Below are 56,776 nucleotides of genomic sequence, written 5' to 3'. Positions count from 1 at the left end.
TCGTGGCTAGGCTGAGCGGCGTGACCACCGCGCAGCACCTCGTGCACGCCTATGAGACCGGGCTGGGACTCGAGCCGTCGGCACTCGACGACGAGCCGGCGCCCGGTGCTCGGCTGGCAGCCACGCTACCGGTCTGGGCGCTGGCCGCGGGATCGGTGGCCGCGGCGGCCGGATCGGCGAATCGGTACCGCGCCGCGCTCGGGCTGGCCACCCGGCCGACGCGCCTGGACCCGGCCCGCATCGCCGCGGCCTTCGCGAGCGAGCGACTGTTCCGGCAGGGCGAGTCGGCACCGTCGGCCTTCGCCGAGCTGTCCGGCTTCTTCCGCAGCGCTGACGGCTGGGTGCGCACCCACGCCAACTACCCGCACCACCGTGCGCGGCTGCTGCGGACGCTCGACCTGCCCGCCGACACCGACCGCACCCGGCTCGCCGCCACGGTCGCCACGAGGAAGGGTGCCGAGATCGAGGACGTCGCCGCCGTGGTGGGCGCGATCGCGGTGCGGGTCCGCACCGAGGCCGAGTGGTCGGCCTCCCCGATGGGCCGGGCCGCCGCGGCCGGACCGCTGGTGGCCGTCGACTCACGCACGGACCGTCCACCCACGGAATCCACACGCCCCGGCGCGGCCGCGCCGACGATCGATCGTCCGCTGGCCGATGTCCGTGTGCTCGACCTCACCCGGGTCCTCGCGGGTCCGGTCGCCACCAGGACCCTGGCGCTGCTCGGCGCCGATGTGCTGCGCGTCGACCCGCCGCACCTGCCCGAGATCGACTGGCAGTTCAGCGACACCTGCCAGGGCAAGCGCTCGACGCTGCTCGATCTGCGCTCCGACCTCGCGACCTTCGAGGACCTGCTGGCCGCCGCCGATGTCCTGGTGACGGGCTATCGACCGGGCGCGCTCGCCGCGGCCGGGGTGCGCGCCGCGGCCCGGCCGGGTCTGATCGAGGCGTCGGTCTCGGCGTGGGGCACGACGGGGCCATGGGGCGGTCGGCGCGGCTTCGACAGCATCGTCCAGGCCGCCTCCGGCATCGCCCTGCTCGAAGGCGACGCCGACAGCCCCGGCGCGCTGCCCGCCCAGGCCCTCGACCACGGCTCGGGCTATCTCCTCGCCGCGGGCGTCATGGACGCGCTGCGGGCCCGGGCCGAGGACGGCGCAGGCCGCGACGTCCGGGTCTCGCTGGCCCGCACCGGCTCCTGGCTCCGCGCGGCCGACCGCCACCCGGACCACCCCGCGCCGCTGCCGCCCGACCCGGCGGCGACGAACCGCCACGGCGATATCGTCACGGCCGCACCGGCTTTCGCCGACTACGACGACTATCGCTGGCCCGCCCCGCCGTACGGCTCGGCCCAGCCGTTCTGGATCGAAGCGCCCGACCACTTCCACCGCGACTGATCGACCGCGGGGCGGCTCGCGGTCACTTCCCCGCCAGCGCCCGGATCGCGGTCGCCAGCTGGTCACCGTCGGCCACCGCCCCGCCCGGGTTCAGCAGCCACAGCACGCCCAATCCCTGCACCAGCGCGAAATACAGCCGCCCGATGGCGTCGGCCTGTGCCGCGTCGAGGTCGGGGTGCGCCGCCCGGACGGTGGCCGCGAGGTCGGCGAACGCGTGGGAGAGCTGGTCACCGAGCTGAGCGCGCGCGTCGTCGGAGCGCACGATGCGCACGATGTTCTCCAGGCTGGCCAGCATCGCCTCGTGGTTGTCGGCGAACACCGCGGGCATCGCGTTCCACAGACCGGTGAACCCGGCCAGCGGTGACGAGCCGGCACCGTCGGCGATGAGCGCCTCCATCGCATCGCCGATCGCGTTGCCGAGCGCCTCGGCCAGCGCCTCGGTGACCAGCCGGTCCTTCGATCCGAAGTGATAGCCGATCGCGGCCAGGCTCACCCCGGCCGCGGCGGCGATGTCGCGCGCGGTCGCCTTCGCGACGCCGCGCTCCAGGATCACCTTCCGCGCTCCCGCGAGCAGGTCTTCTCTGTTTCCCATGGTCACCACCCTACCGGACTGTCTTAGACATTTGTTCTAGACATTCGTGCCAGCCCTGTGTTAGACATATGTCTAAGACATTCGTTCTTCTCCAGACGGGAAACATCATGACCACCACCAGCCCCCTGCACGTTCTGGTCTCCGGCGGCGGGATCGCGGGCAACGCGGTCGCACTCCAGTTGCTGCGCAACGGCATTCGCACGACGGTGGTCGAGCGGGCCGAGGTCCCCCGCCCGGGCGGCCAGGCGGTCGACCTGCGCGGACCGAGCAAGGAAGCCGCCGAGCGGATGGGGCTGATGGCGGGCATCGCGCAGTACCAGCTCGACGAGCGCGGCATGTCCTACGTCGACGGCGACGGCAAGATCTACGCCCGCATGGCGATGGAGGATTTCGACGGCCAGGGCGCCGTCGCCGACATCGAGATCACCCGTGGCGATCTGAACCAGGTCCTGCTCGACGCGATCGCCACCGTCGAGACCGGCGAGCTGGACTACCGCTACGGCGAGTGGATCGACCGGATCGAGCAGGACGCCACCGGCGTCGAGGTCACCTTCGCCTCCGGTACCACCGAGCGCTTCGACCTGGTGATCGGCGCCGACGGCGTGCACTCGGCGACCCGGCGGCTGGTCTTCGGCCCCGAGGAGCAGTTCAGCACCAACCTCGGCGGCTACGGCGCGTTCTTCACCATGCCCTCGCCCGCCGATATCGAGCCCGGCTGGTTCGGCATGCGCCTGGTGCCCGGCGCCATGCTCGGGATCCGCCCCGACGGCGACCCGGCTACCGCGAAGGCGATCATCACCCTGCGCACCGAAGTCGACCCGGCCCTGCGCCGCGACGGCGACGCCCAGCGCGCGCTCATCCGCCGGAGGATCGCCGACGCGGGCTGGCACGCCCCCGAGGTCCTGGCGGCGATGGAGACCACGACCGACTTCTACTTCGACGAACTCGCCCGGGTGGACGTGCCCGAGCTGTCGGTCGGCCGGGTCACCCTCGTCGGCGATGCGGGCTACTGCGGCTCCCCCATGACCGGTATGGGCACCGCGATGGCGATCGTCGGCGCCTATGTGCTGGCCGCCGAGATCGCCGCCACCCCGGACGATCCGGCCGGCGCGCAGCAGCGCTACCAGGACAAGATCACGCCGTTCCTGGCCAAGGCCAAGGAGATCCCCGGCGGCGGCATCGCGATGATGATCCCCAAGACCCCGCTGATGACACGACTGGCCAAGACCAATGTGCGCGTCATGATGTCGCGTCCGATGCGGCCGATCACCAAGAAGATCTTCTTCGGCCACACCGAGGAGTTCGCCCTGCCGAGCTACTGAACCGCCCGGCCCGGCCACCGCGACGCGGGCGCCGGGCTCACAGCGGAATCAGCAGATGCTTGCGCGGCCGCTGCTCGACGCGCTTGTCCCGCAGCAGATGCAGGGCCTTGCGGATCTCCAGCCGGGTGGTGGACGGCTCGATCACCGCGTCGATGTAGCCGCGCTCGGCCGCGATCCACGGCGTGGCGACCGCGGTGTTGTAGTAGTCGACCATCTGTTGACGGACTCCCGCCCGCTCGGCCTCGGGCACCGCGGCGAGTTGCCTGCGCTGGGTGAGCCCGATCGCGGCCTCGGCGCCCATGACCGCGATGCGCGCGGTCGGCCAGGCCAGATTCACATCGGCGCCGAGCTGCTTGCAGCCCATCACCGCGTAGCCGCCGCCGTAGGCCTTGCGCACGACCACGGTCACGATCGGCACGGTCGCCTCGACCACGGCGTAGAAGAATCGCCCGCCCCGCTTGATGACGCCGATCTTCTCCTCCTCGACGCCGGGCAGCACCCCCGGAGTGTCGACCACGAAGATCAGCGGCAGCCCGAACGCGTCGCAGAGCCGGATGAAATGCGCCGCCTTGTCCGAGCAGCGGGCATCGATCGCCCCGCTGAACACCTGCGGCTGATTGGCGACGACACCGACACTGCGGCCGTCGACTCGCGCGAATCCGGTGATCATGTTGCGCGCGGCGCTGCCTCCCACCTCGTGGAACTCGCCGTCGTCGAAGATCCGCAGCAGCACGTCGTACATGTCGTAGCCGGCGCGGTCGGAATCGGGGATCAGCGTGTCGAGTTCCCGGTCGGTCGCGGTGATCTCGGGTTCCAGTCCCGGGTTGACCACCGGGGCGCTGTCGAAGCAGTTCGACGGCATGAAGCTCAAATATGTTCGGGCCCAATCGAACGCGGCCCGCTCGTCGACGGCCACGTGATGGATCGTCCCGTTCTGCGCCTGGTTGTACGCGCCGCCGAGTTCCTCGAGCGTCACTTCCTCACCGGTGGTCTCGCGGATGATCTCCGGTCCGGTGACGAACATGTAGGCGTTCTCGGTCGCGATCAGCACGTCGGTGTTGATCGGGGCGTAGACCGCGCCCGCCGCGCACTTGCCCAGCATGATCGACACCTGGGGCACTACGCCCGACAGATTCAGCTGCCGTCTGCTCATGGCCGCGTACCAGGCCAGCGAGGTGACCGCGTCCTGCACGCGCGCCCCGCCGGAGTCGTTGATCGCCACGAACGGGCAGCCGATCTCGGCCGCGAGGTCCATCGCCTTGGCGACCTTGCGCCCGAACATCTCCCCGACCGAGCCGCCGAACACCGTCTGATCGTGGGCGATCACCACCACCGGGCGGCCGTCGACCGTGCCGTGGCCGGTCACCACGCCGTCGCCGTAGAGACTGTTCGCGACGCCGGGTTGCTTCACCAGCGCCCCGATCTCGACGAAACTCCCCGGATCCAGCAGCATGCCGATCCGTTCCCGCGGACTCGGAATCCCCTTGGCGGCCCGTTTGGCGACCCCCACGTCCCCCGCAGGCTCCTGCGCGGCTGCCAGATTCTTCCGCAACTCTTCCAGTTTCGCAGCGGTCGTCGCCTTCAAGATGCACCTACCCTCGCCAGTCAGGAGCTATCGGTCCGCAATCTTTGAGGCAGAGTAGCCGAAAACGCCGCCGTCACAGCTCTTTCGTCGTCGTCGGCGCGACATTCGCCGACCCGGGATCGGCCCGTCACGCGGCGAAAACGCCATGACCAGCGGCGAACGGTCCGGCTACGGCGCGGTCGGCGGCGGCGCGCGAAACGCCCGCGGTTACCCTCGACCTGTGGCGCGCAAGATCATCCTCGATGTCGATACCGGAATCGACGATTCGCTGGCGCTGCTGTATCTGCTGGCCTCTCCCGAGGCCGAGCTCCTCGGGATCGCCGCGACCGCGGGCAATGTGCCGACCGCCCAGGTCGCCGCGAACACCCTCGCCCTGCTGGATCTCGCGCGGGCGGGCAGCGTCGAGGTGGCGGCGGGCGCGCACGGCCCGCTGGTGGTGCCGCTGCGTACCACCGAGGACACCCACGGCCCGCAGGGCCTCGGCTACGCCGAACTCCCCGCCTCGCCCCGGCCACTCTCCGATCGGTCCGCCGCGCGGATGTGGGTGGAGCTGGCCCGCGCGCACCCCGGCTCCGCGATCGGCCTGTGCACCGGCCCGCTGACCAACCTGGCACTGGCCCTGCGGATGGAACCCGAGCTGCCCCTGTTGCTGGACCGCCTGGTCGTCATGGGTGGCGCGTTCAACCACCCCGGGAACACGACGCCGACGAACGAGTGGAACATCCACGTCGACCCCGAGGCCGCCAAGGAGGTCTTCGACGCCTTCTCGGCCGCCCCGCCGGACCGCAGGCCCCTGGTGTGTGCCCTCGACATCACCGAGTCCATCGAGATGCGGCCCGAGCACCTGGTCCGGCTGGCCGAGGTCGCGCACAGCGCGCCGCTCGAGCGGGTGGCCGCAGGCGATGCGGTCGACTGGCGCTCGGCGGCCGGCAATCCGGTCGTCCGGTACCTGGTCGACGCGGTGCGCTTCTACTTCGATTTCCACGACGGCTACGACCTGGGCTATCTCGCGCACATGCACGATCCCTTCGCCGCCGCCGTGGCGCTGGACCCCGCGCTGGCGCGGACCAGGCCCGCGACCGTCGACGTCGAGCTGACCGGCACCCTCACCCGGGCCACCACCGTCGCCGACTGGGCGGGCATGTGGGGCCGCGAACCCAACGCCGACATCGTGGTCGGCACCGATCCCGCCGTCTTCTTCGAACGTCTCGTCACCCGCGTCGGCGCGCTGGCCCGTCGCCTGTACCCGGAGCCGCCCTCGTGACCGTCGATACCGCCGCCTATCTCGCCGACTTCCGCGCCCGCCTCGGGCTGCCCTCGATCGTCGACGTGCACACCCATTTCATGCCCGACCAGGTGATGCGCAAGGTGTGGGCGTACTTCGACCAGGTCGGCCCGCTGACCGGGCGGACGTGGCCGATCACCTACCGCGACGACGAGCAGGTGCGGCTGAAGACGCTGCGCGACTTCGGCGTCCGCGCGTTCACCTCGCTGGTGTACCCGCACAAGCCGCAGATGGCGGCCTGGCTCAACGACTGGACCGCCGAGTTCGCGGCCCGCACCCCCGACTGCCTGCACACCGCCACCTTCTACCCGGAACCGTCGGCGCCCGACTACGTCCGCGCGGCGATCGACAGCGGCGCCCGGGTCTTCAAGGTGCACATCCAGGTCGGCGCGTTCTCCCCGCTCGATCCGCAGCTCGACCCGGTGTGGGCGATCCTCGCCGAGGCGGGAGTGCCCGTGCTCATCCACTGTGGATCCGGTCCGGCCCCGGGCGAATTCACCGGGCCGGCGCCGATCGCCGAACTGCTGCGGCGGTTTCCGGATCTGTGCCTGATCATCGCGCACATGGGCACCCCCGAGTACAGCGAGTTCCTCGACCTGGCCGAGCAGTACCCGCGCCTGTACCTCGACACCACCATGGTGTGGACCGATTTCAGCGAGGCAGGCGCGCCGTTCCCGCCTGCCGAGCGGGACCGCCTGCGCCGCTTCGGGAATCGGATCCTGTTCGGCAGCGACTTCCCCAACATCCCGTACCCGTACGCCGAGGCCGTCCAGGCGCTCGAGCGCCTCGAGTTCGGGCCGGACTGGCTGCGTAAGGTGTGTCACGACAACGCGGTCGCGCTGTTCGAGCTGCGCTGATCAGGCGGGGATCTCCATCCCCTCGGCCAGCAGCGGCCAGGAGTTCTTGAACGCCTTCTGCCAGTAGCCCCACGAGTGGGTGCCCTGGGTGTCCACGTCGAAGGTGGCGGGAATGTCGAGCTCGGCGAGCCGTTCCCGCAGGTTCTCGGTGCACCAGCTGGTCGCGGCCTCGATCACGCCGCCGACGACGATCTGGTTGGCGAGCCCGACCGGGCCCCAGGTGATCAGGTGCGGGTCGCCGAGCTGGTCGTGTTCGCCCGGCAGGCCGTTGCCGTTGGAGATGTAGAGCTTGGTGCCGCGCAATCCCTCCGCATTGACGACCGGATCGTTGGCGACCCACTCGGGGTCACCGGGCGGTCCGTACATGTTCGAGGCGTCCCCGCCGCCGGTGCCGACCACGACGTTGACGAACTGCCTGCCCACCGGATCGCTGATCTGCGCGCAGCCGCTGTAGGCCGCGACCGAACGGAACAGGCCCGGCTTGGCGATCGCGAGTTGCAGTACCGAGGTGACGGTCATCGAGTTCGCGGCGATGGCGTTGCGGCCGGTCGTATCGAACATCGTGTCGACGAGGGCGGGGAGTTCGTCGAGGAAGAAGGTGCGCCACTTGTTCACGCCGAGTCGCGGATCCGTACTGCGCCAGTCGGTGTAGTAGCTCCACGCGCCACCCACCGGCATCACGACGTTGACGTCCTTGGCCGCCAGGAAGTCCACCACATCGGTGTTCTGCTCCCAGGTGGCGGTGTCCTCGCCGCCGCCCGCGCCGTTGACCAGATACAGCGAGGGGCGCGGGACCGAGGTGTCGGCCGGTCGCTGCACCTTCACCGAGACCTCGCGCGCCATCGCCGCCGAGTAGATCCGGACGGTCACCAGCCGACCGTCGATCGAGGTCACCTCGGCACGCGAGCCGTCGATCGCCACGGCCCGATTCGCCACCGCCACACCGGCTTCCGGAACCTCCGCCAGGGCGGGAGCACCACCGCCGACCATCGAACCGGCGGCGAGGAACACCGCCGCCACCGCCGAGAGGGCGCTGCGGCATCGCATCGATCGAACCTCCTACCGAAAACAGACCGCTCAGTGCGGTCGGTTCAGTATCGGGCTCGATCACGGCACCGTTACCGGCTTCTTACCGATTCGTCACCAAAGACAATGGGAGCACTCGCGAATGATGAAGCAGCAACCGTGCAGCGACGTCGCCGAGGCGTCGGGCATTGCCATGACGGCTCTCACCGTTGAGACAGCTTGGAGGCGTAGACCGCCAGGCGGACACGGTTGTCGGTGCCGGTCTTCTCGAACAGGTTCGCGAGGTGGGTCTTCACGGTGCTCACCCCCAGGTGCAGCCGATCGGCGATCTCCTGGTTGCCGTACCCCTGCCCGACCAGAAGCAGCACCTCGCGTTCACGGGGACTCAGCTCCGGCCCGGCGACCGTGGGCGCGGGCTGGGCGGCGAGCGCCCGGTCGACCAGTCGGCGCAGGAGCGCGGGCGAGAACAGCAGGTCGCCGTCCACCGTCCGGCGGATGGCGTCGAGCAGAACCGCGGGATCGGTGTCCTTGACGAAATAGCCGGACGCGCCGGCGGCCAGCGCCGGGAACAGGTGTTCGTCGTCGTCGAAGGTCGTGAGCACCAGCACTTTCGCCCGGGGCGCCGACGCGAGGATCTGCCGGGTGGCCGCGACACCGTCCAGACCGGGCATCCGCAGATCCATCACCACCAGATCGGGCGCGAGCTCGGCGAACTGGCGGACCGCCGCCATCCCGTCGGCCGCTTCGCCGACGACGGCGAGGTCGGTGGTGTCCTCGATGAGCATGCGCAGGCCCGCGCGCACCAGGCGCTGATCGTCGGCCAGCAATACCGTGATCATGCCGGATCGGTTCCCTTCGCGACATCGGGCAGCCGGGCCCGGACGACCCAGTGCCCACCGTCGGCCGCGGCGGTGAGCGTGCCGCCCGCCACGGCGGCGCGTTCCCGCATCCCGACGAGACCGTGACCCGGCGGCGCGGCGGTTCCGGCACGGCCGCTGCGCACCTCGAGGTCGATGCCGCCGTCGCGCCGGGCGATCCGGATACGCACGGGCGCATCGCGATCCGCGTGCTTCATCACGTTGGTCAGCGATTCCTGGACCAACCGCAACAGGGTCAGTCTGCTCATCGCGTCCAGCGCGCCGAGGTCGGCCTCGAGCTCGGCGTCGACGGTGAAGCCGACGGCCCGCGCGCGGGTGAGGGCGGCGGTGATCTCGGTGCCGACCGCGTCCGCCTCGACCAGGGACACGGTGCCCAGGACGGGATCACGCAGCGCGGCGAGGAATCGGCGGATGTCGGCCAGCGCGTCGGTCGCGGTCGCGCGGACGTCGTCGAGGACCGCGACCACCCGGGGATCGGCGTCGCGCACCACCCGTCCGGCGACGGACACGCGCAGGATGATCGAGGCCATGTGGTGGGCGACCACATCGTGCAGTTCCCTGGCCATCGCCGCGCGCTCGTCGAGGCGGGTGCGCGCTTCGGCGTCGGCCGCGCGCATCCGGAGACTGTCGGCGAGCTCGCGCTGGCCACGCAGGTACAGCCCGAGCAGCAGTGGCAGCCCGACATAGGCGACCGCCTCGACCACGGTCGAGGCCCGCCCGATGGAGGTGTCGTGCAGGCCGACGCGCCCGAGCACCACCGCGGCGGCCCAGGCCGCGGTCGCCACCCACACCGTCGAACGCCGACGGGTGCGCGCGATCACGTCGACCAGCGCCACCGCGCCGAGGTAGGGCACCAGGCCGGACACGCCCCACGCCGGCGTCCGCAGCAGCGGCACGGCCAGCGCCGACAAGATCAGCGACACCGCCAGCGGCCACCGCGCCCCGGCGAGGAAGACCAGGCCGGCCGTCATCGCGAGCAGCCAGTAGTGCGGCGGCACCCGGTACTGGCCCGGGTAGGTGCTGGCCAGCAGCAGGACCGGGATCAGCGCCAGCGGCAGCCACCGCAGGAGCGGCCGCGGGTCGCGGCGTGCGCTGGTGTCGATCACGCACCCACGGTAGGCGACGCACCGGGGGTAGCACGCGATCGGCGCGTCCGCAACAGCCGCGCGGCCGGAATCAGCGGCCCGCTCTCCGGCTCCGGGGTGGAGTGGCCGGGGCCCGAACCGATCGAAGCTGGAGGCTCCGCACAGACAAGGAGTACGCCACGTGGTCTCGCGCCGAGGATTCCTCACCGGACTCGCCCTCGCTCCGGTCGCCTATGCCGCCGGTTGTTCGTTCCGCACCGCCGCGCCCATGCCGTCGTCGGCCACGCGCCCGCTCCCGATCCCGCCACCGGCGCCGTCGACGGTGGGCGTCGACGGTGTCCGCCGGTTCACCTTGCGCGCGCAGGCGGGCTACACCGAGATGCTGCGTGGTGTCCGCACCGCGACCTGGGGCTACGACGGGTCGGTGCTCGGCCCGACCCTGCGGGCCCGGCGCGGTGAGCGGGTCGCGGTCACGGTGACCAACGACCTGCCCGAACCGACGTCGGTGCACTGGCACGGCATGCACGTGCCCGCCGCCGCCGACGGCGGACCGCATCAGATGATCACTCCCGGTGCGGTGTGGACGCCGAGTTGGACGGTGGCGCAGCAGGCCGCGACGCTCTGGTACCACCCGCACCCCCACGGCGCTACCGAACGGCACGTCCAGCGCGGGCTGGCCGGGTTCTTCCTCGTCGACGACGATCCCGCCGATGCGCTGGATCTACCGAAAGACTATGGCGTGGACGATATTCCGCTGGTGATCCAGGACCGCCGGTTCACCACCGACGGCGCCATCGACGAATCCGACGCCACCGATGTGGGCCTGCTGGGCGACACCATCGTCACCAACGGCATCGCGGGCGCCCATCTCGACGTCACCACCGAGCGGGTGCGGCTGCGCGTGCTCAACGGATCCGCGGGCCGCCTGTACCACCTGGCGCTCGGCGACGGCCGGTCGTTCCAGCTGATCGCCACCGATGGCGGCCTGCTCCCGGAACCCGTGGCACTGTCGCGAATCCAGCTCAGCCCCGGGGAAAGGGCAGAGATCGTGGTCACCGTTCGCGCGGGCGAGAACGTCACGTTACGGTCGCTGCCGATCCGCGACCGCGCCGGGATCGATCGCGCCGGCGAGTTCGGTTTCGACGACACCTTCGCCATCCTGGACCTGCGGGCCGCCGACACCCTGCGCCCCGCGGCGGCCGTGCCCGCGGCGCTCGTGCCCCTCCGACCCCTCGCCGCGGCGACCACCGCGCCGACCCGCAGCTTCGAGCTGCGCTGGTTCATGATCAACAACCGGCGGATGGACATGAACCGCATCGACATGACCATCCCGGTCGACACCACCGAGGTCTGGTCGGTTCGCAACGAGGACAACTGGCCGCACAACTTCCACATCCACGACGTCCAGTTCCAGATCCGCGCGGTCGACGGAAACCCGCCTCCCCCAGCACTTTCCGGCTGGAAGGACACGGTGTACACGGCGCCGGGCGTCACCTACACCCTGGCCATGCACTTCGCCGATCACACCGACCCGACCTTCCCGTACATGTACCACTGCCACCTGCTCCATCACGAGGACCAGGGCATGATGGGCCAGTTCCTGGTCCTCGCGCCGGGGCAGCAGCCGGCCCCGATGCGGATGGACATGGACCACGGGTGATCAGGCGACGGATTCGAGGTACTTCGCCAGCGTGTCGACCAGCTCGCGGGTGCCTTCCTCGCGCTGGGCGCCGGTGTCGTGGCCGTCGAGGTGGGCGCCGAATTCGACAAGGGTGAGCTTGGTGCCGGTGCTGGTCGGTTCGAATTCCCAGGTCGCGACCGAGGTGGAGATGTGGGCGCCGTCGAGCCACATGTCGTAGGTGTAGACGAGGCGTTCGTTGTCGATGATGTCGGTGTAGGTGGCGACGAAGCGCGAGGTCACCGACTCCTGGAAGATGCCCTCGTTGATCTCGATGCCGCCGACTCGGAAGTCGACGGAGGCCTCGGTCAGCTCCCAGCCCTCCTCGCCGCCGAACCACTTGCTCTTGACGGCGGGATCGGCGAACGCCTGGAACGCGACCGCGGGCGTCACGGGCACCTCGCGCTCGATGGTGAACTGGGCGTGGTTGATGGTGCGGGTCGCGGTGTCGTTCATTGTTGTTCTCCCTCTGCGTTGTTCACTGATTCCATGAGTAGTGCCGTGAGCCGGTCGAGTTGCCGCTCGGCCGGTGGTCGTTGCTGCCGCAGCCAGTCGATCGCGGAGCCGAAGGCCCCCGGAGCCAGCTGATAGGTCCGCACGCGCCCGATCTTGGCCGAGCTGACGATCCGCCCGGCCTCGAGCGCCTTCAGGTGCTGCACGATCGTCGGCAACGCGACCTCGAACGGCGCCGCGAGATCCGACACCGAGGCAGGTCCCCGAGCGAGCCGCTCGACGATCGCCCGCCGCGTCGGATCGGCCAGCGCCCGGAAGACACTGTCAAGTCCCCCGTCCGACTCACCACCTGAATACTTAGGCACATACCTAAGTATTCACATCGACGGCCCTCCGCGCAACCTCTGCGGGCAAACGACGTCCAGCGACGAGGAAGATGACAGCGACTGACCGTGATCACCCTCGGTGTCGCCCTGGTGAATCCCGTCGAATCGCCGAGCCGCGATTCGTGACAGCCCCGGAATCCGGCTCAGGCGTCGAAGGCGCGCAGGATCTGTTCGGCGGCCAGGGCCGGAGTGAGAGTGCCGTCGCGGACGGCGGATTCGATCTGGGGGCGTGCGGATTTCACGGCGGGGTTGTCGGCGAGACGGCGCAGGATCTGGTCGTGCACCATGGTCCAGGTCCAGTCGACCTGCTGACGACGGCGCTTCTCGGCGAATTCGCCCGCCTCGGTGAGGACGCGACGGTGTTCCAGGACGGTGTCCCAGAACTTGTCGAGGCCGACGCCTTCGAGCCCGCTCATGGTGAGCACGGGCGGACGCCAGAGCGCGTCGTGCGGGTGGATCAGGCGCAGGGCCCCGGACAGCTCGCGCGCCGCGGCCTTGGCCTCGATCTCGTGCTTGCCGTCGGCCTTGTTGACCGCGACCAGCTCGGCCAGTTCCAGCACGCCCTTCTTGATGCCCTGGAGCTGGTCACCGGTGCGGGCCAGGGTGAGGAAGCAGAACACGTCGACCATATTGGCGACGGTCACCTCGGATTGACCGACACCGACGGTCTCCACCAGGATCACGTCGTAGCCGGCGGCTTCGAGCAGCACGATGGTCTCGCGGGTGGCCTTGGCCACGCCGCCGAGAGTGCCCGCGGTCGGCGAAGGCCGGATGAACGCGTCGGCTTCCAGCGACAGCCGCGCCATCCGGGTCTTGTCCCCGAGGATCGAGCCGCCGGTGCGGGTCGAGGACGGGTCCACCGCCAGCACCGCCACGCGATGGCCCTTGCCCAGCAGGTACATGCCGAGGGCGTCGATGAACGTCGACTTGCCCACACCGGGAACGCCGGTGATGCCGACCCGGTTCGACACGACCGTGCCCGGCTCGGTGCCCAGCCGCAGCAGCAACTGCTGCGCCAGCTCCCGGTGATCGGCGCGGGTCGATTCGACCAGCGTGATCGCCCGGGCCAGCGGCGCACGCTGACCCGCCCGGATCCCGTCGGCCAGCTCGTCGATGTCGATCGTGCGCGCGGCCCGAGCGACCGACCGGCCTTCGTTGCGTGGAGCCCCGACGCCCGCGGTGGTGCCGAGCCGGGGGTGTGCTGCCGTACCCCCGGCCCGCTCTACGGCGTCACTCATACGGCTCCCCCACAGCACGCTCGCGCACCCGCTGTGATGACGCCGGCTTTCGCTTCCGGACGCTGACCGATCATGCCGGTGCGCCGCCACCGATCTCGTGCCCGAGCGAGGCACCCAGCTTCTTCAGCAGGTCGATGGCCGCGTCGGCGATGACCGTGCCGGGCGGGAAGATCGCCGCGGCGCCCGCCTCGTACAGCTCGTCGAAGTCACCGGGCGGGATGACACCGCCGACGATGACCATGATGTCGGGGCGACCGACATCGGCCAGCGCCTGCCGCAGGGCGGGCACCAGCGTGAGGTGACCCGCGGCCAGCGAGGAGACACCGACGATGTGCACGTCGTTGTCGGCCGCCTGGCGCGCCACCTCTTCGGGGGTCTGGAACAGCGGGCCCACGTCGACGTCCATGCCCAGGTCGGCGAACGCGGTCGCGATCACCTTCTGGCCGCGGTCGTGGCCGTCCTGGCCCATCTTGGCGACCAGGATGCGCGGGCGGCGACCCTCGGCCTCGGCGAACTCCTCGACGAGCGCGATGGCCGCGCCGATGTTGGAGGCCTTGCCTGCTTCGTCACGGTACACACCGGAGAGCGTACGGATCTCGGCCTGATGGCGGCCGTAGACCTTCTCCAGTGCGTCGGAGATCTCACCGACGGTGGCCTTGGCGCGCGCGGCGTCGATGGCCAGGGCCAGCAGGTTGTTGTCCATGCCGCCCTCGGCGGAGGCCGCGGCGCGGGTGAGGTTGGCCAGCGCGGCCTCGACGGCGGCCGAATCACGTTCGGCGCGTAGCCGTTCCAGCTTCTCGATCTGCTCGGCGCGCACGCGCGAGTTCTCGACCTTGAGGACCTCGACCTGCTGATCCTCTTCGACCTGGTACTTGTTTACGCCGATCACCGGCTGCTGGCCGGTGTCGATGCGCGCCTGGGTGCGGGCGGCGGCCTCTTCGATGCGCAGCTTCGGAATGCCTTCCGAGATCGCCTGCGCCATACCGCCGTGCGCCTCCACCTCGGCGATGTGCGCGCGGGCGCGCTCGGCGAGCTGGTGGGTGAGCCACTCCACGTAGTACGAGCCACCCCACGGGTCGATCGGACGGGTGGTGTTGGACTCCTGCTGAATCAGCAGCTGGGTGTTGCGCGCGATGCGGGCGGAGAAGTCCGTCGGCAGCGCGAGCGCCTCGTCGAGGGCATTGGTGTGCAGCGACTGGGTGTGGCCCTGGGTCGCGGCCATCGCCTCGATGCAGGTGCGCGCCACATTGTTGTAGGCGTCCTGGGCGGTGAGCGACCAACCGGAAGTCTGCGAATGCGTCCGCAGCGACAGCGATTTCGCACTCTTGGGCTCGAACTTCGAGACCAGCTCACTCCACAGCAGGCGACCCGCGCGCAGCTTGGCGACCTCCATGAAGAAGTTCATGCCGATGGCCCAGAAGAACGACAGGCGCGGAGCGAACTTGTCGACGTCCATGCCCGCCGCGATTCCGGCCCGGATGTACTCCACGCCGTCGGCCAGGGTGTAGGCCAACTCCAGATCGGCTGTGGCACCGGCCTCTTGGATGTGATAACCCGAGATGGAGATCGAGTTGAACTTCGGCATCTTGGCGCTGGTGAAGGCGAAGATGTCGGAGATGATCCGCATCGAGGGCTTGGGCGGGTAGATGTAGGTGTTGCGGACCATGAACTCTTTCAGAATGTCGTTCTGAATGGTTCCGGCCAGCTGCTCGGGCCCGACGCCCTGCTCTTCGGCGGCGACGACGTAGAGCGCCAGGATCGGCAGCACCGCGCCGTTCATGGTCATCGACACCGACACCTGGTCGAGCGGGATCTGGTCGAAGAGCTGGCGCATGTCCAGGATCGAGTCGATCGCGACGCCGGCCATGCCCACGTCACCCTGCACGCGCGGGTGGTCGGAGTCGTAGCCGCGGTGGGTGGCGAGGTCGAAGGCGACCGACAGGCCCTTCTGACCGGCCTGCAGGTTGCGGCGGTAGAAGGCGTTGGAGTCGGCGGCGGTGGAGAAGCCCGCGTACTGGCGAATGGTCCACGGCTGGTTGACGTACATGGTCGGGTAGGGACCGCGCAGGAACGGCGCCACGCCGGGCACCGTGTCGAGCGGATAACCCTGCGCGACAACGGCATCGCGGTCGGCCTTGGTGAACACCGGCGGCACGTCGATGCCCTCGGGCGTGGCCCAGGTGAGCTGGTCGGCGGTGGTGTGGTTGGCCGCGGCGGCCTCGGCCACGAACTCCTTGACCTGCGCGTCGTCGACCTCGGCGGCCGTCGGCGCGTGCTCGGTCAGCGGCACCTCGGCGAAACTACCGACCAGGTGCTCGATATCGGATGTCGTCATCAGGCTCCCACCTTCTCCAGCAGCTGCGACAGAACCGCGACCGCGTCGATGCGCAGGGTCAGGTACCCGTCGGGACGCTGTGTACCGCTGTACTGCGCGACCGACTTCTCCGGTCCGGCCAGCAGGACCGTGTCGATGCCCGCGGCACGCAGGGCCTCGACCGCGGCGCCGGCTTCCTCGCCGTAGCGCTTGTCGGCACCGCACAGCACCGCGATCGGCGCACCGGACGCGGTGGCGGCCGCGGCGATTCCGTCGACGGTCAGCGGGCCGGGGTTGACCGACTCGATACCGCCGGAGGCCAGCACGTTCGCGGTGAAGATCGTGCGGGCGTTGTGTTCGGCGACCGGGCCGAGCGGCACGATCAGCGCCTGCGGCCGGGCACCGTTGGCCGCGAGGTAGGCGTCGGAACGGTTGCGCAGCGACTCGAACGCCGCGCCGTAGCGCGCGACCGAGTCCGCGGTGCGGGCCTGCTCCGAGAGCGGGGTCTCGGCCAGGTTGGGGAATTCGTTGACGCCGGTGACCGCGGTCTTGCGGTGCGCGATGTCGGCGGCGCGGGTGGCGGCCGTCTCGGCGATGCGCTCGGCGACCAGGCCCGCGGCCAGCGCGGCGGGATAGCCACCGGCGGCCTCGATCTCCTGCATGAACTCCCAGGCCTTGGCGGCGAGTTCGTCGGTCAGCGAGTCGACGTACCAGGAACCGGCGGCCGGGTCCTGGACGTGCCCGAGACGCGACTCCTCGAGCAGCAGCAGCTGGATATTGCGGGCCATGCGCTCCGAGAACGACTGCGAGACGCCGAGTTCGCCCGGGGGCAGAGCGGAGTCGAACGGGGCCACGGTGACCGAGTCGGCACCACCGACACCGGCGCCGAAGGCGGCCAGGGTCGTGCGCAGCAGGTTCACCCAGGGGTCGCGCTGGGTCATCATGGCGGCCGAGGTCACCGCGTGCTGCGGGGCGGCGCCGAAAGCGGGCGCGCCGCACACCTGCGCGACGCGGGCCCAGAGACGCCGGGCCGCGCGGAACTTCGCGATCGTGGCGAACTGGTCGTCGGTGGCCGCGAAGCGGAACTCGAGCTGACCGAACGCGTCGGCGATGTCGACCCCGGCGGCGGTCAGCGCGCGTAGGTACGCCAGCCCGGCCGCGACGGACGCGCCCAGTTCCTGAGCGTCGGCGGCGCCGGCGTTGTGGAAGGCGGTGCCGTCCACGGTGATCGCGCGCACGGTCTCCGGACGGGCGATCGCGCGGGTGGCCAGGGCGACGGCCTGATCGATGTCGATGTCGGCGGCGCCTGCGAAAGCGCTCGTCAGCGGCGCGGCGCCCAGGCCGATCTGGATCTGCGCCCGCTCGGCGAGCTGGTAGCCGTCGAGCACCGTGAAGACCTGCGCGGCGGCGGCGTCGACGTCGGCCCCCGCGACCAGGGTCAGCGGGGCCAGCTCGAAGAGCAGGCCGGTCAGGGCGGTAGGGATGTCGGCGGTCGCGACGCCTTCGGCGCCAACGCCGAGCGACACGGCGCTCACGCCGTTCTCCAGCCAGCTGAGAATCGTCCGGTTGGTGGCCGCGGCATCGGCCGAGCCGGCGAAGGCGGCGACGAACCAGCCGCGCTGCGGGTCGCGGGTGGCGCTGCCACCGCGGACGAACGGGAAGGCGCCCGGCAGCGGCTGCTCGGGCAGTTCGTCGCGGCGGGTGTAGAGCGGGGCGATGGTCAGCCCGTCATAGGTGGTCTCGTCGAGCAGATGCTCGGGCTCCGCCGGGAGCTCGGCAGCCTCGACCCGTCGCGCTTTCGCCAGCACGCCCGCCACACCCTTGCGCCACGCGGCGTACTCGGGCACCGGATCCGGTGCGAGTCCCGCCCCGGACTCTGAACCAATCGGCATAGCTGCTGTTCTCTCTTCCATTCGACGACCGCATCCCGGTGTACTGCCGATCCGGCAGCATCAGCCCAGCAGCGGAATACTGCGGCGAACCAGGATGTGTCCGGTTCTTACATGATGCTAACTGTGACACCCTGTCCACTCGCTCCGGCCATCCCCTACCGGCCGGTACGCTTATCCGGTGTCCCGACTGATCCGCTCCCCGCGCCTGCTCATGGCTCTGGCCGGGATCGCCGTGCTGTTCGTGGTGGCGATGATGGTTCCGCTGCCCGGCCCGCAGCAGATCAGGGAGTGGGCAGGCGGCGCGGGTCCGCTGCTGCCGCTGCTGTTCTTCCTCTTCTACGCGCTCGTCGCGGTGGCGCCGGTGCCGCGCACGGTGCTGACGGTGACCAGCGGTGTCCTGTTCGGTCCCGTACTGGGGTCGACCGTCGCGCTGGGCGCCACCGGGATCAGCGCGACGCTGGCGCTGCTGGGTGTGCGCGCGGTCGGCCGCGACCGGGTCGCCGAGCATCTGCACCATCCGGCGGTCCGCGCGATCGATGACCGGCTGGCCCAGCGCGGGTGGCTCGCGGTGGCAGCGCTGCGGATGATCCCGCTCGCGCCGTTCTCGATCGTCAACTACTGCTGCGGCTTGTCCTCGGTGCGGGTGCTGCCCTATCTGGCGGCCACGCTCGTCGGGTCGGCGCCGGGCACGATCTCGACGGTCGTGCTCGCCGGATCCCTGGCCGGCCCTACCGATCCGATCGCGGTCACCGTCTCGGCGGTCTGCCTGTCGCTGGGCCTGCTCGGGCTGGCCCTCGACGCCAAGATGCCGGTCACGGCTCCGCCGACGGCCTCGGAGACCGAGCCGGTGGCGGCGCGCGGCTGAACCCCGTGCGGCGCGTCTGCGTCGCCGGGGCGGTTTCCCCTCGGATAATCCCAGGTCATGGCGATGACAGTGGGCCGACGATCCGCACTCGCGCTGCTGGCCGGGGTGCCGCTGCTCGCGATGGGAACCGCGCGGGCGCAATCGGCGCCGGGGCCCGGTGTCGGGATCGACCCCGAGCGCACCCCCACCCGTTACACGATGACCGCGTTCCGCGCCGACAGCGATACCACGCTGGCGGTGTACGAGTCGGTCGACGGCACCGAGTTCACCCCAGTCAGCGAGCACGCGTATACCCCGCCCACCGGACTGGTCCGCGATCCGAGCATCCTGCGCCACACCGACGGCCGCTATTACCTCACCTACACGATGGCCGGTGACGCCACCGCGATCGGCCTGGCCCACAGCCTCGACCGCATCACCTGGACGCCCATGGCGCCCGCGCCGATGCTGGTGCCGGGCAGGCTCGAAGGCGCGTGGGCGCCGGAATGGTACGCCGACGCCGCCGGCCGCGTCGGCATCATCGTCTCGCTCACCTGGGGCCACGGGTTCACCCCGCATCTGCTGATCCCGCTCGACGCCGGCCTCACGACCTGGGCACCGCCGGTGCCGCTGCTCGGGCTCGGCCCCGCCCGACCGGGTTCCCTCGGCCATATCGACACCACCCTGGTCCGGTGGGACGGACGGTTGTTCGCCTTCGTCAAGAACGAGGACACCAAACTGATCGAACTGGCCGTGGCCGACCGTCCGGTCGGGCCCTATACCTTCGTGGCGACCGGCGACTGGGCCGGCTGGGGTGGTCCGAGCGAGGGTCAGTCGGTGGTCCGGCTGCCCGACGGCGGGCACCGGATCTACCTCGATGCCTACACCGACGGCCGCTATGTCGTCAGCGACAGCTATGACGGATTCCGCTCCTGGACGCCCCCGATCGAGCTCCCCGGACTCTCCGGCGTGGTCCGGCACGGCACCGTGCTCGCCGAGTTCGGCCCGACTTTCACGACATAAGCGCAGGTCATAGCCGATTCACCGGTTCGGTCGTGGACTTTCTGAACTGAAACCCCCTTACTTCAGGGGCACCGGGTTACGCTGGGGATCCGGGACAATTTGAAAGTGAGCTTCTTCACATAGACCAGTTGTGACTAACGCGTATTTCAGAAAACTCTCAGAGTTATAGACTCGGGATAGCCCAGGGTTCGCCAGCTACATCCGGTGCGGGATCCAGAGCAACATCCGGTGACGCGACCGCGGTCACCGATATCCCCGTTCGCGCCGTCTTCGGCATGCACTGCACCTCGAGGTGACCCCGCATGGAATACACCCATCTGTCCGAATTCACGATTCGCTCCGGCGCCCTGTCCATCTGGACACCGGAACTGGCCACCGCCGACTCGTGGTATGACGACGAACGCCCCCTCGCCAGCGTTCACTCCCAGTACCTCGGCTTCCTCGATCCGGAGGATCCCACCCCCGGTCGCGGCCGCTGGATCGGCACCATCTTCGAGATGGACGCGCCGCTGGACGCGCAGGTGTGGGCCAGGACCCTGGAACTGTGGCACGACCGCCACGAGGGTTTCCGCACCACCGTCGCCCCCACCGGCGACGGCGACTACCACCGGATCACCACCGCTCCCGGCACCGTGCGGGTCACCTCGGCACCGGTGCCCGAGCTCACCGACGGCGAGCTGATCAACGAATTCCTGTGCAACGAGCTGGAACTGCGCCTCTCGCCGCTGGTCTGGCCGCATCTGCTGGTGGCCACCGTCGCCCACGACACCGACGACTTCACGGTCCTGGTCGCCGCCGACCACTCGGTGCTCGACGCCTATTCCCAGGCCGTGCTGATCCTCGAGCTGCGCACCCTCTACACCGCGGTGCGCGACGGCGGGGAGATCCGTGATTCGGCCACCTTCGGCAGTGCGGCCGACTTCGCCGCCGTCGAACGCGCCGCCGCCGAGGAACTGACCCCCGACTCCCCCGCCGTCGCCGTGTGGCGCGATTTCGTCGGCACGCCCGGCTCGCCGATGCCCCGCTTCGCCGAGGGCATGGTGGCCGCGCTCGACGGCGAGCACGCCCAGCCCAGTGTCTCGCGCACGCTGCTGACCCTCGACCAGCTCGAGGAGGTCGAAGGGGCGCTCGACCGGCTCAAGCACCGGCTCTCGGTCACAGTGTTCGCCGCGCTCGCCGCCGCTTCGCGAGAAGTGTTCGGCGACGACCGTTTCCGCACCATCATGCCGATCGCGACCCGCCCGGACCTGACCTGGCTCGAGTCGATGGGCTGGTTCGTCAATGTCGTCCCGGTCGACATCACCCTGCCCGCCGGTGCCGACATGGGCGCCGCGCTCGAGATCACCCGGGCCGCCCTCAAGCGCGCCCACATCTGTAATGACGCCTCCTGGGGCCGGTCGCTGGCGATGGCGGGTGCGCTCGAGGGCCCGACCTTCGGCGCGTCATTCCTCGATATCCGGATGCTGCCGGACTACGAGCTGGTCGCCGACCTGCGCGGACGCACGCTGCGGGCGGTGTCGTACTCCACCGACGAGGTGTACTTCTGGGTCGTGCGCGGTCCGGAGGGGCTCTACGTGTCCACCCGCTACCCGGCCGGGCTGCCCGCCGAGGTGATGGACCGTTTCCTCACCGAATTCGCCAGGGCCATCTACGCGGTCACCACCCTCGCGGCGCCCGTCACGAACGCCCCGATCGCCGACTCCGCGTCGGCAGCGCTGAGCGCGGGCTGACGATGCGCGCACTGCTGGCCTTCACCGGCAGCCGCGGCGATGCCCAACCGGGCATCCTGCTGGCCCGCGAGCTCCAGGCTCGCGGGCACTCGGTGACGCTCGCCCTGTCCCCCAACCTCGTCGACTTCGCCACCGCGCACGGCATTCCCGCGGTCGGCTTCGGTCGCGACAGCGCCGAACTGCTGCGCACCCAGCACGCCGACCGGCGTTTCCGCAGCCCCAGCCCGCGTCAGCGGCTGCGGGCCGTGCTGGATCTGCAGCGCCGCGGCGTGGCCGAAGCGGTCCGTGACCTGCTCGCGCTCGCGCCGGGCCACGACGTGCTGGTGACGGGCATGGCGGGCGAGGAGGCGGCCGAGAAGGCCGCCCGGCGGGTCGGCTTGCCGCTGGCCGCGGTGCACTTCTTCCCCATCCACCCGAATCGCTCGGTACCCGTGGTACCCACCGCGTGGGGAGCCAGGATTCCCGGCGCGCTCAACCGGCGGATCTGGTCGGGTCTGCGCTGGGCCCGCGATGCCGCACTCGCCGAACCGCTCGCCGAGTGCGGCATCGTGGAACACCCCCTGCCGCAGCGGGTCTCGATCCAGGCCTACGACATCGACCTGTTCCCCGGGCTCGCGGCCGAACTACCCGATCGGCATCCGATCACCGGTTTCGCCGTCGATGCCGACGGATTCCTCGGCGGCCCGGCCGATCCCGCGTTGACGGCGTGGCTCGACGCGGGCGCCGCACCGATTTATGTCGGCTTCGGCTCGATGGCCGTCGACGATCCGGCGGCGCTGGTGGCGATGCTGCGCACGGTCTGCGCCCGGCGGGGCGGGCGACTCCTGCTGGCCGCGGGCTGGGCCGGCATCGAGCCGGAGCTGTCCGCCGACGTCGCGATCGTCGAACAGGTCGACCACGCCGCGGTGTTCCCGCGCTGTGCCGCCGCGGTGCACCACGGCGGGGCGGGCACCACCGCCGCCGCGCTGCGCGCCGGTGTGCCCCAGGTGATCTGCTCGATCCAGGCCGACCAGCCGTACTGGGGACAGGCCCTGGCCCGCCTCGGACTGGCCGACACCCTACGCGCCGCCGAGCTGACCGCCGAGCGGCTCACCACCCTGCTGGACCGAGTCGCCGACCCGACCGTGGTCTCGCGCGCCACCGCGTACGCGAATCGCTTCCCCGACCACGGCGTCGCGCTGGCCGCCGACGAGGTGGAACACCTCGTCCCCCTGACGTTCTCGACCCCCGAAATCGACCATGCCGGGAGGCACCGGTGACCACCGACATCGCGGTCCGCACCAGCGGACTCGGCAAGTCCTACGGCGACTTCACCGCCGTCGGCGGCATCGATCTCAGCATCCCGGCGGGCTCGGTCTTCGCGATGCTTGGCCCCAACGGCGCGGGCAAGACCACGACGGTCCGCATGCTGGCGACGCTGCTGCGCCCCGATCGCGGTAGCGCCGAGGTGTTCGGTTTCGACGTGGTCCGCGAGGCCACCGCCGTTCGCTCGATGATCGGGCTCACCGGCCAATACGCCTCCGTCGACGAAACCCTCACCGCGGGTGAGAATCTGCGCCTGTTCGGCCGCCTGCTCGGGCTCTCCCGGCGCGCGGCCGCCGCGCGCAGCGACGAACTGCTCGCGGAGTTCGAGCTCTCGGCTGTCGCGCGCCGCAGCGTCTCGGCCTTCTCCGGCGGCATGCGCCGCCGCCTGGACCTGGCCGCGACGCTGATCACCGTGCCCCCGCTGATCTTCCTCGACGAGCCGACCACGGGCCTGGACCCGCACACCCGCGACCGGATGTGGGGCATCGTGCGCGGTCTGGTCGACCGCGGTGCGACCGTGCTGCTGACCACGCAGTACCTCGAGGAGGCCGACGCGCTGGCCGACCGGATCGCGGTGATCGACCGGGGCACGCTCGTCGCCGAGGGCACTGCCGCCGAGCTCAAGTCCTCCATCGGCGAACAGGTGCTGCGCCTCGACATTCCCGACACCGCGGACCTGCGCCGCGCCGAGGCGCTGATCCAGGAACTCACCGGTGAGGTCCCCGAGGGCTCCTCGACCGGCACGCTCACGGTGACCCTGCCCGATGTCGCGCTCGGCGCCGACATCGTCGCCGCCTGCCGCGCCGCGGGGCTCACGCTGCGCGGGTTCGCGGTCGACCGGCCCGATCTCAACGAGGTGTTCCTGGCACTGACCGGGCACGCCCGCACCGCCGACACCGTCGACGCGGCATGACCGCCCTTCGTGAAAGGTCGAGCAACGCCATGACTCTCACCACGACCACCACGACGCCGCCGCAGGTCGTGCGCGCGCCGCGGATCACCCGGGTCGGCGCGCTCGCCGCGCTGCACCATGCGCTGATGATGGCCTGGCGTGGCCTGCTCACCTTCCGGCACAGCCCGCAACTGCTCTACGACGCCATCCTGCTGCCCATCGTGGGCCCGGTGCTGTTCGGCAGCATCTTCGGCACCGCGATCGCGGGCAGCATGGACGCCTACCTCCCGATCATGATCCCGGGCGTGCTGGTGCAGATCGTGCTCACCTCCTCGGTCGCCACCGGCGTGCAGCTGTCCGAGGACATCCATTCGGGAGTCTTCGACCGCTTCGTCGCCATGCCGATCGCCCGTTCCGCCCCGGTTGCCGGAGCGTTGCTGGCGGGCACGGTGCGGTACCTCATCGCCGCGACGACGGTGGTGATCGTCGGGTTCTGCATGGGCTACCGGCCCGAGCACACCGCCGGGTTCCTCGCCGGCGCCGTACTGGTCGTCGTCGCGACCACCGCGATCAGCTGGCTGTTCGCCTTCATCGGCGCGACCGTCGCCCGGCCCGCCGCCGTCCAGGGCATGTGCATGCTGGTGCTGACCTTCCTCGGCTTCGCCTCCAACGCCCTGGTTCCCGAGGAGTCCATGCCCACCTGGATGCAGCACGTCTCGGACGTGAATCCGGTGTCCTACCTGGTCTCCGCGGTGCGCGAGCTGGCCGCCGCGGGCACCGTCGGTGCCGACGCGTGCTGGTCGCTGGTGGCCTCGGTGGTCGTCGTCGCCGTCTTCGCGCCGCTGACCGTGCGCACCCTCCGTTCCCGATGAGGAGTTCCCGATGACCGTCACCTCCCCCGCCGTCGCGACCGTCGCCACCGGACCGGCCGGCCTCAACCGGATCACCGCCGACGACGACCTGTTCTTCAAACTGCACAGCCTCTACCCCAACGCACTGGTCAACCAGCTGGCCTACCGCTTCGACGAGCAGCTCGACCCCGAGCTGCTGCGGCGCTGGCACGCGCACCTGGCCACGGGGTTCATCGCCCGTAAGGTCCGCACCACCCGGTTCCCGATCGCGCGGGCGCACTGGGAGCCCGCCACGGAGTCGATGCCGCTGATCTGGACGCCGACACCGCTGCCCGACGACCGGGTGCTGGAGTGGTTCCTCGAGCAGGCCGCGGTCGAGTTCGACCCCGAACGCGGCCTGGTGTGGCAGCTGGCGGGCGCGCACACGGAGTCCGGCGGCACCGTTGTCACCCTGGTCGCCTCCCATGTCGCCTGCGACGGCGGCGGGATGATGCACGCGATCGTCGATTCGCTCGACCGGCTCAACCGGGGCGAGGATCCCGACCGCGCCGCCAGCGCGGGCAGTCTGGTGGGCCCGGTCGCCGGCCGTGGCCGCTTCGCCGCCGACCTCGCCGACGCCACGGGGCAGTTGCGCGCGGTCGCGCGCGGTGTCCGCGCGGCGCGGCGCGCTCGCGGTGTCAGCGAGCCCGCCCGCAATCCGCGCCCGGCCGAACCCCGCCTCCCGCACTCGGAGACCTGGCAGGCCGCCGAGACGATCGTCCAGGTCGACCTCGCCGACTGGGACGCGGTCGCCGCGGCCAACGGCGGCACCACCAACGGCCTGCTGATCGGCGTCGCCGTCGGTCTGCTCGGGCGCAGTGGCCGCATCGCCGACGGTGCCGAGGTCCGCGTGGACATCCCGCACTCGATGCGGGTGGCCGACGATCCGCGGGCCAACGCCACCACCGGGCTGCCGATCAGCGTCACCTACCGGGCGGGTGAGCGCGCCGACCTGCCCGCGGTCCGCGCCGCGCTCAAGGCCGCGGGTCTGGCCTACCGCAATCCCGAGACCATCCCGCCGATCCAGCACCTGCAGCCGGTCCAGATGCTGCTGCCGAAGGTGGTGCTGCACAAGTTCGCGCGCACCGCCAAGGCGCCGGAATGCCTGTGCACGAACATGGGGCGCACCGCCCAGAACATCGCCGTCCTCGGCCCGCACCGGGCCCGCGACGTCATCATGCGACCGGTGGTCAACCCCGGCCCCGTGGAGCTGTTCCGACAGGTGGAAGTCGGCGTCAACCTGGCCTTCTCCTGCGACGACGACACCGTCACTCTGGTGGTCACCGGGGGCGATCCCGACCGCTTCCCGACCCGCGCGGCCCTGCAGGATCTGCTCGCCGCCGAGTTCGCCGACTGGGGCCTGACTCCGCGCTTCTGGTGAGGTGAGCGCCGCTGCCCGCGGCTATCGTGGAGCCGTGGGCATCATGGGCGAGCTGTTTCCGGGCAAGAAGCTGCAGAACGAGGGCAGCGGCGACAGCGACGGGCAGGATCACGATCCCCGGCTGGCCGTCGACCTGGACGCCGGTGTCATCCGGCTCTCCCCACCGGCCGGTCGGCCCCGGGCCGAGGACGAGTAGCGCCCGCGCCGCACCCATCGAATTCCGCTATCGGTGCGCGGAAGGATTGCGCCTGATCACGGCAGTGGCGATAGTTCACGGCACTTCGTCGAGAGGGAGCCGCCATGACCGCCACCGAACCGCCGCGTTCCGGCGCGCAAGCAGTCGACCGCGCGGTGCACGTGTTGAACTGCTTCCAGGGCAGCGATCCCGAACTCTCGCTCAGTGAACTCGCGCAGCGGGCGGGACTGCCGGTCAGCACCACCTTCCGGCTCGCCCAGGCGTTGGTGCGCGGCCGGCTGCTCGAGCAGGATCCGACCACCGATCGCTACCGGATCGGGCACGGGCTGGCCTGCCTGGCCAGACCCGCGCTCTCGCGGCTGGGCCTCGACGCCGCCGCACCGCATCTGTACGCTCTCGCGGCCGGCATCAAGATCACCGTCAGTTTGAGCGTGCCCGACGCCGAGGAAGCGCTCACCGTCTTCCAGGCCCGGCCGCCGGTGTACTTCTGCCACAACCAGATTCCGCAGGAGCGCAGGCCGCTGCACACCAGCGCGGTCGGCCACGCCCTGCTCGCGCACACTCCGGCCAGAGCCGACGCCGGCACCGGCGAACTGTTCGACGCCGTACGCAGGCGCGGGTTCGCGGTCGAGGAGATCGACAGCGAGGAACCGATCCGCGCGATCGCCGTCCCGGTGCTCGGGCCGGACAAGCAGGTCTGGGGCGCACTGGGCGTGCAGGCGCGTTCGGTGCGCCTCGACCGTGATCTCGTGCGGGCCGTCGTGCCCGCCATGCACCAGATCGCCGTGCGCATCGGACCGTATTTCCACGCGGGCGCCGCTGGTACGGGATTCGGCGCACCGTGATTTCCACGATGCGAAAACAGCATTGCCGCCCGGATCCCAGCGGGCGCACTATGGAATCCGTTGCGGCGCAGCCTTCGCCGCACTTCATCAGGAAAGTCCCGTCATGATCGAATCCCCCGCGCTCGTCCGCCGCCGTACGGTGGACCTGATGCGCCTGTCGCCCGGATTCTGTCGCCGCTGACGCCGCGGCGGCATCCCAGGTCCGCCGATTCCTCTTTTCTCACCCCCGGTAATCCGTTCGCGCGGAGCGTCGCGGCGTGCGCCCGTGTGGCCGCCGCACGGTCACGCGTGCCGTCGAAAGAACCCCGAAACATGTTCTCCACCCTCTTCCGACGACGTCCGCTGCGTGCGCTCGCCGCCGCGCTCGTCGTTCCCGCCGCCCTCGCGGTGGTCACCGCGTGCGGCGCCACCGATGCGCCGACGACCGCCGACGGCAAGACCGTCCTGCGCTATCAGGGCCAGACCGGCCTGGTCACCGCCTTCGAACTCGCCGACCACCTCGGCTACTTCAGCAAGATCGGTCTGCAGTGGGAAGGCGACACCACCAGTGGACCGGCCAACATCCAGGCCGCCGCCACCAAGCAGATCGAATTCGGCAGCGCGTTCAACGGCGCGGTGGTCAAGCTCGCCGCCGGTGGCGCCCCGGTACAGGCGGTGCTCAGTTCCTACGGCTCCGATGCCAAGTCCTTCACCGGCTACTTCGTTCGCGACGATTCCGGCATCACCACCGCCCGTGACCTGATCGGCAAGAAGGTCGGCGTCAACACCCTCGGGGCCCACCACGAGTTCGTCACCCGGGAATGGTTGCACCAGCAGGGCCTCAGCGAGGCCGAGATCAAGCAGGTCCAGCTGATCGTGGTGCCGCCGATCAATACCGAGGAGGCGTTGCGCAGCGGCCAGATCGACGTCGCCGCGCTGGGCGGTGTGTATCGGGAGAGGGCGGTGGCACGCGGCGGCCTGCACCCGCTGTTCACCGACAAGGACATCTTCGGCGAATTCGACTACGGCACCTACGTCTTCCGCAAGGACTACATCGCCCAGAACGGCGAGGCGGTCAAGGACTTCGTGCAGGGCACGGCGCGGGCGACCCGCTGGCTGCAGATCACCCCGCGCGACGAGGTGGTCGCCACGTTCGCCGAGATCATCTCCAAGCGGGGCCGCAACGAGAACCTGAAGCTGCTCGACTACTGGCGCAGCTCCGGCATCCCGGTCGCGGGCGCAGTGATCGCCGAGCGCGAGATCCAGATCTGGATCGACTGGCTCGAGCGCAACGGCGAACTGCCCAAGGGCAAGATCGCCGCCAAGGACCTCTACACCAACCAGGACAACCCCTACGCCAACGGCACCTACCAGCCGACCAGTGGCCCGACCGGAGAGGTCGTCGCCGCGAAATGAGCACCACCACAGCAAAACTCGCGCTGCGGGGCGTCGGCAAGCAGTTCGCCGTGCGCGGCGCGGCCGAGAAGTTCACCGCGATCGACGACATCAGCATCGAGGTCGGCGCGGGTGAGTTCCTGGTCCTGGTCGGCCCCAGCGGCTCCGGCAAGTCCACCCTGCTGGATCTGCTCGGCGGCCTGAGCACCCCCAGCGCGGGACAGATCCTGCTCGACGGCGCCCCGATCACCGGCCCCGGCCTCGACCGCGGCGTGGTGTTCCAGCAGTACGCGCTGCTGCCGTGGCGCACCGCCCGCGCCAATATCCAGTTCGGCCTCGAGGCCAAGGGCGTGGCCCGCAAGGAACGCAAGGCGATCGCCGATCACTACCTGGAGCTGGTCGGACTGGCCGCTTTCGGTGACCGCTACCCGCACGAACTCTCCGGCGGCATGAAGCAGCGCGTGGCGATCGCCCGCAGTCTGGCCTTCGACCCCGAGGTGCTGCTCATGGACGAGCCGTTCGCCGCGCTCGACGCGCAGACCAGGGAATCGCTGCAGGACGAACTGCTGCGCATCTGGCGCACGACGGGCAAGACCATCCTGTTCATCACCCACGGCATCGACGAGGCCGTGTACCTGGGCCAGCGTGTCGCGGTGCTCACCTCGCGGCCCGGCCGGATCAAGGCCGTGATCGACATCGACATCGACCGCACCGGCGACATCGACGTCCGCTCCAGCGAACAGTTCCGCGACTACCGCCACCGGATCTGGACCGAACTGCAGAGCGAGGTGAGCCGGGCCCAGCGGCTCGAGCTCGCCACCGACGACAGCACCGCCGAGGCGGCCGCGTCCACCGACAGGAGCCCCGCCCATGTCTAGCGCCGTCCCCGTCCTCGCCCGCCCCACCGACGTCGCCGCGCAACCAGCCGCTTCCCTGGCCGTTCCGGTCCCACGACCCACGATCCCCGCCGGTCTGACCCGCGCCGCGCGAGCGACGGGGATCACCCTGGTCCGGCTCACCAAGCCGCTGCTCGCCTTCGCGCTGTTGCTCGGCGCCTGGGAACTCGCGCCGCGGCTCGGCCTGGTCGACGAGGTGTTCCTGCCGCCGTTCTCGGTGGTGGTGCAGGCCTTCGCCGAATTGGCCGCCAACGGTCAACTGGGCGAACACATCTCGGCCAGTCTCACCCGGTCCGTCACCGGCTTCTCGATCGCCCTGGTGATCGCGGTGCCGGTCGGGATCGCGATCGCCTGGTACAAGCCCGTCTCGGACTTCCTCAATCCGGTGCTCGAGCTGTTCCGCAACACCGCCGCCCTGGCACTGCTGCCGGTGTTCGTGCTGATCCTCGGTATCGGTGAGACCTCCAAGATCGCGCTGATCGGCTACGCGACGTTCTTCCCGATCCTGCTCAACACCATCACCGGTGTGCGCACGGTCGACCCGCTGCTGGTGAAGTCGGCGGTGTCGCTGGGCTTCTCGCCGATCCAGCTGTTCCAGAAGGTCATCCTGCCCGCGGCCATCCCGTCGATCTTCACCGGTATCAGGATGGCGGCAGCGGGCTCGATCCTGGTCCTCATCGCCGCCGAGATGGTCGGCGCCAGAGCCGGTCTCGGCTATCTGATCACCGCGGCCCAGCAGAACTTCCAGATTCCACAGATGTACGCCGGCATCGTGGCCATCTCGCTGATCGGCCTCGGCTTCAACTTCGCCCTCGTCGCGCTGGAACGTCGCCTCTCCCGCTGGCGCACCTCGCCCACCGACGCCTGACCAGGAGTTACCCCATGTCCCGCAAGACCTTCCACCTCAACGCCTTCCTGATGGGCGTCGGCCATCACGAGGCGGCCTGGCGCCACCCGCGTACCGACGCGCACCGGGTGCTCGACGTGCGGCACTTCCAGGAGCTGGCCCGCATCGCCGAGCGCGGCAAGCTCGACTCGGTGTTCTTCGCCGATACCCTGGCGGTGGGCCCGCGCATCGAACGCAACACCCTCGCGGTGTTCGAACCGGTGACGCTGCTGTCGGCGATCGCGACCGCCACCGAGCGGATCGGCCTGATCGCCACCGCCTCCACCAGCTACAACGAGCCGTTCAACCTCGCCCGCAAGTTCGCCTCGCTCGATCACATCAGCGCGGGCCGGGCGGGCTGGAACATCGTCACCTCCGGCAGCGTCGACGAGGCCTACAACTTCGGCCTCGACGCGATCCCCGAGCACGCGCGCCGCTACGAACGGGCCGAGGAGTTCGTCGACGTGGCCCTGGCCCTGTGGGACAGCTGGGAGTCCGAGGCGATCGTGCTCGACACCGAGGCGGGCGTGTTCGCCGATCCCTCCCGGGTGCACACCCTCGACTACGCCGGTGAGCGGTTCCGGGTGCGTGGCCCGCTCAATTCGCCACGGGGGCCGCAGGGCAGGCCGCTGCTGGTGCAGGCCGGATCCTCGGAGTCGGGCAAGGAGTTCGCAGCACACCGGGCCGAGGCGGTGTTCACCGCGCAGCGCACCGTCGAGGAGGGTGTGCGGTTCTACCGCGACCTCAAGAGCAGACTGGCGAAGTACGGTCGCGCCGAACACGAGCTGAAGGTGCTGCCCGGCCTGGTGCCCTTCATCGCCGACACCGCCGCGGAGGCGAAGGCGCTCGAGCAGGAGTTCACCGACCTCATCTCGCCCGACTACGCGCTGCGCCAGCTCTCGTCCATGCTCGGTGTCGACCTCACCGCGCACGCGCTGGACGCGCCGCTGCCCCCGCTGCCCGCCGAGAGCGAGATCGAGGGCGGCAAGAGCCGGTTCACGCTGGTCAAGGAACTGGCCGAGACCGAGGACCTCACCGTGCGTCAGCTCATCGGCAAGCTGGGCGGTGGCCGCGGGCACCGCACCTTCGCCGGCACTCCCGACCAGGTCGCCGACGAACTGCAGACCTGGTTCGAGGCGGGCGCCGCCGACGGCTTCAACATCATGCCGCCGTATCTGCCCGGCGGCCTTGCCGACTTCGTCGACCGGGTGGTGCCGATCCTGCAGGAGCGCGGTCTGTTCCGAGCCGACTACGAATCCACCACGCTGCGCGGCCACTACGGCCTCGAACCGGTGGAAAGCCAGTTCGCCCAGCGAGATTCGCGGGTCAGCGCCTGATGCGCACCCGACGTCTCGACATCGACCTCATGCGGGTGGTGAGCAGTTCCTGTCCGGGCCACCGAGCCCACTGCCCCCAGCCCGGCATCCCCGAAGGACCGAGAACATGACCACCATCGAAACCCCCCGCACCGCCACCGCACTGGAGATCACCCCGGTCGCCGGGCACATCGGCGCCGAGGTCACCGGCGTCGACCTGCGCACCGAGCTCACCGACGACCAGGTCGCCGAGCTCACCGCCGCCCTGCACCGGCACAAGGTGCTGTTCATCCGCGATCAGCAGATCGGTCACGCCGAGCAGATCGCCTTCTCCCGCCGCTTCGGCGCCGTCACCCCGTCACACCCCTACGACGACGACGCGCCCACCGAGCACCCGGAGATCCTGGCCGTCGACAGCCGCCTCTACGAGAAGCGCTTCGGCCGCAAGAAGTTCAGCTACACAAACCAGTGGCATACCGATGTCTCCCCGCTGATCAACCCGCCCGCGGCCTCGATCCTGCGCGCGGAGATCGCCCCCGAACGCGGTGGTGACACCCAGTGGACCAACCTGGCCGCCGCCTACGCCGGGCTGCCGGAGTCGCTGCGCACCTTCCTCGACGGCCTGCGCGCCGAGCACCGCTTCGGCGGCCGGATCCCGCCGTGGGAGGCCGACAGCGACTACGCCCGCAAGATCGCGGCCGCGCCGCTGGTCACCGAGCACCCCGTGGTCCGGGTACATCCGGTGACCGGCGAGCGGGTGCTGTTCGTGAACCCGGGCTTCACCACCCGGATCATCGGCCTGACCCCGCCCCAGAGCGATTCCCTGTTGCAGCTGCTCTTCGACGAGATCTCCCACCCCGCCTACACCGTCCGATTCCGGTGGGAGAAGGGCAGCATCGCGTTCTGGGACAACCGCGCCACCGCGCACCTGGCCCCGAGCGATCTGGACCATCTCGACGTCACCCGGGTGCTCTACCGCACCACCCTCGAGGGCGAGGTCCCGGTCGGCGTCGACGGCACGGCCTCGCGCTCGGTGGCCGGCGAGAAGTTCACCGGCGCCTGATTTCCCCTCCGGTGCCCGGCCCCCGGCCGGGCACCGGTCTTCTCGACAGGAGAACGATCCATGAGCGATACCTGGCACACCAGCACCGATGTCCTGGTGATCGGCGGCGGTCCCGCCGCGTCCTGGGCGGCGATCCACGCCAGGGAGGCGGGCGCGGAGGTGATCCTGGTCGACAAGGGCTACTGCGGCACCAGCGGCGCCACCGCGCCGTCGGGCACCGGCGTCTGGTACGTCGCGCCCGAGGCCACGGCCCGCGCGAGCGCGAAAGCGTCCCGGGAGGCGCTGGGCGGGCACCTCGCCGACCACTACTGGATGGACCGCGTCCTCGACCAGACCTACACGAACATGAACCGGCTCGCCGTCGAGGGCCGCTACCCCTTCCCCGTCGATCCGGCGACCGGCGAGCAGTTGCGCACCGGCGTGCAGGGCCCGGAGTACATGCGCCGGATGCGCGCCTGGCTACAGCGCATCGGGGTGCGGATCCACGACCACTCCCCCGCCCTGGAACTGCTCGTCGACGACACCGGCGCGGTCCGCGGCGCGGCGGGTCATCAGCGTCAGCTCGACCGGGACTACCGGATCACCGCGGGCGCGGTGGTGCTGGCCTCGGGCGGATGCGCGTTCCTGTCCGGGGCGCTGGGCACCAATGTCGACACCGGCGACGGCGCGTTGCTGGCGGCCGAGGTGGGCGCCCGGTTCTCGGGCATGGAGTTCTCCAACGCCTACGCGATCGTGCCCAAGGGCTCGACCATCACCAAGACCGCCTACTACGGCTACGCCACCTTCTTCGGCGAGGACGGCCGGGTGCTCGAGGACGCCGGGTCCACCAAGGGACGGTCCGTGATCGCGCGAACCCTGTTGCAGGAGAGGGTGTTCGCCCAGCTCGATCGCGCCGACGCGACCGTGCAGGCACAGATGCGCCTCGGGCAGCCGAACTTCTTCCTGCAGTTCGACCGCCGTAGGATCGACCCGTTCACCCAGCGTTTCGAGATCGATCTGCTCGCCGAGGGCACCGTGCGCGGCACCGGCGGCATCGACGTGGTCGACGACGACTGCGCCACCACGATCCCCGGTCTCTACGCCGCCGGCGACGCCGCGACCAGGGAGCGGATCTGCGGCGGCTTCACCGGCGGCGGCAGCCACAACGCGGCCTGGGCGATGTCGTCGGGCAGCTGGGCGGGGGCGGGCGCCGCGCGCTATGCCCGCACGGCGCGGGTGGGCGGCGAGGTCGAGGGTGCGGGCCGGGTCGGCCTGCGACCCACCGGTTCCGGCACGCTCACCGCCGACGAGGTGGTCGCGGCCGCCAAGGCCGAGCTGATCCCGTTCGAGAAGAACTACCTGCGCCACGGCGACCGGTTGCGGCCCGCGCTCGCCCGCCTCGACGAGTTGTGGACCGCCGCCGCCGACGGGCTGGCGGGCACCACCGGCGACGAACGGGTCAGGGCACGCCAGGCCACGGCGATCACCGCGGTCGGCAGGCTGATGTACCGATCGACGTTGTCACGCACCGAAACCCGGGGCATGAGCAAACGGGCCGATCATCCCGGCATCGATCCGGCGCAGCACCATCATATGGTCTCCGGCGGCCTCGACGCCCCGTGGACCGGCACCGCCGACACGCGCAACTCCGGACTGGCGGTGGCGTCGTGATCGAATTGCTGCGCGCGCAGGATTGCATCGGCTGCGACAAATGCGTGCTCGCCTGCCCCACCAACGTGTTCGACCGCACCGCCGAGGGCATCCCGGTGATCGCGAGGCAATCGGACTGCCAGACCTGCTTCATGTGCGAGGCGTACTGCCCCACCGACGCGCTCTACGTGTCCCCGGAGTCGACCGCGCTCCCGCGTGCGGCGACGCTGCCGACCGAGCACATCGGCCGGTACCGGGAGAAGCTCGGCTGGGGCAAGGGCCGGACCGCAGGCGCTCGCGTCGCGGTGGGCCCGCGCCTGCCGCACGGCACGCCACCGCCGCGGCTCATCCCCTGAGCAGGTCCGCCGGTCGTCGCAACGCGCCGAAGAGCGGATCGTCGTAGACGGTGGGTTCGACGACCGGATCGGGCACCCGCAGCAGGTCGGCGTTGCTCACCTCGGCCCAGTCGTATCGCTGGTTCTCACACAGCAATTCGACCAGCGACACCGACGACACGGTGTCGTCGAGGCCGAAGTCGGCGAAACCGTCCTCGGCGAGCACCGCGCGAATGTGCTCGACCGAGGTCGGCCGGGTCGCATACGCCAGGGCGAGGAAGGGCCGCAGCGGCTCACCGAACTCGGGGATCCGCTCCCGGATCCACACCTCGGTCAGCGCACGGGTGAGGTCCTCGCGGACCTCGAGCAGATCGGCGGGCAGCTCGATCGGCAGACGGATCGAGTCGGCGGCAACCACGGGAGCGCCGAAGGTGAGCTGGAACGGGGCGCGCTCGGCGAGCGCGGCGCGCGAACCGGCGACCAGCGCCGCGAGATGCACTCCCTTGACCCCGTCGACGAAGCCGATGCCCTGGACCCCGATCCGCAGACGGCCGGCGTCGACGGGTTCGAAGCCGGGCAGCCTGGTCAGGGTCGGCGCGAAGATCTCCACCAGCTTGTCGGCGACGGGCTGGGTCGGCGTGACCTGCCAGTCGTAGAAGGACCGCCCCGGTGTCCATCCCGGCCGCCACCACCAGCGGCTGGCAACCGTCATCTCGCTCGCGCTCATCGACCCACCTCCCGATCTCGGCCGCTCGCCCCAGCGACTACCCGGTTGACCGGCACGTCTGTCCGCGAACAACAGATTCGGCCAGTTCACCCCGACGTACCGGACACGATCGGCAACCCGTCTGCGATGCCAGTTACCTGTCAGCGACGGTATTACCCGGCGAGGTCGACCCGCAACACGGCGAGACCGTTCCGTTGCACCTTCGATCCCGAGTCCACGCTGTGGACCGCGGCCTGTCGGCGCGCACTACACTGGCCCTCATGCCAGTTCGTCGGCTGATCACGCTGTGCGCGTTCGCCCTCCTGTTGCCCTTCGCCGCCACCGCCTGCACCATGACGGGGCCCGGCACCACCTCCGAATGCAATGTCGGCGGGTGCACGGTGACCTTCGAACGCGGCGTGAGCGCCAAGGCGTCGGTGCTCGGGATCGATGCCGAACTGGTCGCCGTGAACGGCGACATGGTGACGCTGAGCATCGGCGGTCAGCAGCTGACGGTGCCGGTCGGGCAGTCGCAGGCGGCCAACGGCATGGACGTCCGGGTCAGCGAGGTCACCCAGGACAAGGTCGTCGTCGTGCTGTCGACCGGTCTGAACCAGAACTGACGTGCGGCGAAAGCCGGTGCGCTACACCGGTTCCGCACTGCGGTAGCTGCGCGCGACCAGCGCCGACCGCAAGCGCCACAGCCCGTGGCTGCGGGTCGCGTCGCAGCCGGTCAGCCGGGCGATGCGCTCGAGCCGGAAATCGACGGTGTTGGGATGCACGTGCAGGGCGCGCGCGGTGCGCTGCCGGTTCACGTCGTGCGCGATGTGGCACTGCAGGGTGGCGAACAGTTCGGGGTGCTCGTCGAGCGGATCCAGCAGGGCCGCAAGGAAATCCCGCCCGGGGCCGGGCCTGGTCAGCTGGTATTCCAGCGCCAGGTCGGCGAAGTGGTGCAGCCGGCCGTCGACGCCGAGCCGCTGCACCATATCGAGCAGACTGTGCGTCCGGTCCGCCCAGGTCGGCAACGCGTCACTGGGGCAGTGCGCGACCGCCGCGGTGATCGGCACTCCCGCGGCATGGGTCAGCGCGGCGAAGAGCGGCTCGAGTTCGTCGGCGTCGACATCGCCGGGAATCAGCGCGGTGCCGCCGTCGCCGGTCAGCAGCGACAGCGCGGTGCCGTCGGACCAGCGGAACAATTCGGCGCGCATCTGTTCGAGCCTGCGCCTGGCCTGCGCGCGGTCGGGACGCACCCGGCCCGCGGACTCCGGATGGTCGGCAACGGCCAGCGCGAGGACCCAGTAGTGCGACGCGATCTCGACCCCGCAGCGCCGCGCCATGGTCGCGGTCGCGCTGCCGTCGAGCAGGGCCGCCGTGATCGCGTGCACCGCGCTGTGGTGTTCGCGCAGCACCGCGTAGCGCAGCACCGTCTCCAGAGAGACGCCCTGGCGCACCCACGCGGCGACGACGTCCTCGATCTCGGCGGCGCCCACCGTGTCCTCGGCCTCGGTGAACGCGGCGACCAGGCGTTGCACCCGGCCCGCGTCGTCTCCGTGCGCGGCGATCGGCATCGTCGTGCGCCACTCGCCGTCGGAGCCCGACGCCCGCGCGAGGACGGAATTCGACCTCGTCATGTACAGGCCTCCTCGATGTTCTGGTCCCGACCCGAGCACCACGCTACGGAGAAGGCGGTGCCGCCGATGTCCAACATTCTGGACATCGCCGACCGCTCAGCCGAGCACGTTCGGCTGGTCCAGGATCCAGCGCCAGCTACCGTCCGGCTGCCTGCGTGCGACCTCGACCGTGGCCCCGGTTCCGCCGGGCAGCCGCGACGAGGTGAGCGCGAGATCGCCCGCGCGTAATGCGGGCGCCTGCGCGCCGAGCTGAAACACCGGCCGATCCGCGATCAGGCGCGCGTAGGCGGCTCTGATCTCGGCGATGCCGGTCGCCACCACGCCGTCCGGCAGGGCGAGCACCGCCTCGGATTCATACAGTTCGACCAGGCCGTCCACGTCACCGGCATTCAGCCGTTCGACCACCAGCCGGCTCAGATCCTCCGGACGCCGCGCTCGTTCGCGCACACCGTCGACACTGTCGGTCATCGTCACCCTCCTCGACATGGGCTGTGCGCCAACGGTAACGCCGGGGTCCGACAGAACCGGACGACCGTCTCAGTGCTCGTCGTGCAGGTCGACGGAGTAGCGGTACCAGTTCCCGTCGAACGGGATGTAGACGGGCTGGTAGGTGGCGGGGGCGTGGACCGGCGGCCGCGCACCGTCGGGAAAGTAGGCCAGGCCCCCGAGCGACTCCCCGATCCGGAACAGGCAGCCGCCGTCGCTCGCGGCGACCGAGTGCACCCGGACGACACCGATCCAGCCTGCCCGGGTCTCGTCGCACCCCGCGCGGGCCACCTCCGTCACCGCCGATTCCGACAGCCACCACGCCACCCGATCCGGAATCCCGGCCACGGCGGCGCCGATGCCGACCGACACCACCAGCGGCGCGACCAGCACCGTGCCGTAGCGCCGGTAGCGCGCGCACCCGATCGGCGCGCACACCATCCACAGCACCCCGGCGACCAGCAGCGCGAGCCCGCCGCCGACCGTGACCAACAGGTCGAACTCGGTGGCGTCGTTCAGGACGAGGACGCCGATCGCTCCGGCCGCCAGCACGATCGATGTGCGCATCGCCAGCACCCAGCGCCGGGGCGCCGGCGCGGCCTCGGTGTCCACGGTCGTCATGGGCCCACCTTACAAACGCACCGGCCGGAAACGGCGAAACCCCTGAAGGCCCGGGGCTTTCAGGGGTTTCGCGCGCACAGATCACACCGTCACAGCGGCGGGAATCCCGCCGAGCCGGTCGCCATCCAGTTCCAGAATCCGGCGGCACGGTTGACCAGCAGGGCAATGACGTCGAGAGCAGTGCTTCCCATCAAGCTTCCTCACATTCGGATGAACGATTCGCTTGCCCACCATAGCAACTCGTGACCGCCGATCACGAGGCGATCTCGAAGCACTGGAGCATTACCAGCCGGACCGCGCGCGCATTCGTTTCGCCGACAACGCGATCGCCGTTTCAGCAGGTGAGGGCGTCGACGGAGCGAAATCGGCGCGGGCAGCGAGTTCCGCGCATACCGGGTGCGCCGGCCGATCAATTTCCGGCCGGGCCGCAATTTCCGCGGGTGGCGGGCCACGAATTCTCGCCGTCGACATATTCGCCGCACGTGGCGCGGCGCGCACCGACGCCGCGCCACGGCGGCGCCGGAGGGCGAACCTCCTCGCGGCCGTGGCGAACCGCGAATACAGTACACAGGGAGCAAACCTTTCCGACGTGAGACCGGTAGCGCCCGACGAACACGGTGAGGACAGATGGACGGCACCACCCACGAGCTGTTGCACAGGCCCCTGTTCTCCCGGGTCCCCCTCGATCAGCGCAATGCGGCCAGTCGCATCAGCGCCTATATCTACGGCAACGTGCTGATTCTCGCCGCTTTGATCCCGGTCGCGCCGTCCACCGAGGACGTCGGCATCCTGGTCGTCCTCGGGACCGCGGTGTCGACGTTCATCGCGCATTCGTTCGCCGAGAGCGTCGGGCAATCGGTGCGGCAGGGCATGGCGATGCCCGCCGCGCAACGCTGGGCGAACCTGCGCGATTCGCTGCCCATCCTCACCTCGGCGGTGCTGCCGTGCGCGATTCTCGCGGCCGCGGCCTTCGGGTGGCTGCAACCACGCACCGCGCAGATCCTGGCGGAGGTCGCGATGCTGGTACGCATCGCGGGCATCGTGTTCGTCATCCGGCGGCTGCAAGGCCGGCGCCCCGACCGATCGGCACTGACCGGAGCGGTCGTGCTGGGCTGCGTCGCCACCACCGTGGTGGCGGTCAAAGTCATCCTGACCCACTGATCGCGAGGAGGACCGGATGTCGGCGACACCGGTGAAGTCCAGTTCGCTCGTCCTGCTCGTGCTGGCGGCGGGCCAGTTCCTGATGACCCTCGACAGTTCGGTGATGAACGTGTCGATGGCCACCGTCGCCCAAGACCTCGACACCACGATCACCGGCATCCAGACCGCCATCACGCTCTACACCCTGGTCATGGCCTCGCTGATGATCACCGGCGGCAAAGTGGGCGCCATCGTCGGCAGACGCCGGGTGTTCGGGATCGGCCTGGTGATCTACGGCATCGGCTCGTTCGTCACCGGCTTGGCGCCCAATCTGGCCGTCCTGCTGCTGGGCTGGTCGCTGCTGGAAGGCATCGGCGCGGCCCTGATCATGCCCGCGATCGTCTCCCTGGTCGCGGGTAACTTCGCGCCCGATCGACGACCGGCGGCCTACGGGATGGTGGCGGCGGCGGGTGCGATCGCGGTCGCCGTCGGCCCGCTGCTCGGTGGCGCGGTGACGACATTCGCGTCGTGGCGCTACGTCTTCTTCGGCGAGGTGGTCATCGTGGTGGCGATCCTGCTGGTGCTGCGCCGCGTCGAGGACGCGCCCGCCGAGCGGGTCCGCCTCGACCTGATCGGCTCGGCGCTGTCGGTCGTCGGGCTCGGCGCGATCGTGTTCGGCGTGCTGCGGTCGAGCGAATGGGGCTGGGTGCGGCCGGAATCCGGCGCCCCGGCACTGTTCGGATTGTCGGCGGTGATCTGGCTGTTGCTGGGCGGCTTGTTCACCCTGTACCTGTTCCTGCGCTGGCAGGCGTATCTGGTGGACCGCGACCGGGATCCGCTCGTCGATCCGGCGCTGCTGCGGAACCGTCAGCTCGTGGGCGGGTCGAGCATGTTCTTCGCGCAGTTCGCCGTGCAGGCCGGGGCGTTCTTCACGGTGCCACTGTTCCTGTCGGTGGTGCTCGAGCTCAGCGCGGTCGAGACCGGAGTGCGTATTCTGCCGCTGTCGGTCGCGCTGGTGCTGACCGCGGTGGGCATCCCCAAGTTCCGTCCTCATGCCAACCCGCGCCGGGTGGTCCGGCTGGGCCTGGGCGTGATCATCGTCGGGGTGCTGATGCTCGCGGCGGGCATGGATCCCGGCGCCAACGCGGCGGTGGTGTCGATCCCGATGTTGCTGATGGGGCTGGGTCTGGGCGCGCTGGCCTCGCAGCTCGGTGCGGTCACGGTCTCAGCCGTGCCCGATTCACGCACCTCCGAGGTCGGCGGGATCCAGAACACCGCGACCCAGCTCGGCGCCTCGCTGGGGACCGCGCTGATCGGGTCGGTCCTGATCGCCACGCTGACGTCCTCGGTGGTCGCCGGAATCGAGCAGAACCCGGACGTGCCGGTCGCCGTGCAACAGCAGGCCACCACCGATCTGGCTTCAGGGGTGCCGTTCCTGTCGGACCAGCAGCTCTCCGACGCCCTCGACGAGGCCGGGGTCGACGCCACCACCGCCGCCGCCGTGCAGTCGGTCAACGCCGACGCCCGCCTCGAGGCCCTGCAGGTCGCGTTCGCGGTGACCGCGCTGATCGCGGTCCTGGCGCTGTTCGGCACCGGCCTGCTGCCCCGTCGGTCCGCCTCGGGAATCACCCGTTCCGGGTGAGGTCGGCGCCGGGCCCGGCTGGTTGGCTGGAACAGGCCGACCGCAGGGTCCCGAGGCGAGGAGCGCTCGTGAACGCGTACCCCCCATCTACCGACTGATTCCGTGCCTGCCCGATTCCTTGTTCGGAGGATGCTATTTCGGTAAAATCAGAACGTTCTTCGACCGAATATCACCCGCTCGCCGACCTCGTCACCGGACTGTCGGCAGAATTGTCGGCGATCCTGTTCGCGACGGGCTGGCGTCCCTCCGCACAGCGAGGAGTCGAGCATGACCAGCAATACCTCAGCGCATCGCGCACCACCCGAAGCAGAACCCTTTCAGCGACAAGCCGTCGCGGAAGGAATATCCATCACGGCCGCGTGCATGCTTCTCATCCTGGCCGCGGTCTCGATCCTGCAGGGCATTTCCGCACTGCTGGAAGACGAAATATATGTGGCCGGAATCGACTACGTGTACGAGTTCGATACGACCACCTGGGGTTGGGTCCATGTGGTCCTCGGAGCGCTGGCGCTGATCGTCGGCGTCGGCCTGGTCCTGGGCGCCACCTGGGGCCGGTACAGCGCGCTCGGTGTCGCCGGACTGGTGATCGTCGCGAACTTCCTTTCCCTGCCCTACTACCCGGCCTGGTCGTTCATCATCATCGCCCTCAGCGTGGTGATCATCTGGGCGATCGCCACCTGGAAACCACAGCCCTGAGTCCGCCAGTGCGACGGACGACATCCCGGCCCGCGCCACGGCGGGCCGGGCGATGATCCCCGACTCCGGACGGCGGATCCGGGCCTGGTCGGCCCGGGCCGCCTTCGTGTTCGCGGCCCTGACGGCGGTGATCCCGGTGCTGTTCGCCGGGGTCGTGGGGACCCTCGGTGTGCTGATCATCGGCACCGGGGGCGTGGTCGTCACGATGGCCGCGCTGTACTGGTTCCTGACCAGGTACGGAGTGCTGCGCTGGGTATCGCTGGCGATCGCGGTGCTCTCGCCGATCTTCGTCGTCGTGGTGTTCGTGCGCGCCCGGCTGCTGTGGGTGGTGTTGCTCGCCGTCGCGGCAGCCCTGCTGGCGGTGGTCTGCGCGCGCATCGCGCTGCGCGCCGGAACACCACCCGCCACCGCGCCGGGCCGGTCGGCCCCGCGCGCCCAGCACCCGTTCCTGATCATGAATCCACGGTCCGGCGGCGGGAAGGTCGAGAAGTTCGACCTGCGTCGCCGCGCCGAGGAACTGGGTGCGGAAGTAGCGATGCTCGAGGGCCACGTCGATGTCGAGGCGCTGGCCAGACAGGCCGTCGCGCGGGGCGCGGATCTGCTCGGGGTGGCGGGCGGTGACGGAACCCAGGCCCTGGTGGCAGGCGTCGCGGCCGAGCACGATCTGCCGTTCCTGGTGATCAGCGCGGGGACCCGCAATCACTTCGCGATGGACCTCGGCCTGGATCGCGACGATCCCGCCGCCGGACTCGACGCGCTCCGCGACGGCGTGGAGCTGCGCGTGGACCTGGGCCGGATCAACGGCCTGCCGTTCGTCAACAACGCCTCGTTCGGCGTCTACGCCGAGATCGTGCGCAGTCCCGCCTACCGCGACGACAAGACCGCGACGGTCCTGCGTCTGCTGCCCGACCTGCTCGCCGGCCACACCGGCCACCAGCTCGTCGCCCGAATCGACGGCACCACGGTCGTCGGACCGCAGGCGATCCTGGTGAGCAACAACCCCTACGGCACCAGCGATCTCGCCGGCCTGAACCGCCGCGACCGCCTCGATCGCGGCATGCTCGGTGCGGTCACCGTCTCGGTCGCCAACACCCGCGACGCGGTCGGCCTGCTCCGCCGCACCCGCAGCCGCGGACTCACCCAGCACACCACCGCGCGGGTCGACGTCGACACCGACGCCCCGCAGCTCCCGGTCGGCGTCGACGGTGAGTCCCGCCGGCTCGACACGCCGGTGCACTGCGTCATCGAACCGGGCGCGCTGCGCGTGTGGGTGCCGCGCGAGCGGCCGGGAACACCGCCCGCACGGCCCACGATCGATTGGCTCCGGCTGCGCGAGTTGGCCATTCGCGGCGACGTCGCGGCATCGCGCTGAGCACAGCCCACCGATTCCGGCATTTCACTCACTGCCACACCACACCGGATGAACGGCCGGGAAACAGCACCGGACAACGGGCCACCCGAGCTGTGATGACGCCGACACCGCGCACCGACCACGGCTGAACAAAAGTGTCGACGGACACCGATGTGCACCGATATTTCCATCCGAAATATTCTGTGCGACAGCCGCAATCCACCGAACCCTCAGCACCAACCGCTGGCAGAAGAGTTTTGTTCAGCAAAACCGTGATCGCCGTCACAGGCATGAATTCCACCGCTCCGGCTATACCATCAGATCCGCCGAGGCTTCCCGGGAATTACCGCCGTCGAAGTTCCAGAGCATCAGTGGTGACACATCGACGTGCCCCTTTTCGAATCCGTCTTCCGCCGTTCCGGCATGTATTCGTCACGAGGTGAACCGGTCATGGAATACACCCACCTGTCCGAATTCGAGATCCGCCCCGGCACGTTGTCACTCTGGACACCGGAACTGCCCGCGAACGCCTGGCACCCCGACGACCGTCCGCTGACCAGCGTGCACGCCGGCTACTGCGCGAGCGTCGACCCCGCCGATCCGCGACCGGGCCGTGGCCGCTGGATCGGCACCGTCTTCGAGATGGACGCCCGGCTCGAGCGCGCCGCCTGGGCCGAGACGCTGCGCCGCTGGCATGCCCGGCACGAGGGGCTGCGCACCACGGTGCGCGCCGACGCCGCGGGCGAACCCGGCAGGCTCCTCGCGCCCGCCACCGCGGTCGGCATCGTCGAACAGCAGGTCGACGGCCTCACCGACGGGCCGAGTATCAACGAATTCCTCTGCGGCGCACTGGAACTGCGGCTGTCCCCACTGGTCTGGCCGCATCTGCTGGCCGCGACCGTCGAGCATGCCGCGACCGCGGACTTCACCGTGCTGGTGGGCGCCGATCACTCGGTGATGGACGCCTACTCCCAGGCCATCCTCATCCTGGAGCTGCGCACCCTCTACCGCGAGGTGCTGGCGGGCGAGCAGGCCCGCGAATCGGCCACGTTCGGCAGTCCCGCCGACTTCGCGGTGGTCGAGCGGGCGGCCGCCGCCGACCTCGACGCCGAATCGCCCGCGGTGGCGACCTGGCGGGAGTTCCTCGCCGGCGGCGACGGCACCATGCCACAATTCGCCCCGCACACGCACCGGCCCGTGGCCGCCGGCCTCGCGCAGCCGAGTGTGTCGCGGCGGGTGCTCGAGCTCGACCAGCTCGAACAGGTCGAGGCGGTGCTCGACCAGGTGCGGCACCGGATGTCGGTGGCGGTGTTCGCCGCACTGGCCGTCGCCCACCAGCGCCGGTTCGGCACGGAACGTCTGCGCACGGTGATGCCGATCGCGACCCGGCCCGACCTGCGCTGGCTGGAAGCGATGGGCTGGTTCGTCAATGTCGTCCCGGTCGATATCCGGGTGGAGCCCGGCGCGGGGATGGCCGCGGCGCTGGAGAGCACCCGCGCCGCGTTGCGGCGGTCGCGAACCGCCAACGACGCGTCCTGGTCGCGCGTGCTGGACATCCTCGGCGTGCGCGAGACGCCCCGGTTCGGTGTGTCCTTCCTCGACATCCGGGTGCTACCCGGCTACGAGCTCGTCGCCGACCTGCGCGGACGGACCCTGCGGGCGGAGTCGTACTCCACCGACGAGGTGTTCCTGTGGGTCGTGCGGGCCGCCGATGGCCTCTACGTGTCCACCCGATATCCCGCGGGGCTGCCCGCCGAGGTGATGGACGATTTCCTCACCGCCTTCGGCGCGGCCCTGATGGAGGTCACCGCGGCGGTCCACCTCGACGCACTCGCGCCCGTCGCGGCGCCGGTCGTCGCGCAGGCGGTATGAGCCGATGCGGGCCCTGTTGGCATTCACCGGCAGCCGCGGCGATGCCCAGCCCGGCATCCTGCTGGCGCGCGCCCTGATCGCCCGGGGACACGAGGTGACCCTCGCGCTGGCCCCCAACCTCGTCGGGTTCGCGACCGAACACGGCGTCCCCGCGGTCCCCTTCGGGTGCGACAGCGCCGTGCTGCTGCACGCCCAGCGCACCGACCGCCGATTCAGCGCCCGCAATCCGTGGTCACGACTGCGCGCCGTGCTCGACCTACAGCGTCGCGGGGTGCCGGACATGGTCGCCGACCTGTGCGAGCTGGTGCCCGGCCATGATGCGGTCGTGGCCGGGATGGCGGGCGAGGAGGCCGCCGCCGCGGTGGCGCACGAGGCGGGGCTGCCGTTCGCGGCGATGCACTTCTTCCCGATCCAGGCCAATGCCGTCGTCCCGGTGGTTCCGGCGCGCTGGGCGCAGCGACTCCCTGGTGTCGTGCACCGCTGGGGGTGGTCGGCGCTCGCCTTCGCCAGGGCCGCCGCGCTGGCTCCGGTGCTGCCCACGGGCGAACCGCCGACCAGGGTGCGTATCCAGGCGTACGACCCCACGCTGTTCCCCGGTCTGCGCGACGAACTGCCCGGGCCGTTCACCGGCTTTCCGGTCGACGTCGACGGTGTCCGCACCACGCCGAGGGATTCCGATCGTCACCGGCGCCCGCGCGGCGCTCATCCCGAGGCCGGGCCGCTCGGTCCCCGGGACGACGTGCGGTGCGGCGCCTCGACGGATCCGGCGCTGCCGTCGAGCGCGACCGCCACGGCTTCCGCCGGTTTCCGCTCCCGCACCGATGCCCAGGCAGCGGTTCGCCGGTGGCTGGCGGCCGGTTCCGCACCCGTCTACGTGGGCTTCGGCTCGATGGATGTCGGGGATCCCGTCGAGTTCGTCGCCATGCTGCGTGAGGTCTGCGCGCGTCGCGGGCGCCGCCTGTTGCTGGCCTCGGGCTGGGCCGCGATCACCCCCGGCATCGATGCCGACGTGGCCGTCGTCGACCAGGTCGACCACACCGAGGTGCTGCCGCACTGTGTGGCGGTGGTGCACCACGGCGGCGCAGGAACCACCGCGGCCGCGTTGAGAGCCGGTGTGCCGCAGGTGATCTGCTCGGTCCAGGCCGACCAGCCCTACTGGGGACGAGCGCTGCAACGACGCGGCCTGGCGGCGACCACCCCGGCGCGCACGCTCACCGGCGCGCGGCTCGACTCGCTGCTCGACCGGATCTCGACCCCCGAGGTCCGCCGCCGGGCCGCCGACTACGCCGCCGCCTTCACCACCGACGGTGTCGAGCGTGCCGCCGACATCGTCGCGGCGCTGGCCCCGGTCGCGCCCGAACTCATCGACGCCCCAGGGAGACTCCCATGAACCCCGATATCGCCATCCGGATCACCGGACTCGGCAAGTCCTACGGCGACTTCACCGCCGTGGGCGCGGTCGACCTCACCGTCGCGGCGGGCACCGTCTTCGCCCTGCTCGGCCCCAACGGCGCGGGCAAGACCACCACCGTGCGCATGCTCGCGACCCTGGTGCGGCCCGATCGCGGCAGCGCCGAGATCTTCGGCTACGACATCGTGCGCGAGGCCACCGCGGTGCGCTCGATGATCGGGCTCACCGGCCAATACGCCTCCGTCGACGAAACCCTCACCGCGGGTGAGAATCTGCGCCTGTTCGGCCGCCTGCTCGGTCTCTCCCGGCGCGCGGCCGCCGCCCGCAGCACCGAACTGCTCGCGGAGTTCGAGCTGAGCGCGGTCACCGATCGCCCGGTCGGCCAGTTCTCCGGCGGCATGCGGCGGCGCCTGGATCTGGCCGCGACGCTGATCACCGATCCCCCGCTGATCTTCCTCGACGAACCCACCACCGGCCTGGACCCGCACACCCGCGACCGCATGTGGGGCATCATCCGCAAGCTCGTCGCCCGCGGCGCGACCGTGCTGCTCACCACCCAGTACCTCGAGGAAGCCGACGCACTGGCCGACCGGATCGCGGTGATCGACCGCGGCGCCATCGTCGCCGAGGGCACCGCCGCCGAGCTCAAGTCCTCCATCGGCGAACAGGTGCTGCGTCTGGAACTCGCCGATGTGGCCCAGTCCGGGCACGCCGAAGCCATTGTCGCCGACCTCACCGGCGAGGTGCCGGAGGGCTCCTCGGCCGGGGTCCTGACCGTCGCGCTCGCCGACGCGGGCACCGCCGCCGACATCGTCGCCGCCTGCCGGGCCGCGGGCATCGCACTGCGCGGCTTCGCCGTCGACCGACCCGACCTGAACGAGGTCTTCCTCGCTCTCACCGGCACGGCCCGCGCCGCCGCCTGATCACGGAAGTCGAGACCATCATGACCGTCACCACCGCCGAGATCGCCGTCGAGACCACCACGCCCGCGAAGATCGCTCGCCGCCCCCGCGTCACGCACGTGAGCCTGCGCGCCGCGCTGTTCCAGTCCCTGCTGATGGCCTGGCGCGGGCTGCTCACCTTCCGGCACAGCCCACAGCTGCTCTACGACGCCCTCCTGCTGCCCATCGTCGGGCCGCTGCTGTTCGGCAGCATCTTCGGCACCGCCATCGCCGGCAGCATGACGGCCTACCTGCCGATCCTGATCCCGGGCGTGCTGGTGCAGATCGTGCTGACGTCGTCGGTCGCCACCGGCGTACAGCTGTCCGAGGACATCCGCTCGGGGGTGTTCGACCGGTTCGTCGCCATGCCGATCGCGCGGTCGGCCCCGGTCGCCGGCGCGCTGCTGGCCGGGGCCACCCGCTATGTGATCGCCGCGACCACGGTGGTGATCGTCGGGTTCGCCATGGGCTACCGACCGGCGCATCCGATCGGCTTCGTCGCCGGCGCGGTGCTGGTCGTGCTGGCGACCACCGCGATCAGCTGGCTGTTCGCGTTCATCGGGGTCACCGTGTCGCGGCCCGCCGCCGTGCAGGGCATGTCGATGCTGGTACTGACCTTCCTGAGTTTCGCCTCGAACGCGCTGGTGCCCGAGGAGTCCATGCCCACCTGGCTCGGCTACGTCTCCGACTACAACCCCGTGTCGTATCTGGTGTCGGCGGTCCGCGCGCTCGCCGAGAACGGCGCGATCGGCGCCGATGCCTGCTGGTCGGTGGTCGCCTCGCTCGTCGTCGTCGCCGTCTTCGCGCCCCTGACCGTCCGCACCCTGCGCGCCCGCTGAGAGGAGCCACCATGACGCTCACCGCTCCCGCGATCACTCCCGTGGCCGCCGTCAATCGGCTCACCGCCGACGACGACCTGTTCCTCAAACTGCACAGCCTCTACGGCAACGCACTGGTCAACCAGCTCGCGTGGCGGTTCGACGAGCCGCTGAGCCGGGACCTGCTCGACCGCTTCCACGCCCACCTCGCCCAGGGCTTCCTGGCCCGCCGGGTCGAGGGAACCCGGGTGCCCTTCGCCCGGCCGTACTGGATGCCCGCCACCGCCTCGATCCCGCTGGGGTGGGACACGGTGCCGGTCGCCGAGGACGAGGTGCTGGACTGGTACTTCGCGCAGAGCCGGGTGGAGTTCGACCCCGGCACCGGTCTGGTGTGGCGATTGTCGGCCGCGCCGACCACCACGGGCGGGACCCTGGTGTCGCTGGTGACCTCGCACGTGGCCTCCGACGGCGGCGCGGTGCTGTTCGCCGTCGGCGATGCGCTGGCCCGCCTGGCGGAGGAACCCGACCGGACCGTGAGTTCCGGGGCGCTGGTCGGCCGGGCACCGCGAAACGCGCTCGGCGCGAACGTCTCCGATGCGCTGCATCAGCTGCGAGCGGTGGCGAAGGGCATCCGGGCCGCGATCGCGGCCCGGGCTGTCACCGAGCCCGACCGCACGCCCCGACCCGCGCAACCCCTGCTGCCGCTGCCGCGGCGATGGTCCCCCGCCGACGTCGTCGTGCAGCTGTCGCTGGACCAGTGGAACTCCGTCGCCGCAACACATTCCGGCACGACCAACGGGCTGCTGATCGCCCTCGGCGCTGGCCTGCTCGGGCGCAGCGGACGTGTCGGCGACGCCGCCGACATCCGCGTCGACATCCCCCATTCGATGCGCACCGCCGACGACCCGCGCGCCAATGCCACCACCGGCCTGCCGATCTCGGTCCGCTACCGCACCACCGATCGCGTCGACCTCGCCGCGGTCCGCACGGCGGTCAAACAGGCGGCGACCGCCTACCGCGACCCGGCGACCACCCCGGCCCTGCAACACCTGCAACCCCTCCAGATGATCCTGCCGCGTTTCGTCCTGCGCCATTTCGCCCGGACCGCCACCGCACCGGAATGCCTGTGCACCAACCTCGGCGACACCGCCCAAGGCGTCGCCGATTTCGCCGGCCACCACGCCTCGGCCGTCCTCATGCGCCCGGTCGTCTGCACGAACGATCCCGCCATGTTCCGCCGCGTGGAAGTCGGTGTGAACCTCTCCTTCTGCACCGACGGCCACACCGTCACCCTCGCCGTCACCGGCGCCGACCCGGACCGCTTCCCCACCCGCGCCGCCCTCCGCACCCTCCTCACCACCGAATTCGACTTCTGGGGACTCACCCCGCACTACTGGTGAGGGTCCCAGTCGTGTCACCGATCGTTGTCCCAGAGGTGGTTTCCGCAATTGTGCCCTCGCACAGGTCGAAGACGACGTCATCGACCGGCTGCGTTGCGAGCGATTCGCTCGACGCGCAGCACGCTTCATTCGCGAGTAGCTACTTCTGAACAGCGGAAACCAGAGCATCGAGGCGGTGCGATACGCCAACTGGCCCGCCCCCGATAGATTGTTGCTCGATCATCGGGTGTGACTCAGCAGAGATCGCACAGGTCTATTCTCTTGCGCCCGAAGGCTTCCCGATCCCCGATGAGTATCACGCATTTCTCGCGCAGATGGGAAAGCAGGCCGGCACACTCTTCCGGGGAACCGACCTGTTCTTTCCGCGAATGCTGGATGCCCGAGAGGCCGCCGAAGACATCTCCGGCGAGGGACCGACACTGGAGAACCACTTCTTCTTCGGCCACCATCAAGGCTATAAGGTCTATTTCTTCCGACGCGGATCCGGTGCAGTCTATCTCTACAACGAGTGTGCCCCTGAGGATCACAAGCTTGCCGACGGCTTCATCGAATTCCTTCGGCGGTCCTGGCGTATCCAGCAGAAGATTCGCGAATCCACCGAAGCGATGCGCGCAAGGAGAACCCGGATTCAGCGTGCCGTGAACTGACGCCGAGCATCGCCCGCTCGTCGTCTCCAACGTTCATGTCCAGTGACGGCAGTGGCCCCGCGCCGGATCTCTCCGACGCGGGGCCACAAGCGAAAAGCACTGCTATGAGCTACTTTTCATGCACTCGGCAGCACTACTTCTGCGCAGCCTTGAACTCGCGGCGGCGGCGGTGCAGGATCGGCTCGGTGTAGCCGTTGGGCTGCTTGGTGCCCTCGAGCACCAGTTCCTTGGCGGCCTGGAAGGCGATCGAGGCGTCGAAGTCCGGCGCCATCGGGCGGTAGGCCTTGTCGCCGGCGTTCTGGCGGTCGACGACCGGCGCCATGCGCTCGAGGCTGGCGATCACGTCGGCCTCGGTGACGATGCCGTGGCGCAGCCAGTTGGCGACCAGCTGGCTCGAGATGCGCAGGGTGGCACGGTCTTCCATCAGGCCGATGTCGTTGATGTCGGGCACCTTCGAGCAGCCGACACCGTGATCGATCCAGCGGACGACGTAGCCCAGGATGCCCTGGGAGTTGTTGTCCAGCTCCTGACGCTTCTCCTCGTCGGACCAGTCGGTGGACTGGGCCAGCGGGATCTCCAGGATCTGGTCGACGGTGGCACGCGGGCCGCCCTTGGCGATCTCGGACTGCCGCTTGAACACGTCCACCTGGTGGTAGTGGGTGGCGTGCAGGGTGGCGGCGGTCGGCGAGGGGACCCACGCGGTGTTGGCGCCGGCCTTGGGGTGGCCGATCTTCTGCTCGAGCATGCCCGCCATCAGGTCGGGCATGGCCCACATGCCCTTGCCGATCTGCGCCTTGCTGGGCAGACCCTTGGCCAGACCGGTGTCGACGTTCCAGTCCTCGTAGGAGGTGATCCAGGTCTGGGTCTTCATCTCGGCCTTGCGGACCATCGGCCCGGCCTCCATGGAGGTGTGGATCTCGTCGCCGGTGCGGTCCAGGAAGCCGGTGTTGATGAACACCACGCGCTCCTTGGCGGCCTCGATCGACGCGGCGAGGTTGACCGTGGTGCGGCGCTCCTCGTCCATGATCCCGACCTTGAGGGTGTTGCGGGTCAGGCCGAGGACGTCCTCGATCCGGCCGAACAGCTCGTTGGTGAACGCGGCCTCGTCGGGGCCGTGCATCTTCGGCTTCACGATGTAGACCGAGCCGGTGCGGGTGTTGGCCAGCTGGGCGGAGCCGTTGAGCGAGTGCACGGCGATCAGCGAGGTGATCAGGCCGTCCATGATGCCCTCGGGCACCTCGTTGCCCTGCGCGTCGATGATCGCGTCGGAGGTCATCAGGTGACCCACGTTGCGCACGAACAGCAGCGAACGGCCGTGCAGCACCAGCTCGGAACCGTCGAGCGCGGTGAACACGCGGTCGGGGTTCATGGTGCGGGTGAAGGTCTTGCCGTTCTTGGTGACCTCTTCGGCCAGGTCGCCCTTCATCAGGCCGAGCCAGTTGCGGTAACAGACGACCTTGTCGTCGGCGTCGACCGCGGCGACCGAGTCCTCGAAGTCCATGATCGTGGTGAGCGCGGACTCGAGCACGATGTCCTTGACACCGGCGGTGTCGGTCGAGCCGATCGGCGAGTTCGCGTCGATCTGGATCTCGATGTGCAGGCCGTTGTGCTTGAGCAGCACCGAGGTCGGGGCCTCGGGGTCGCCCAGGTAGCCGACGAGCTGCGACGGATCGGCCAGGCCGATGTCGGTGCCGTCTTCCAGGCCGACCTCGAGCTCGCCGTCGACGATCTTGTAGTACGACGAACCGATGTGCGAGCCGGTGATCAGGGTGACGGCGTCGTCGAGGAAGTTGCGGCCCCACTCGATGACCTTGTCGCCGCGCACGCGGTTGTAGCCGGTGCCCTTCTCGGCGCCGTTGGCCTCGGAGATGGCGTCGGTGCCGTAGAGCGCGTCGTAGAGCGAGCCCCACCGCGCGTTGGCGGCGTTGATCGCGAAGCGCGCGTTCATCACCGGCACCACGAGCTGCGGGCCCGCGGTGGTGGCGATCTCGGCGTCGACGTTGCCGGTGCCGATCTGGAACGGGGCGGGCTCGGGACGCAGGTAACCGATCTCGGTCAGGAACTGCTTGTAGGCGCCCTTGTCGTAGCCGGCGCCGGGGCTCTCCTGGTGCCAGGCGTCGAGCTTGCCCTGGATCTCGTCGCGTTCGGCCAGCAGGGCGCGGTTGCGCGGGGCGAGGTCGTTGATGACCTGCTCGGCTCCGGCCCAGAACGCGGCGGAATCTACGCCGGTACCGGGGAGCGCCTCGTTCTCGATGAAATCGTGGAGAACGCTGGCCACCTGGAGCCCGCCGACCTGAATCCGCTCTGTCATCTACTGCCTCACTTTTGAGAAAGCCGGGTGGGAAAAGTCGATGTCATGTTACCCGTGGGTAGTGGTGACACCTCGTGTGGGTGGGAACGTCGTGGAACCGCCGTCCATTCCGCCACGCCGAGACGCCGGGGTCGGCGCGTGGGCGTGGCGGCACACCCCTTGATTGTAGGCACCCGGAGAATTAATGTACTGACCGGAACATTTCTCGGCGGCTCGCCCAGGTCGCCGGGTGGAGCGGAGGCACGATGAGCGTCGCGCGAGCAGGCGAACCCGTCGCTCCGGTCCGTCGCCGCGGCCGCCCGCCGGCCGCCGATCGCGGCGCGGCCGACACCCGTGATCGCATCCGCGCCGCCGCGCTGGAGCTGTTCGCCGAGCGCGGCTTCCACGGCACCGGCGTCGCCGAGATCGGCGCCAGGGCCGACGTCCAGCGCGGCGCGCTGTACTACCACATCGGCTCCAAGGAGGAGCTGCTGTGGGAGATCCTCGCCGACTACACCCGCCTGCTGCTCGCCGACGCCGAGCGCCTCGCCGAGGCGAGCACCGACCCGGTCGCGACGCTGCGCCTGCTCATCCGCAGTCATGTGGAGCTGATCGTCACCCATCGCCGCGCGGTCGCCGTGCACCTGCGCGATGCCGACGCCCTGACCGGCGACCGCGCGATCGAGTTGCAGCGGCTGCGCGACCGCCTCCAGCATCGCTGGCAGGACGTCATCGATGCGGGCTACGCCGCGGGGCAGCTACGCACCGCCGATCACGTCGTCACCAACGGCCTGCTCGGCATGCTGAACTCGCTCGGGTTCTGGTACCGCGAACGCGGGGCGCACTCCCCCGCCGAGATCGCCGACATCCTCACCGACACCGTCCTGTCCGGGCTCAGCGCCACGGACACCGACCCGAAAGGCTGACCATGGCTTGGGATTTCGAGACCGATCCGGAGTACCAGCGCAAGCTCGACTGGGTCGCGGAGTTCGTCCGCACCGAGGTCGAGCCCCTGGATCTGATCTACCCCAACCCCTATGACCGGACCGATCCGGAGATCCGCGCGCTCATGCGGCCGCTGCAGCAGCAGGTGAAGGATCAGGGACTGTGGGCCTGCCACCTCGGCCCCGAATTGGGCGGTCCCGGCTACGGTCAGCTCGAGCTCGCGCTGCTCAACGAGGTGCTCGGCACGTCGATGTGGGCGCCGCTCGTCTTCGGTTGTCAGGCACCGGATTCCGGCAACGCCGAGATCCTGGCACACTTCGGCACCGTGGAGCAGAAGCAGAAGTACCTGCAGCCGTTGCTCGACGGCGAGATCGGCTCCTGTTACGTGATGACCGAGCCCACCGGCGGCTCGGATCCGACGGCGTTTCGCACCACCGCGGTCCGCGACGGGGACGAGTGGGTCATCAACGGCGAGAAGTGGTTCAACTCCTGCGCAGAGTTCGCCACCTTCCACATCGTGATGGTGGTGACCGATCCGGACGCCGAACCGCATCTGCGGCTGTCGATGTTCATCGTCCCGGCCGATGCGCCCGGGCTCGAGCTGGTGCGCAATTTCACCGTGCCCGGCTTCAGCGAACACGAAGGGCACCTGCGGTTCACCGACGTCCGGGTGCCCGCCGATCACCTGCTGGGCGCGGAGGGCGCCGGTTTCGTCGTCGCGCAGACCCGCCTCGGCGGCGGCCGCGTGCACCACGCGATGCGCACGGTCGCGCTGGTCCGCAAGGCGTTCGACATGATGTGCGAGCGCGCGGTGTCGCGCCCGGCCCGCAAGGGCGTGCTCGGCGGCTTCCAGATGACCCAGGAGCGTATCGCCGACAGCTGGATCCAGATGGAGCAGTTCCGCCTGCTCGTACTGCGCACGGCCTGGCGCATCGACCAGGCCCAGGACTATCGCGCGGTCCGCAAGGACATCGCCGCCATCAAGGTGGCGATGCCGACGGTGATGAACGACATCGCCCGCCGCGCACTGCATCTGCACGGCGCGCTCGGTGTCAGCACCGATCTCCCGTTCCTCGACATGACCACCTACGCCGAGGTCATGGCCATCGCCGACGGGCCCACCGAGGTCCACAAGATCACCCTGGCCAAGGAGGTCCTGAAGCAGTACGCGCCCGCGGACCCGGTGTATCCCACCGGTTTCCGCCCGGTGCTGCGCGAGCAGGCCCGCGACCTGGTCGCGCGGCGGCTCGAACGCGAAGTCGGCAACCTCTGATCGGGAGGTCACCGCCGGGAATCCGGTGCCGGTGCCGGCTCAGTCCACGCGCCGCACGTCGGTGGTCTCGGCGGTGACCGGCACGCCCGAGAGACTGTGGGGCCGCAGTTCGGCGAGCGCCTCACCGTCTCGATCGACCAGGGTCGAATGCCGCGCACCGTCGGCGAAGGCGTGCCGTTCGCCCCACTGCCGCAGGGCGACGATGGTCGTGAACAGATCGCGCCCGGCGGCGGTGAGCTCGTAGACGTGCCGCTTGCCGCTCGGCGTGGCGCTGGTGGTGAGGATGCCGTCGTCGACGAGCCTGCGCAGCCGGTCGGCGAGGATATTGCGGGCGATCCCGAGCCGCTGCCGGAACTCGGTGAACGAGCCGGGTCCGTCCATGGCGTCGCGGACGATGAGCAGGCTCCAGCGATCGCCCACCAGGTCGACGGTGCGGGCGACCGGACACGTGGGATCGGTCCACGCGCGATCGACGCCGGACGTCGGTGTCATCCCCACCCCTTCCATCGGGTTGCATTTCGAAACCATTATTCCCTATCGTGAGTTGGTTGCATTTTGCTACCGAATGGAGGGCTGATGGTCCCCGGGATCACGCGACCACAGCGGTCGCTGCTGGCCGCGGTGTGCGCCACGGCGGTGGCCACGATCTATGCGATACAGCCGGTGCTGGAGACGGCGGGCGCCGAACTGGGTTTGCCCGACGAGTCACTGGGCCTGCTGGTCGCCGCCGGACAGCTCGGCTATGTCGCCGGGCTGATCCTGTTGGTGCCGCTCGGCGACCTGATGGACCGACGCGGGCTCATCAGCGGTCTGCTCGTGCTCACCGCGGTGGGCGCCGCGATCACAGCCCTCGCACCGAACGGCCTGGTCGCGATGGTGGGGCTCGCCGTCGCCGGGGTGTTCGCGGTCGTGGTGCAGGTGACGGTCGCCTACGCGGCCGCGATGGCGGCCCCCGGTGCCCGCGGTCGCGTCATCGGCGCCGTCACCTCGGGAGTGGTGCTCGGCATTCTCGGTGTCCGCGTCGTCGCGGGCGTCCTCGGGGACACGCTCGGGTGGCGGGTCGTCTTCGTCCTGCTGACCGGCTCGTGCGTGGCGCTCGCCGTCGTCACCCGGGCGGTTCTGCGCCCTGATGTCCGGATGCCCGGCGCACGCTACCTGCCGACCCTGCGGTCGACCGGTCGCCTCCTGGTCACCGATCGCCTGTTCCTGAGCCGTGGCCTGATCGCCTTCTTCCTCTTCGCGTCCTTCGGCACGCTCTGGAGCGGCCTGGCCCTGCCGCTCGGCGCCGAACCGTGGTCCCTCGGGACCACCGCGATCGGGCTCTTCGGGGTGGCGGGTCTGGCCGGTGCCCTCGGCGCGAGCCGAGCGGGCAGGTGGGCCGACGCCGGTCGGGCAGGCACGGTCAGTGGGTGGTCGCTGGTGATCCTGGCCGGATCCTGGCTGCTCATCGCCCCGCTGGGGCCGGCCCTGCTCCCGCTCGTGGCAGGCATCGTCGCGCTCGACTTCGCCGTGCAGGCGGTGCATGTCTCCAATCAGCACCTGCTGACCACCGCGCACCCCGACCGCACCGGCAGCGTCATCGGCGCCTACATGACCTTCTATTCCGCCGGGTCCGCCCTCGGCGCGGTCACCACCGCCTGGGCCTACAGCTCGTGGGGCTGGTGGGCCGCGTGCGCGTTCGGCGCCGGCTACGCCCTGTGCGGTCTCACCGTCTGGGGCCTGGCCCGGCTACGCGTCACCCCGGCCACGGAAATCGTTCCGGTCCAACCGGTTTCGTGCCCACAGACGTGATCCGGAGCGCCGCGCCGACGATCAGCTCATCGGGGTGACCGGATGGACCGACAGATCGCACACCGACAGCGTCTCGGCGACCGGGACGGTCTCGGTGGTGTCGGGCACGGTGACCCGCAATCCGGTGTACGCCGGGCACGCAGTACCCGAGGCGTCGGTCGCGGTGCCCTCCACGACCGCCTCCGCACCGTGGTCCCGGGTGAGGATCACCGTCGGTGGCTCGTTCTGATGGGGCGGTAGGCCACCCAGGTAGCCACGCAGCGTGCGGGTGGCACCGATGGTCGCGGCGCCGATCGCGTCCACGCCCGGATAGCCGGTGAGCGAACAGGGTGCGCCGGCGCCGACCAGCCAGAACCGCAGGGTCAGCCCCTGATGGCCCGCGGCCGCGGTGACCGGTCCGCCGCCGACGAGCACCTGACCGTCGGCGCACGCGGGCGCGGTGTCGGGCACCGGGACACCGGGCGGGCTGGTCGGCCCGCCGGTCGCCGCCGGTGCCGAGCTCACCGCCGGGCCACGCGACGGGGCGGG

53 protein-coding genes are annotated in these 56,776 nt (G+C 70.2%); 35 read left to right on the top strand and 18 right to left on the bottom strand.

Annotated features, from left to right (window positions below):
- The first annotated feature begins 20 nt into the window (after positions 1 to 20).
- Positions 21 to 1,391 (top strand): CoA transferase, encoded by a 1,371-nt coding sequence (locus ATM97_RS22410; protein ID WP_218720021.1) that lies wholly within the window; start codon positions 21 to 23, stop codon positions 1,389 to 1,391.
- A gap of 22 nt (positions 1,392 to 1,413) precedes the next feature.
- Here ATM97_RS22410 and ATM97_RS22405 read toward each other — a convergent pair whose 3' ends face one another.
- Positions 1,414 to 1,983, bottom strand: coding sequence for a TetR family transcriptional regulator (locus ATM97_RS22405; protein WP_218720020.1), 570 nt, complete (start codon positions 1,981 to 1,983; stop codon positions 1,414 to 1,416).
- Between the two features lie 107 nt (positions 1,984 to 2,090).
- Between ATM97_RS22405 and ATM97_RS22400 the strand changes: the two genes are divergently transcribed.
- Positions 2,091 to 3,305, top strand: coding sequence for an FAD-dependent monooxygenase (locus ATM97_RS22400; RefSeq protein WP_218720019.1), 1,215 nt, complete (start codon positions 2,091 to 2,093; stop codon positions 3,303 to 3,305).
- A 37-nt stretch (positions 3,306 to 3,342) separates the two neighbouring features.
- On the opposite strand, the gene ATM97_RS22395 is transcribed toward ATM97_RS22400, so the two are convergent.
- A complete protein-coding gene (locus ATM97_RS22395) occupies positions 3,343 to 4,890 on the bottom strand; it encodes an acyl-CoA carboxylase subunit beta (protein ID WP_218720018.1) in 1,548 nt (515 codons plus the stop codon).
- A 220-nt stretch (positions 4,891 to 5,110) separates the two neighbouring features.
- Here ATM97_RS22395 and ATM97_RS22390 point away from each other — a divergent pair, with 220 nt between their 5' ends.
- On the top strand, positions 5,111 to 6,154 hold the full coding sequence (locus ATM97_RS22390; protein WP_308248581.1) for a nucleoside hydrolase: 1,044 nt from the start codon (positions 5,111 to 5,113) through the stop codon (positions 6,152 to 6,154).
- Positions 6,151 to 7,032: an amidohydrolase family protein gene (locus ATM97_RS22385; protein ID WP_218720016.1), complete on the top strand. Its 882-nt coding sequence runs from the start codon at positions 6,151 to 6,153 to the stop codon at positions 7,030 to 7,032. Before ATM97_RS22390 ends, ATM97_RS22385 begins: the two co-directional genes overlap by 4 nt.
- Here ATM97_RS22385 and ATM97_RS22380 read toward each other — a convergent pair whose 3' ends face one another.
- From ATM97_RS22380 to ATM97_RS22370, 3 genes are all read right to left on the bottom strand, one after another.
- On the bottom strand, positions 7,033 to 8,079 hold the full coding sequence (locus tag ATM97_RS22380) for an alpha/beta hydrolase family protein (protein WP_218720015.1): 1,047 nt from the start codon (positions 8,077 to 8,079) through the stop codon (positions 7,033 to 7,035).
- A gap of 182 nt (positions 8,080 to 8,261) precedes the next feature.
- Positions 8,262 to 8,897 (bottom strand): response regulator transcription factor, encoded by a 636-nt coding sequence (locus ATM97_RS22375; protein ID WP_218720014.1) that lies wholly within the window; start codon positions 8,895 to 8,897, stop codon positions 8,262 to 8,264.
- Entirely contained in the window at positions 8,894 to 10,042 is a 1,149-nt protein-coding gene (locus tag ATM97_RS22370) for a histidine kinase (protein WP_218720013.1), read from the bottom strand. The genes ATM97_RS22375 and ATM97_RS22370 overlap by 4 nt, the downstream gene beginning before the upstream one ends.
- Positions 10,043 to 10,202: 160 nt before the next feature.
- Here ATM97_RS22370 and ATM97_RS22365 point away from each other — a divergent pair, with 160 nt between their 5' ends.
- Positions 10,203 to 11,681: a multicopper oxidase family protein gene (locus tag ATM97_RS22365; protein WP_218720012.1), complete on the top strand. Its 1,479-nt coding sequence runs from the start codon at positions 10,203 to 10,205 to the stop codon at positions 11,679 to 11,681.
- Here the strand turns inward: ATM97_RS22365 and ATM97_RS22360 are convergent, their stop codons facing one another.
- The 5 genes from ATM97_RS22360 to ATM97_RS22340 form a co-directional block, all read right to left on the bottom strand.
- Positions 11,682 to 12,155, bottom strand: coding sequence for an SRPBCC domain-containing protein (locus ATM97_RS22360; protein WP_218720011.1), 474 nt, complete (start codon positions 12,153 to 12,155; stop codon positions 11,682 to 11,684).
- Positions 12,152 to 12,517, bottom strand: a complete 366-nt coding sequence (locus tag ATM97_RS22355) for a helix-turn-helix transcriptional regulator (protein ID WP_218720010.1) — start codon at positions 12,515 to 12,517, stop codon at positions 12,152 to 12,154. Before ATM97_RS22355 ends, ATM97_RS22360 begins: the two co-directional genes overlap by 4 nt.
- A gap of 164 nt (positions 12,518 to 12,681) precedes the next feature.
- A complete protein-coding gene (gene meaB / locus ATM97_RS22350) occupies positions 12,682 to 13,776 on the bottom strand; it encodes a methylmalonyl Co-A mutase-associated GTPase MeaB (RefSeq protein WP_255588247.1) in 1,095 nt (364 codons plus the stop codon).
- Positions 13,777 to 13,846: 70 nt separating this feature from the next.
- Positions 13,847 to 16,111, bottom strand: coding sequence for a methylmalonyl-CoA mutase (scpA, locus tag ATM97_RS22345; protein WP_218720009.1), 2,265 nt, complete (start codon positions 16,109 to 16,111; stop codon positions 13,847 to 13,849).
- The gene (locus ATM97_RS22340) at positions 16,111 to 17,982 is read right to left on the bottom strand and encodes a methylmalonyl-CoA mutase family protein (RefSeq protein ID WP_218720008.1); all 1,872 of its coding nucleotides are present in this window, start codon (positions 17,980 to 17,982) and stop codon (positions 16,111 to 16,113) included. Before ATM97_RS22340 ends, scpA begins: the two co-directional genes overlap by 1 nt.
- A gap of 178 nt (positions 17,983 to 18,160) precedes the next feature.
- Between ATM97_RS22340 and ATM97_RS22335 the strand changes: the two genes are divergently transcribed.
- From ATM97_RS22335 to ATM97_RS22260, 16 genes are all read left to right on the top strand, one after another.
- Positions 18,161 to 18,847, top strand: coding sequence for a TVP38/TMEM64 family protein (locus tag ATM97_RS22335; protein WP_218720007.1), 687 nt, complete (start codon positions 18,161 to 18,163; stop codon positions 18,845 to 18,847).
- Between the two features lie 57 nt (positions 18,848 to 18,904).
- Complete coding sequence (locus tag ATM97_RS22330) at positions 18,905 to 19,849, top strand: hypothetical protein (RefSeq protein ID WP_218720006.1); 945 nt, start codon at positions 18,905 to 18,907, stop codon at positions 19,847 to 19,849.
- Between the two features lie 302 nt (positions 19,850 to 20,151).
- Positions 20,152 to 21,579, top strand: coding sequence for a condensation domain-containing protein (locus ATM97_RS22325; protein WP_218720005.1), 1,428 nt, complete (start codon positions 20,152 to 20,154; stop codon positions 21,577 to 21,579).
- A 2-nt stretch (positions 21,580 to 21,581) separates the two neighbouring features.
- The gene (locus ATM97_RS22320; protein ID WP_218720004.1) at positions 21,582 to 22,838 is read left to right on the top strand and encodes a glycosyltransferase; all 1,257 of its coding nucleotides are present in this window, start codon (positions 21,582 to 21,584) and stop codon (positions 22,836 to 22,838) included.
- Positions 22,835 to 23,797: an ATP-binding cassette domain-containing protein gene (locus tag ATM97_RS22315; RefSeq protein ID WP_218720003.1), complete on the top strand. Its 963-nt coding sequence runs from the start codon at positions 22,835 to 22,837 to the stop codon at positions 23,795 to 23,797. The genes ATM97_RS22320 and ATM97_RS22315 overlap by 4 nt, the downstream gene beginning before the upstream one ends.
- Before the next feature lie 29 nt (positions 23,798 to 23,826).
- The gene (locus tag ATM97_RS22310) at positions 23,827 to 24,648 is read left to right on the top strand and encodes an ABC transporter permease (RefSeq protein WP_218720002.1); all 822 of its coding nucleotides are present in this window, start codon (positions 23,827 to 23,829) and stop codon (positions 24,646 to 24,648) included.
- Positions 24,649 to 24,658: 10 nt separating this feature from the next.
- The gene (locus ATM97_RS22305) at positions 24,659 to 26,047 is read left to right on the top strand and encodes a hypothetical protein (protein ID WP_218720001.1); all 1,389 of its coding nucleotides are present in this window, start codon (positions 24,659 to 24,661) and stop codon (positions 26,045 to 26,047) included.
- A gap of 34 nt (positions 26,048 to 26,081) precedes the next feature.
- Positions 26,082 to 26,243, top strand: a complete 162-nt coding sequence (locus tag ATM97_RS22300; protein WP_218720570.1) for a hypothetical protein — start codon at positions 26,082 to 26,084, stop codon at positions 26,241 to 26,243.
- A gap of 104 nt (positions 26,244 to 26,347) precedes the next feature.
- A complete protein-coding gene (locus ATM97_RS22295) occupies positions 26,348 to 27,088 on the top strand; it encodes an IclR family transcriptional regulator (protein ID WP_218720000.1) in 741 nt (246 codons plus the stop codon).
- Between the two features lie 312 nt (positions 27,089 to 27,400).
- Positions 27,401 to 28,483, top strand: coding sequence for an ABC transporter substrate-binding protein (locus ATM97_RS22290; RefSeq protein ID WP_218719999.1), 1,083 nt, complete (start codon positions 27,401 to 27,403; stop codon positions 28,481 to 28,483).
- Positions 28,480 to 29,340 (top strand): ABC transporter ATP-binding protein, encoded by an 861-nt coding sequence (locus tag ATM97_RS22285; protein ID WP_218719998.1) that lies wholly within the window; start codon positions 28,480 to 28,482, stop codon positions 29,338 to 29,340. The genes ATM97_RS22290 and ATM97_RS22285 overlap by 4 nt, the downstream gene beginning before the upstream one ends.
- The gene (locus tag ATM97_RS22280; protein ID WP_218719997.1) at positions 29,333 to 30,226 is read left to right on the top strand and encodes an ABC transporter permease; all 894 of its coding nucleotides are present in this window, start codon (positions 29,333 to 29,335) and stop codon (positions 30,224 to 30,226) included. Before ATM97_RS22285 ends, ATM97_RS22280 begins: the two co-directional genes overlap by 8 nt.
- Positions 30,227 to 30,240: 14 nt before the next feature.
- Entirely contained in the window at positions 30,241 to 31,581 is a 1,341-nt protein-coding gene (locus ATM97_RS22275; RefSeq protein WP_218719996.1) for an LLM class flavin-dependent oxidoreductase, read from the top strand.
- A 106-nt stretch (positions 31,582 to 31,687) separates the two neighbouring features.
- Positions 31,688 to 32,623 (top strand): TauD/TfdA family dioxygenase, encoded by a 936-nt coding sequence (locus ATM97_RS22270; RefSeq protein WP_218719995.1) that lies wholly within the window; start codon positions 31,688 to 31,690, stop codon positions 32,621 to 32,623.
- Between the two features lie 60 nt (positions 32,624 to 32,683).
- Positions 32,684 to 34,273 carry an FAD-dependent oxidoreductase gene (locus tag ATM97_RS22265; RefSeq protein WP_218719994.1) on the top strand — a complete coding sequence of 530 codons (1,590 nt, stop codon included), beginning with the start codon at positions 32,684 to 32,686 and terminating at the stop codon, positions 34,271 to 34,273.
- Positions 34,270 to 34,608 (top strand): ferredoxin family protein, encoded by a 339-nt coding sequence (locus ATM97_RS22260; protein ID WP_218719993.1) that lies wholly within the window; start codon positions 34,270 to 34,272, stop codon positions 34,606 to 34,608. Before ATM97_RS22265 ends, ATM97_RS22260 begins: the two co-directional genes overlap by 4 nt.
- On the opposite strand, the gene ATM97_RS22255 is transcribed toward ATM97_RS22260, so the two are convergent.
- On the bottom strand, positions 34,598 to 35,314 hold the full coding sequence (locus ATM97_RS22255) for a 2'-5' RNA ligase family protein (protein WP_218719992.1): 717 nt from the start codon (positions 35,312 to 35,314) through the stop codon (positions 34,598 to 34,600). The two genes, ATM97_RS22260 and ATM97_RS22255, sit on opposite strands and share 11 nt — an antisense overlap.
- A gap of 260 nt (positions 35,315 to 35,574) precedes the next feature.
- On the opposite strand from ATM97_RS22255, the gene ATM97_RS22250 reads away from it, so the two are divergent.
- Positions 35,575 to 35,916: a hypothetical protein gene (locus ATM97_RS22250; RefSeq protein ID WP_218719991.1), complete on the top strand. Its 342-nt coding sequence runs from the start codon at positions 35,575 to 35,577 to the stop codon at positions 35,914 to 35,916.
- 21 nt (positions 35,917 to 35,937) lie between these two features.
- Here ATM97_RS22250 and ATM97_RS22245 read toward each other — a convergent pair whose 3' ends face one another.
- The 3 genes from ATM97_RS22245 to ATM97_RS22235 form a co-directional block, all read right to left on the bottom strand.
- Positions 35,938 to 36,924 (bottom strand): CdaR family transcriptional regulator, encoded by a 987-nt coding sequence (locus ATM97_RS22245; RefSeq protein ID WP_218719990.1) that lies wholly within the window; start codon positions 36,922 to 36,924, stop codon positions 35,938 to 35,940.
- Between the two features lie 96 nt (positions 36,925 to 37,020).
- Complete coding sequence (locus ATM97_RS22240; protein WP_218719989.1) at positions 37,021 to 37,392, bottom strand: nuclear transport factor 2 family protein; 372 nt, start codon at positions 37,390 to 37,392, stop codon at positions 37,021 to 37,023.
- A 69-nt stretch (positions 37,393 to 37,461) separates the two neighbouring features.
- Entirely contained in the window at positions 37,462 to 38,031 is a 570-nt protein-coding gene (locus ATM97_RS22235; protein WP_218719988.1) for a hypothetical protein, read from the bottom strand.
- A gap of 627 nt (positions 38,032 to 38,658) precedes the next feature.
- Between ATM97_RS22235 and ATM97_RS22230 the strand changes: the two genes are divergently transcribed.
- From ATM97_RS22230 to ATM97_RS22215, 4 genes are all read left to right on the top strand, one after another.
- Positions 38,659 to 39,192: a hypothetical protein gene (locus ATM97_RS22230; protein WP_218719987.1), complete on the top strand. Its 534-nt coding sequence runs from the start codon at positions 38,659 to 38,661 to the stop codon at positions 39,190 to 39,192.
- Positions 39,193 to 39,208: 16 nt separating this feature from the next.
- Positions 39,209 to 40,813 carry an MFS transporter gene (locus tag ATM97_RS22225; protein ID WP_218719986.1) on the top strand — a complete coding sequence of 535 codons (1,605 nt, stop codon included), beginning with the start codon at positions 39,209 to 39,211 and terminating at the stop codon, positions 40,811 to 40,813.
- Positions 40,814 to 41,176: 363 nt separating this feature from the next.
- Positions 41,177 to 41,509 (top strand): acetyltransferase, encoded by a 333-nt coding sequence (locus ATM97_RS22220; RefSeq protein WP_255588246.1) that lies wholly within the window; start codon positions 41,177 to 41,179, stop codon positions 41,507 to 41,509.
- A gap of 52 nt (positions 41,510 to 41,561) precedes the next feature.
- Positions 41,562 to 42,881 carry a diacylglycerol kinase family protein gene (locus ATM97_RS22215; RefSeq protein WP_218719984.1) on the top strand — a complete coding sequence of 440 codons (1,320 nt, stop codon included), beginning with the start codon at positions 41,562 to 41,564 and terminating at the stop codon, positions 42,879 to 42,881.
- 28 nt (positions 42,882 to 42,909) lie between these two features.
- Here ATM97_RS22215 and ATM97_RS22210 read toward each other — a convergent pair whose 3' ends face one another.
- Complete coding sequence (locus ATM97_RS22210) at positions 42,910 to 43,161, bottom strand: hypothetical protein (protein ID WP_218719983.1); 252 nt, start codon at positions 43,159 to 43,161, stop codon at positions 42,910 to 42,912.
- 149 nt (positions 43,162 to 43,310) lie between these two features.
- On the opposite strand from ATM97_RS22210, the gene ATM97_RS22205 reads away from it, so the two are divergent.
- The 6 genes from ATM97_RS22205 to ATM97_RS22180 all read left to right on the top strand — a co-directional run bounded on the left by ATM97_RS22205 (position 43,311) and on the right by ATM97_RS22180 (position 49,949).
- Entirely contained in the window at positions 43,311 to 44,732 is a 1,422-nt protein-coding gene (locus tag ATM97_RS22205) for a condensation domain-containing protein (protein ID WP_218719982.1), read from the top strand.
- 4 nt (positions 44,733 to 44,736) lie between these two features.
- Entirely contained in the window at positions 44,737 to 46,122 is a 1,386-nt protein-coding gene (locus tag ATM97_RS22200; RefSeq protein WP_218719981.1) for a glycosyltransferase, read from the top strand.
- On the top strand, positions 46,119 to 47,066 hold the full coding sequence (locus tag ATM97_RS22195) for an ATP-binding cassette domain-containing protein (RefSeq protein ID WP_218719980.1): 948 nt from the start codon (positions 46,119 to 46,121) through the stop codon (positions 47,064 to 47,066). Before ATM97_RS22200 ends, ATM97_RS22195 begins: the two co-directional genes overlap by 4 nt.
- 20 nt (positions 47,067 to 47,086) lie before the next feature.
- Complete coding sequence (locus ATM97_RS22190; protein ID WP_218719979.1) at positions 47,087 to 47,923, top strand: ABC transporter permease; 837 nt, start codon at positions 47,087 to 47,089, stop codon at positions 47,921 to 47,923.
- 11 nt (positions 47,924 to 47,934) lie between these two features.
- Positions 47,935 to 49,302 carry a hypothetical protein gene (locus ATM97_RS22185; protein ID WP_218719978.1) on the top strand — a complete coding sequence of 456 codons (1,368 nt, stop codon included), beginning with the start codon at positions 47,935 to 47,937 and terminating at the stop codon, positions 49,300 to 49,302.
- A gap of 203 nt (positions 49,303 to 49,505) precedes the next feature.
- Positions 49,506 to 49,949: an SMI1/KNR4 family protein gene (locus tag ATM97_RS22180; protein WP_374104898.1), complete on the top strand. Its 444-nt coding sequence runs from the start codon at positions 49,506 to 49,508 to the stop codon at positions 49,947 to 49,949.
- 133 nt (positions 49,950 to 50,082) lie between these two features.
- On the opposite strand, the gene ATM97_RS22175 is transcribed toward ATM97_RS22180, so the two are convergent.
- Positions 50,083 to 52,260 carry a malate synthase G gene (locus ATM97_RS22175; protein WP_218719977.1) on the bottom strand — a complete coding sequence of 726 codons (2,178 nt, stop codon included), beginning with the start codon at positions 52,258 to 52,260 and terminating at the stop codon, positions 50,083 to 50,085.
- Positions 52,261 to 52,505: 245 nt separating this feature from the next.
- Here ATM97_RS22175 and ATM97_RS22170 point away from each other — a divergent pair, with 245 nt between their 5' ends.
- Entirely contained in the window at positions 52,506 to 53,165 is a 660-nt protein-coding gene (locus ATM97_RS22170; protein WP_218719976.1) for a TetR/AcrR family transcriptional regulator, read from the top strand.
- 2 nt (positions 53,166 to 53,167) lie between these two features.
- Positions 53,168 to 54,457, top strand: coding sequence for an acyl-CoA dehydrogenase family protein (locus ATM97_RS22165; RefSeq protein ID WP_218719975.1), 1,290 nt, complete (start codon positions 53,168 to 53,170; stop codon positions 54,455 to 54,457).
- Positions 54,458 to 54,496: 39 nt separating this feature from the next.
- Here the strand turns inward: ATM97_RS22165 and ATM97_RS22160 are convergent, their stop codons facing one another.
- A complete protein-coding gene (locus ATM97_RS22160) occupies positions 54,497 to 54,949 on the bottom strand; it encodes a helix-turn-helix domain-containing protein (RefSeq protein ID WP_218719974.1) in 453 nt (150 codons plus the stop codon).
- Between the two features lie 84 nt (positions 54,950 to 55,033).
- Between ATM97_RS22160 and ATM97_RS22155 the strand changes: the two genes are divergently transcribed.
- Positions 55,034 to 56,248, top strand: coding sequence for an MFS transporter (locus tag ATM97_RS22155; protein WP_218719973.1), 1,215 nt, complete (start codon positions 55,034 to 55,036; stop codon positions 56,246 to 56,248).
- Positions 56,249 to 56,269: 21 nt separating this feature from the next.
- On the opposite strand, the gene ATM97_RS22150 is transcribed toward ATM97_RS22155, so the two are convergent.
- On the bottom strand, positions 56,270 to 56,776 hold a 507-nt coding region (locus ATM97_RS22150; protein WP_255588245.1), incomplete at its 5' end, for a DUF4232 domain-containing protein.

The organism is Nocardia sp. MH4, from assembly GCF_019266065.1.
Classification (GTDB): Bacteria; Actinomycetota; Actinomycetes; order Mycobacteriales; family Mycobacteriaceae; genus Nocardia; species Nocardia canadensis.
The sequence above is the reverse complement of the archived record's forward strand: the minus strand, read 5'-3'. Positions and strand labels throughout refer to the sequence as shown.

What these genes read in the sequence shown, in the direction of transcription:
- ATM97_RS22360 (WP_218720011.1), bottom strand. Translation starts at nt 12,155, where the DNA reads ATGAACGACACCGCGACCCGCACCATCAACCACGCCCAGTTCACCATC.
- ATM97_RS22240 (WP_218719989.1), bottom strand. Translation starts at nt 37,392, where the DNA reads ATGACCGACAGTGTCGACGGTGTGCGCGAACGAGCGCGGCGTCCGGAG.
- ATM97_RS22320 (WP_218720004.1), top strand. Translation starts at nt 21,582, where the DNA reads ATGCGCGCACTGCTGGCCTTCACCGGCAGCCGCGGCGATGCCCAACCG.
- ATM97_RS22330 (WP_218720006.1), top strand. Translation starts at nt 18,905, where the DNA reads ATGGCGATGACAGTGGGCCGACGATCCGCACTCGCGCTGCTGGCCGGG.
- ATM97_RS22325 (WP_218720005.1), top strand. Translation starts at nt 20,152, where the DNA reads ATGGAATACACCCATCTGTCCGAATTCACGATTCGCTCCGGCGCCCTG.
- ATM97_RS22310 (WP_218720002.1), top strand. Translation starts at nt 23,827, where the DNA reads ATGACTCTCACCACGACCACCACGACGCCGCCGCAGGTCGTGCGCGCG.
- ATM97_RS22400 (WP_218720019.1), top strand. Translation starts at nt 2,091, where the DNA reads ATGACCACCACCAGCCCCCTGCACGTTCTGGTCTCCGGCGGCGGGATC.
- ATM97_RS22235 (WP_218719988.1), bottom strand. Translation starts at nt 38,031, where the DNA reads ATGACGACCGTGGACACCGAGGCCGCGCCGGCGCCCCGGCGCTGGGTG.
- ATM97_RS22255 (WP_218719992.1), bottom strand. Translation starts at nt 35,314, where the DNA reads ATGAGCGCGAGCGAGATGACGGTTGCCAGCCGCTGGTGGTGGCGGCCG.
- ATM97_RS22285 (WP_218719998.1), top strand. Translation starts at nt 28,480, where the DNA reads ATGAGCACCACCACAGCAAAACTCGCGCTGCGGGGCGTCGGCAAGCAG.
- ATM97_RS22160 (WP_218719974.1), bottom strand. Translation starts at nt 54,949, where the DNA reads ATGACACCGACGTCCGGCGTCGATCGCGCGTGGACCGATCCCACGTGT.
- ATM97_RS22175 (WP_218719977.1), bottom strand. Translation starts at nt 52,260, where the DNA reads ATGACAGAGCGGATTCAGGTCGGCGGGCTCCAGGTGGCCAGCGTTCTC.
- ATM97_RS22165 (WP_218719975.1), top strand. Translation starts at nt 53,168, where the DNA reads ATGGCTTGGGATTTCGAGACCGATCCGGAGTACCAGCGCAAGCTCGAC.
- ATM97_RS22280 (WP_218719997.1), top strand. Translation starts at nt 29,333, where the DNA reads ATGTCTAGCGCCGTCCCCGTCCTCGCCCGCCCCACCGACGTCGCCGCG.
- ATM97_RS22380 (WP_218720015.1), bottom strand. Translation starts at nt 8,079, where the DNA reads ATGCGATGCCGCAGCGCCCTCTCGGCGGTGGCGGCGGTGTTCCTCGCC.
- ATM97_RS22375 (WP_218720014.1), bottom strand. Translation starts at nt 8,897, where the DNA reads ATGATCACGGTATTGCTGGCCGACGATCAGCGCCTGGTGCGCGCGGGC.
- ATM97_RS22170 (WP_218719976.1), top strand. Translation starts at nt 52,506, where the DNA reads ATGAGCGTCGCGCGAGCAGGCGAACCCGTCGCTCCGGTCCGTCGCCGC.
- ATM97_RS22305 (WP_218720001.1), top strand. Translation starts at nt 24,659, where the DNA reads ATGACCGTCACCTCCCCCGCCGTCGCGACCGTCGCCACCGGACCGGCC.
- ATM97_RS22340 (WP_218720008.1), bottom strand. Translation starts at nt 17,982, where the DNA reads ATGCCGATTGGTTCAGAGTCCGGGGCGGGACTCGCACCGGATCCGGTG.
- ATM97_RS22215 (WP_218719984.1), top strand. Translation starts at nt 41,562, where the DNA reads ATGATCCCCGACTCCGGACGGCGGATCCGGGCCTGGTCGGCCCGGGCC.
- ATM97_RS22205 (WP_218719982.1), top strand. Translation starts at nt 43,311, where the DNA reads ATGGAATACACCCACCTGTCCGAATTCGAGATCCGCCCCGGCACGTTG.
- ATM97_RS22405 (WP_218720020.1), bottom strand. Translation starts at nt 1,983, where the DNA reads ATGGGAAACAGAGAAGACCTGCTCGCGGGAGCGCGGAAGGTGATCCTG.
- ATM97_RS22200 (WP_218719981.1), top strand. Translation starts at nt 44,737, where the DNA reads ATGCGGGCCCTGTTGGCATTCACCGGCAGCCGCGGCGATGCCCAGCCC.
- ATM97_RS22245 (WP_218719990.1), bottom strand. Translation starts at nt 36,924, where the DNA reads ATGACGAGGTCGAATTCCGTCCTCGCGCGGGCGTCGGGCTCCGACGGC.
- ATM97_RS22270 (WP_218719995.1), top strand. Translation starts at nt 31,688, where the DNA reads ATGACCACCATCGAAACCCCCCGCACCGCCACCGCACTGGAGATCACC.
- ATM97_RS22190 (WP_218719979.1), top strand. Translation starts at nt 47,087, where the DNA reads ATGACCGTCACCACCGCCGAGATCGCCGTCGAGACCACCACGCCCGCG.
- ATM97_RS22195 (WP_218719980.1), top strand. Translation starts at nt 46,119, where the DNA reads ATGAACCCCGATATCGCCATCCGGATCACCGGACTCGGCAAGTCCTAC.
- ATM97_RS22265 (WP_218719994.1), top strand. Translation starts at nt 32,684, where the DNA reads ATGAGCGATACCTGGCACACCAGCACCGATGTCCTGGTGATCGGCGGC.
- ATM97_RS22290 (WP_218719999.1), top strand. Translation starts at nt 27,401, where the DNA reads ATGTTCTCCACCCTCTTCCGACGACGTCCGCTGCGTGCGCTCGCCGCC.
- ATM97_RS22220 (WP_255588246.1), top strand. Translation starts at nt 41,177, where the DNA reads ATGCTTCTCATCCTGGCCGCGGTCTCGATCCTGCAGGGCATTTCCGCA.
- ATM97_RS22230 (WP_218719987.1), top strand. Translation starts at nt 38,659, where the DNA reads ATGGACGGCACCACCCACGAGCTGTTGCACAGGCCCCTGTTCTCCCGG.
- ATM97_RS22275 (WP_218719996.1), top strand. Translation starts at nt 30,241, where the DNA reads ATGTCCCGCAAGACCTTCCACCTCAACGCCTTCCTGATGGGCGTCGGC.
- scpA (WP_218720009.1), bottom strand. Translation starts at nt 16,111, where the DNA reads ATGACGACATCCGATATCGAGCACCTGGTCGGTAGTTTCGCCGAGGTG.
- ATM97_RS22295 (WP_218720000.1), top strand. Translation starts at nt 26,348, where the DNA reads ATGACCGCCACCGAACCGCCGCGTTCCGGCGCGCAAGCAGTCGACCGC.
- ATM97_RS22155 (WP_218719973.1), top strand. Translation starts at nt 55,034, where the DNA reads ATGGTCCCCGGGATCACGCGACCACAGCGGTCGCTGCTGGCCGCGGTG.
- meaB (WP_255588247.1), bottom strand. Translation starts at nt 13,776, where the DNA reads ATGAGTGACGCCGTAGAGCGGGCCGGGGGTACGGCAGCACACCCCCGG.
- ATM97_RS22250 (WP_218719991.1), top strand. Translation starts at nt 35,575, where the DNA reads ATGCCAGTTCGTCGGCTGATCACGCTGTGCGCGTTCGCCCTCCTGTTG.
- ATM97_RS22225 (WP_218719986.1), top strand. Translation starts at nt 39,209, where the DNA reads ATGTCGGCGACACCGGTGAAGTCCAGTTCGCTCGTCCTGCTCGTGCTG.
- ATM97_RS22185 (WP_218719978.1), top strand. Translation starts at nt 47,935, where the DNA reads ATGACGCTCACCGCTCCCGCGATCACTCCCGTGGCCGCCGTCAATCGG.